The sequence below is a fragment of the Halomonas sp. AOP22-C1-8 genome (assembly GCF_052378905.1).
GTDB classification, from domain to species: Bacteria; Pseudomonadota; Gammaproteobacteria; order Pseudomonadales; family Halomonadaceae; genus Vreelandella; species Vreelandella citrativorans.
This window is the reverse complement of record NZ_JBQSYD010000004.1, coordinates 1-57671: the sequence shown is the minus strand read 5'-3', so window position 1 is coordinate 57671 and position 57671 is coordinate 1. Positions and strand designations below refer to the sequence as shown.

The 57671-nt window shown below is 53.8% G+C and carries 53 protein-coding genes (1 of these 53 running past the window's edge); 29 read left to right on the top strand and 24 right to left on the bottom strand.

Annotation, left to right across the window (positions count from 1 at the left end; all coding sequences use genetic code 11):
• From ACT3TY_RS03435 to ACT3TY_RS03410, 6 genes are all read left to right on the top strand, one after another.
• Positions 1 to 15, top strand: the final stretch of a protein-coding gene (locus ACT3TY_RS03435) for a sarcosine oxidase subunit beta family protein (protein ID WP_192526867.1). Its footprint begins 1236 nt before the window's first position; only the last 15 of its 1251 coding nucleotides appear in the window; the start codon falls outside the window, past its left edge; the stop codon is at positions 13 to 15.
• Between the two features lie 12 nt (positions 16 to 27).
• Entirely contained in the window at positions 28 to 417 is a 390-nt protein-coding gene (locus ACT3TY_RS03430; RefSeq protein WP_444627342.1) for a sarcosine oxidase subunit delta, read from the top strand.
• Positions 414 to 3455, top strand: a complete 3042-nt coding sequence (locus ACT3TY_RS03425) for a sarcosine oxidase subunit alpha family protein (RefSeq protein WP_444627341.1) — start codon at positions 414 to 416, stop codon at positions 3453 to 3455. Before ACT3TY_RS03430 ends, ACT3TY_RS03425 begins: the two co-directional genes overlap by 4 nt.
• A complete protein-coding gene (locus ACT3TY_RS03420) occupies positions 3448 to 4095 on the top strand; it encodes a sarcosine oxidase subunit gamma (protein ID WP_444627340.1) in 648 nt (215 codons plus the stop codon). The genes ACT3TY_RS03425 and ACT3TY_RS03420 overlap by 8 nt, the downstream gene beginning before the upstream one ends.
• 66 nt (positions 4096 to 4161) lie before the next feature.
• Positions 4162 to 5028, top strand: a complete 867-nt coding sequence (purU, locus tag ACT3TY_RS03415) for a formyltetrahydrofolate deformylase (RefSeq protein ID WP_172116811.1) — start codon at positions 4162 to 4164, stop codon at positions 5026 to 5028.
• A gap of 154 nt (positions 5029 to 5182) precedes the next feature.
• Positions 5183 to 6565 carry an L-serine ammonia-lyase gene (locus ACT3TY_RS03410; RefSeq protein WP_444627338.1) on the top strand — a complete coding sequence of 461 codons (1383 nt, stop codon included), beginning with the start codon at positions 5183 to 5185 and terminating at the stop codon, positions 6563 to 6565.
• A 219-nt stretch (positions 6566 to 6784) separates the two neighbouring features.
• Here ACT3TY_RS03410 and aroQ read toward each other — a convergent pair whose 3' ends face one another.
• Positions 6785 to 7231, bottom strand: a complete 447-nt coding sequence (gene aroQ, locus ACT3TY_RS03405; protein ID WP_172116809.1) for a type II 3-dehydroquinate dehydratase — start codon at positions 7229 to 7231, stop codon at positions 6785 to 6787.
• A gap of 110 nt (positions 7232 to 7341) precedes the next feature.
• Here aroQ and ACT3TY_RS03400 point away from each other — a divergent pair, with 110 nt between their 5' ends.
• Together ACT3TY_RS03400 and ACT3TY_RS03395 are read left to right on the top strand one after the other, a co-directional pair.
• On the top strand, positions 7342 to 8196 hold the full coding sequence (locus tag ACT3TY_RS03400) for a DUF72 domain-containing protein (RefSeq protein ID WP_444627336.1): 855 nt from the start codon (positions 7342 to 7344) through the stop codon (positions 8194 to 8196).
• A gap of 152 nt (positions 8197 to 8348) precedes the next feature.
• The gene (locus tag ACT3TY_RS03395; RefSeq protein ID WP_444627335.1) at positions 8349 to 9692 is read left to right on the top strand and encodes a sodium-dependent transporter; all 1344 of its coding nucleotides are present in this window, start codon (positions 8349 to 8351) and stop codon (positions 9690 to 9692) included.
• Between the two features lie 71 nt (positions 9693 to 9763).
• Here ACT3TY_RS03395 and ACT3TY_RS03390 read toward each other — a convergent pair whose 3' ends face one another.
• Positions 9764 to 9982, bottom strand: coding sequence for a PA3496 family putative envelope integrity protein (locus ACT3TY_RS03390; RefSeq protein ID WP_087110325.1), 219 nt, complete (start codon positions 9980 to 9982; stop codon positions 9764 to 9766).
• 272 nt (positions 9983 to 10254) lie between these two features.
• Between ACT3TY_RS03390 and hexR the strand changes: the two genes are divergently transcribed.
• From hexR to ACT3TY_RS03375, 3 genes are all read left to right on the top strand, one after another.
• Complete coding sequence (gene hexR, locus ACT3TY_RS03385; RefSeq protein ID WP_172116806.1) at positions 10255 to 11109, top strand: transcriptional regulator HexR; 855 nt, start codon at positions 10255 to 10257, stop codon at positions 11107 to 11109.
• Positions 11110 to 11195: 86 nt separating this feature from the next.
• Positions 11196 to 13394: a DNA helicase II gene (gene uvrD / locus ACT3TY_RS03380; protein WP_441677721.1), complete on the top strand. Its 2199-nt coding sequence runs from the start codon at positions 11196 to 11198 to the stop codon at positions 13392 to 13394.
• Positions 13395 to 13522: 128 nt separating this feature from the next.
• Positions 13523 to 14611, top strand: a complete 1089-nt coding sequence (locus ACT3TY_RS03375) for a TRAP transporter substrate-binding protein (RefSeq protein WP_087110321.1) — start codon at positions 13523 to 13525, stop codon at positions 14609 to 14611.
• An 84-nt stretch (positions 14612 to 14695) separates the two neighbouring features.
• On the opposite strand, the gene ACT3TY_RS03370 is transcribed toward ACT3TY_RS03375, so the two are convergent.
• Positions 14696 to 15109: an acyl-CoA thioesterase gene (locus tag ACT3TY_RS03370; protein ID WP_441677719.1), complete on the bottom strand. Its 414-nt coding sequence runs from the start codon at positions 15107 to 15109 to the stop codon at positions 14696 to 14698.
• A 149-nt stretch (positions 15110 to 15258) separates the two neighbouring features.
• Between ACT3TY_RS03370 and ACT3TY_RS03365 the strand changes: the two genes are divergently transcribed.
• The 6 genes from ACT3TY_RS03365 to cysZ all read left to right on the top strand — a co-directional run bounded on the left by ACT3TY_RS03365 (position 15259) and on the right by cysZ (position 21162).
• Positions 15259 to 16143, top strand: a complete 885-nt coding sequence (locus tag ACT3TY_RS03365; protein ID WP_444627333.1) for a PstS family phosphate ABC transporter substrate-binding protein — start codon at positions 15259 to 15261, stop codon at positions 16141 to 16143.
• A gap of 98 nt (positions 16144 to 16241) precedes the next feature.
• The gene (locus ACT3TY_RS03360) at positions 16242 to 17357 is read left to right on the top strand and encodes an ABC transporter permease subunit (RefSeq protein ID WP_441677715.1); all 1116 of its coding nucleotides are present in this window, start codon (positions 16242 to 16244) and stop codon (positions 17355 to 17357) included.
• Positions 17357 to 18766: a phosphate ABC transporter permease PstA gene (pstA, locus tag ACT3TY_RS03355; protein WP_441677714.1), complete on the top strand. Its 1410-nt coding sequence runs from the start codon at positions 17357 to 17359 to the stop codon at positions 18764 to 18766. The genes ACT3TY_RS03360 and pstA overlap by 1 nt, the downstream gene beginning before the upstream one ends.
• Positions 18760 to 19575, top strand: a complete 816-nt coding sequence (gene pstB / locus ACT3TY_RS03350) for a phosphate ABC transporter ATP-binding protein PstB (protein ID WP_192526819.1) — start codon at positions 18760 to 18762, stop codon at positions 19573 to 19575. The genes pstA and pstB overlap by 7 nt, the downstream gene beginning before the upstream one ends.
• A gap of 44 nt (positions 19576 to 19619) precedes the next feature.
• Positions 19620 to 20345 (top strand): phosphate signaling complex protein PhoU, encoded by a 726-nt coding sequence (phoU, locus tag ACT3TY_RS03345; RefSeq protein ID WP_442352895.1) that lies wholly within the window; start codon positions 19620 to 19622, stop codon positions 20343 to 20345.
• Between the two features lie 76 nt (positions 20346 to 20421).
• Positions 20422 to 21162 carry a sulfate transporter CysZ gene (cysZ, locus tag ACT3TY_RS03340; protein WP_172116799.1) on the top strand — a complete coding sequence of 247 codons (741 nt, stop codon included), beginning with the start codon at positions 20422 to 20424 and terminating at the stop codon, positions 21160 to 21162.
• Positions 21163 to 21244: 82 nt separating this feature from the next.
• Here the strand turns inward: cysZ and ACT3TY_RS03335 are convergent, their stop codons facing one another.
• From ACT3TY_RS03335 to ACT3TY_RS03310, 6 genes are all read right to left on the bottom strand, one after another.
• Complete coding sequence (locus tag ACT3TY_RS03335) at positions 21245 to 21577, bottom strand: hypothetical protein (protein ID WP_444621751.1); 333 nt, start codon at positions 21575 to 21577, stop codon at positions 21245 to 21247.
• 667 nt (positions 21578 to 22244) lie between these two features.
• Positions 22245 to 22625 carry a hypothetical protein gene (locus ACT3TY_RS03330; RefSeq protein ID WP_441676529.1) on the bottom strand — a complete coding sequence of 127 codons (381 nt, stop codon included), beginning with the start codon at positions 22623 to 22625 and terminating at the stop codon, positions 22245 to 22247.
• A gap of 305 nt (positions 22626 to 22930) precedes the next feature.
• A complete protein-coding gene (phoR, locus tag ACT3TY_RS03325) occupies positions 22931 to 24226 on the bottom strand; it encodes a phosphate regulon sensor histidine kinase PhoR (protein WP_444627332.1) in 1296 nt (431 codons plus the stop codon).
• Between the two features lie 2 nt (positions 24227 to 24228).
• Positions 24229 to 24918: a phosphate regulon transcriptional regulator PhoB gene (gene phoB, locus ACT3TY_RS03320; RefSeq protein ID WP_087110299.1), complete on the bottom strand. Its 690-nt coding sequence runs from the start codon at positions 24916 to 24918 to the stop codon at positions 24229 to 24231.
• A 130-nt stretch (positions 24919 to 25048) separates the two neighbouring features.
• Positions 25049 to 25945 carry a 4-hydroxybenzoate octaprenyltransferase gene (gene ubiA / locus ACT3TY_RS03315; RefSeq protein WP_444627331.1) on the bottom strand — a complete coding sequence of 299 codons (897 nt, stop codon included), beginning with the start codon at positions 25943 to 25945 and terminating at the stop codon, positions 25049 to 25051.
• Positions 25946 to 25980: 35 nt separating this feature from the next.
• Entirely contained in the window at positions 25981 to 26544 is a 564-nt protein-coding gene (locus ACT3TY_RS03310) for a chorismate--pyruvate lyase family protein (protein ID WP_444627330.1), read from the bottom strand.
• Positions 26545 to 26629: 85 nt separating this feature from the next.
• Between ACT3TY_RS03310 and ACT3TY_RS03305 the strand changes: the two genes are divergently transcribed.
• The 5 genes from ACT3TY_RS03305 to yccS all read left to right on the top strand — a co-directional run bounded on the left by ACT3TY_RS03305 (position 26630) and on the right by yccS (position 31194).
• Complete coding sequence (locus ACT3TY_RS03305; protein WP_444627329.1) at positions 26630 to 27823, top strand: NAD(P)/FAD-dependent oxidoreductase; 1194 nt, start codon at positions 26630 to 26632, stop codon at positions 27821 to 27823.
• A gap of 104 nt (positions 27824 to 27927) precedes the next feature.
• Positions 27928 to 28200, top strand: coding sequence for an HU family DNA-binding protein (locus tag ACT3TY_RS03300; RefSeq protein ID WP_009098191.1), 273 nt, complete (start codon positions 27928 to 27930; stop codon positions 28198 to 28200).
• Positions 28200 to 28556 carry a hypothetical protein gene (locus ACT3TY_RS03295; RefSeq protein WP_193057292.1) on the top strand — a complete coding sequence of 119 codons (357 nt, stop codon included), beginning with the start codon at positions 28200 to 28202 and terminating at the stop codon, positions 28554 to 28556. The genes ACT3TY_RS03300 and ACT3TY_RS03295 overlap by 1 nt, the downstream gene beginning before the upstream one ends.
• Before the next feature lie 102 nt (positions 28557 to 28658).
• On the top strand, positions 28659 to 28841 hold the full coding sequence (locus tag ACT3TY_RS03290; protein ID WP_444627327.1) for a hypothetical protein: 183 nt from the start codon (positions 28659 to 28661) through the stop codon (positions 28839 to 28841).
• Positions 28842 to 28977: 136 nt separating this feature from the next.
• Positions 28978 to 31194 (top strand): YccS family putative transporter, encoded by a 2217-nt coding sequence (yccS, locus tag ACT3TY_RS03285; protein ID WP_444627326.1) that lies wholly within the window; start codon positions 28978 to 28980, stop codon positions 31192 to 31194.
• Between the two features lie 18 nt (positions 31195 to 31212).
• Here the strand turns inward: yccS and recG are convergent, their stop codons facing one another.
• Both recG and ACT3TY_RS03275 read right to left on the bottom strand, forming a co-directional pair.
• Positions 31213 to 33291, bottom strand: coding sequence for an ATP-dependent DNA helicase RecG (gene recG, locus ACT3TY_RS03280; RefSeq protein ID WP_087110284.1), 2079 nt, complete (start codon positions 33289 to 33291; stop codon positions 31213 to 31215).
• Complete coding sequence (locus ACT3TY_RS03275) at positions 33288 to 34217, bottom strand: LysR substrate-binding domain-containing protein (RefSeq protein ID WP_444627325.1); 930 nt, start codon at positions 34215 to 34217, stop codon at positions 33288 to 33290. Before ACT3TY_RS03275 ends, recG begins: the two co-directional genes overlap by 4 nt.
• Positions 34218 to 34369: 152 nt before the next feature.
• On the opposite strand from ACT3TY_RS03275, the gene ACT3TY_RS03270 reads away from it, so the two are divergent.
• Positions 34370 to 35251, top strand: a complete 882-nt coding sequence (locus tag ACT3TY_RS03270; RefSeq protein ID WP_444627324.1) for an SDR family oxidoreductase — start codon at positions 34370 to 34372, stop codon at positions 35249 to 35251.
• Between the two features lie 137 nt (positions 35252 to 35388).
• Here the strand turns inward: ACT3TY_RS03270 and ACT3TY_RS03265 are convergent, their stop codons facing one another.
• The 4 genes from ACT3TY_RS03265 to gmk form a co-directional block, all read right to left on the bottom strand.
• Positions 35389 to 35778, bottom strand: coding sequence for a RidA family protein (locus ACT3TY_RS03265; protein WP_087110278.1), 390 nt, complete (start codon positions 35776 to 35778; stop codon positions 35389 to 35391).
• 196 nt (positions 35779 to 35974) lie between these two features.
• On the bottom strand, positions 35975 to 38110 hold the full coding sequence (gene spoT / locus ACT3TY_RS03260; protein ID WP_444627323.1) for a bifunctional GTP diphosphokinase/guanosine-3',5'-bis pyrophosphate 3'-pyrophosphohydrolase: 2136 nt from the start codon (positions 38108 to 38110) through the stop codon (positions 35975 to 35977).
• A 26-nt stretch (positions 38111 to 38136) separates the two neighbouring features.
• Positions 38137 to 38397: a DNA-directed RNA polymerase subunit omega gene (rpoZ, locus tag ACT3TY_RS03255; protein ID WP_087110274.1), complete on the bottom strand. Its 261-nt coding sequence runs from the start codon at positions 38395 to 38397 to the stop codon at positions 38137 to 38139.
• An 89-nt stretch (positions 38398 to 38486) separates the two neighbouring features.
• On the bottom strand, positions 38487 to 39119 hold the full coding sequence (gene gmk, locus ACT3TY_RS03250; protein ID WP_444621743.1) for a guanylate kinase: 633 nt from the start codon (positions 39117 to 39119) through the stop codon (positions 38487 to 38489).
• 183 nt (positions 39120 to 39302) lie between these two features.
• Between gmk and ACT3TY_RS03245 the strand changes: the two genes are divergently transcribed.
• Positions 39303 to 39998, top strand: a complete 696-nt coding sequence (locus ACT3TY_RS03245; protein WP_444627322.1) for an extensin-like domain-containing protein — start codon at positions 39303 to 39305, stop codon at positions 39996 to 39998.
• A gap of 87 nt (positions 39999 to 40085) precedes the next feature.
• Here the strand turns inward: ACT3TY_RS03245 and ACT3TY_RS03240 are convergent, their stop codons facing one another.
• Both ACT3TY_RS03240 and ACT3TY_RS03235 read right to left on the bottom strand, forming a co-directional pair.
• Entirely contained in the window at positions 40086 to 40343 is a 258-nt protein-coding gene (locus ACT3TY_RS03240; protein WP_441677696.1) for a hypothetical protein, read from the bottom strand.
• A 61-nt stretch (positions 40344 to 40404) separates the two neighbouring features.
• The gene (locus ACT3TY_RS03235; protein ID WP_444627321.1) at positions 40405 to 41601 is read right to left on the bottom strand and encodes an MFS transporter; all 1197 of its coding nucleotides are present in this window, start codon (positions 41599 to 41601) and stop codon (positions 40405 to 40407) included.
• 207 nt (positions 41602 to 41808) lie between these two features.
• Between ACT3TY_RS03235 and ACT3TY_RS03230 the strand changes: the two genes are divergently transcribed.
• A complete protein-coding gene (locus ACT3TY_RS03230) occupies positions 41809 to 42420 on the top strand; it encodes a DNA-3-methyladenine glycosylase family protein (RefSeq protein ID WP_444627320.1) in 612 nt (203 codons plus the stop codon).
• Positions 42421 to 42431: 11 nt separating this feature from the next.
• Here ACT3TY_RS03230 and ACT3TY_RS03225 read toward each other — a convergent pair whose 3' ends face one another.
• The 6 genes from ACT3TY_RS03225 to ACT3TY_RS03200 all read right to left on the bottom strand — a co-directional run bounded on the left by ACT3TY_RS03225 (position 42432) and on the right by ACT3TY_RS03200 (position 51578).
• Entirely contained in the window at positions 42432 to 43307 is an 876-nt protein-coding gene (locus ACT3TY_RS03225) for a pirin family protein (protein ID WP_444627319.1), read from the bottom strand.
• A 268-nt stretch (positions 43308 to 43575) separates the two neighbouring features.
• Positions 43576 to 46932: a DEAD/DEAH box helicase family protein gene (locus ACT3TY_RS03220; RefSeq protein ID WP_444627318.1), complete on the bottom strand. Its 3357-nt coding sequence runs from the start codon at positions 46930 to 46932 to the stop codon at positions 43576 to 43578.
• Positions 46932 to 47126, bottom strand: a complete 195-nt coding sequence (locus ACT3TY_RS03215; protein WP_444621738.1) for a hypothetical protein — start codon at positions 47124 to 47126, stop codon at positions 46932 to 46934. The genes ACT3TY_RS03220 and ACT3TY_RS03215 overlap by 1 nt, the downstream gene beginning before the upstream one ends.
• Positions 47123 to 47716 carry an AAA family ATPase gene (locus ACT3TY_RS03210; RefSeq protein ID WP_444621737.1) on the bottom strand — a complete coding sequence of 198 codons (594 nt, stop codon included), beginning with the start codon at positions 47714 to 47716 and terminating at the stop codon, positions 47123 to 47125. The genes ACT3TY_RS03215 and ACT3TY_RS03210 overlap by 4 nt, the downstream gene beginning before the upstream one ends.
• Entirely contained in the window at positions 47703 to 51053 is a 3351-nt protein-coding gene (locus ACT3TY_RS03205; RefSeq protein ID WP_444627317.1) for a site-specific DNA-methyltransferase, read from the bottom strand. Before ACT3TY_RS03205 ends, ACT3TY_RS03210 begins: the two co-directional genes overlap by 14 nt.
• 318 nt (positions 51054 to 51371) lie before the next feature.
• Positions 51372 to 51578: a hypothetical protein gene (locus tag ACT3TY_RS03200; protein WP_192526799.1), complete on the bottom strand. Its 207-nt coding sequence runs from the start codon at positions 51576 to 51578 to the stop codon at positions 51372 to 51374.
• A 366-nt stretch (positions 51579 to 51944) separates the two neighbouring features.
• Here ACT3TY_RS03200 and ACT3TY_RS03195 point away from each other — a divergent pair, with 366 nt between their 5' ends.
• The 4 genes from ACT3TY_RS03195 to ACT3TY_RS03180 all read left to right on the top strand — a co-directional run bounded on the left by ACT3TY_RS03195 (position 51945) and on the right by ACT3TY_RS03180 (position 56311).
• A complete protein-coding gene (locus ACT3TY_RS03195) occupies positions 51945 to 53066 on the top strand; it encodes a hypothetical protein (RefSeq protein WP_444627316.1) in 1122 nt (373 codons plus the stop codon).
• Positions 53067 to 53136: 70 nt separating this feature from the next.
• On the top strand, positions 53137 to 54597 hold the full coding sequence (gene dcm, locus ACT3TY_RS03190; protein ID WP_444627315.1) for a DNA (cytosine-5-)-methyltransferase: 1461 nt from the start codon (positions 53137 to 53139) through the stop codon (positions 54595 to 54597).
• A 48-nt stretch (positions 54598 to 54645) separates the two neighbouring features.
• The gene (locus tag ACT3TY_RS03185) at positions 54646 to 55869 is read left to right on the top strand and encodes a type II restriction endonuclease (protein WP_444627314.1); all 1224 of its coding nucleotides are present in this window, start codon (positions 54646 to 54648) and stop codon (positions 55867 to 55869) included.
• Positions 55853 to 56311: a very short patch repair endonuclease gene (locus tag ACT3TY_RS03180; protein ID WP_444627313.1), complete on the top strand. Its 459-nt coding sequence runs from the start codon at positions 55853 to 55855 to the stop codon at positions 56309 to 56311. The genes ACT3TY_RS03185 and ACT3TY_RS03180 overlap by 17 nt, the downstream gene beginning before the upstream one ends.
• A gap of 1084 nt (positions 56312 to 57395) precedes the next feature.
• On the opposite strand, the gene ACT3TY_RS03175 is transcribed toward ACT3TY_RS03180, so the two are convergent.
• Positions 57396 to 57671: hypothetical protein (locus ACT3TY_RS03175; protein WP_444627312.1), on the bottom strand; the 276-nt coding region annotated here is incomplete at its 5' end.

The window sequence follows — 57671 nt, the reverse complement described above, 5'->3', positions numbered from 1 at the left end:
GGCGTGGCGCACTGAGGAGAGCCCATCATGTTTTATATCTTCTGCCCCTACTGCAAGGAGCACCGCGAGGAAGAGGAGTTCCACCCTCGCGGCCAGGCCCACTTGATGCGCCCTTCCGACCCGGACAACACCAGCGACGAGGAGTGGGGTGACTACCTGTTCTTCCGCAACAACCCGCGCGGCATTCACCACGAAATGTGGGTGCACTCGGTGGGCTGTCGCAAGTTCTTCAATATCACCCGCAATACGGTGACCTACGAAATTCTCGAAACCTACCCCATGGGTGAGCAGCCAAGCATTACGGCGGCAACGCCCGATGCTCGTCACGAACAAGGTGTTCAGGTGGCCGATGGCGGCTGGCAGACCGTGGGCGCACGGCCTGAAAACAAAGCACTGAATGAGGAGGCCTCGTCATGACCCAGAAAAATCGTATTGATGCCGGTGGGCGTGTCGATCGTTCCCAAGTGCTTGAATTCACCTTTAACGGTCAGCGTTACCAAGGTCTGAAAGGCGACACGCTCGCTTCGGCACTGCTCGCCAACGGCGTGAACATCGTCAACCGTAGCTTCAAGTATTCACGCGCTCGCGGCATTGTCGCCGCCGGTGCCGAAGAGCCCAATGGCGTCGTTCAGTTAGGCGCCAAGGATGACACCCAGGTGCCCAACGTACGCGCTACCCAGCAGGGACTGTACAACGGCCTGGTGGCACGCAGTACCAATGGTTGGCCCAACGTTCAGCGTGACGTAATGAGCTGGGTAGGCAAGCTGGGCGGTGGTTTTATGCCGCCAGGGTTCTACTACAAGACCTTTATGGCCCCTGCCTCGATGTGGATGACGTACGAAAAGTACATCCGCATGGGCGCGGGGCTGGGTCGTGCACCGACCGAGTCCGATCCGGACATTTATGATCACATGCATCATCACTGCGATGTGATGGTGATTGGCGCGGGCCCAGCGGGGCTTGCCGCGGCGCTTTCTGCCGCGCGCTCCGGTGCCCGCGTGATCCTGTGTGATGAACAGGAAGAGATGGGCGGCTCGCTACTGGATAGCCGCGAAACCCTGGATGGCGTTTCAGCGACGCGCTGGGTTGAGCAAACAGTAAAAGAGCTTGGCGCGATGGATAACGTGACGCTGCTGCCACGCACCACCGCCAACGGCTATCACGACCACAACTTTGTCACGCTGCACGAGCGGCGTACCGAGCACCTGGCCGATACCGCCCGTGAAGCGGGCTTCCCCGGTGAATCACGTGCGCGTCTGCACCGCGTGCGCGCCCGCCAAGTGGTGCTGGCCAGCGGCGCCCACGAACGCCCCTTGGTGTACGCCAACAACGACTTGCCGGGCACCATGCTCGCAGGCGCCGTTTCCAACTATATTCGCCGCTACGCGGTGGTGCCCGGCAACAGCCTGGTGCTCTCCACCAGCAACGACCACGCTTACCGCGCAGCACTCGACTGGAAAGAAGCTGGACGTAAGGTCGTCGCCATTGTTGATGCCCGTGCCAACCCCGATGGCGACCTGGTTCGCCAGGCACGCGACAGCGGTATTCGCGTGATCACCGGCAGTGCCGTCATCGAAGCACGCGGTAATCAGCGTGTTACCGGCGCACGCGTCTCGGCCATTGATCTTGAGCGTTTCGTGGTGACCGGCAAAGCCGAAGAGCTTGAGTGCGATACCATCGCCACCTCCGGCGGCTATAGCCCGGTGATCCACCTCTCCTCACACACCGGCACACGCCCGGCATGGGACGAAGAGTTATTAGGTTTTGTGCCCGGCACGGTCAAGGGCATGCAGTCGGCTGGCGGCGTGGCGGGCTATTATGCCCTCGGCGAAACGCTTGCCGATGGCGCTCGCATTGGGTGTCAGGCAGCGCTGGATAGCGGCTTTAACAGCGCCGAGGAAGCTGCCCTACCCGCCACGCGAGCGCGGCGTGATGCGCCTTCCTGCGCGCTTTATCAAGTGCCGCATGAAAAGAGCGCCCTGCGCGCGCCCAAGCAGTTTGTTGACCTGCAAAACGATGTCACCGCGGCGGGTATTGAGCTTGCCACCCGCGAAGGCTTTGAATCCATTGAGCACGTCAAGCGCTACACCGCGCTGGGCTTTGGTACCGACCAAGGGAAGCTTGGCAACATCAACGGCATGGCGATTGCTGCACGCTGCCTGAAACGCTCGATTCCCGAAGTAGGCACCACCGTGTTCCGGCCCAACTATACGCCGGTAACCTTTGGCGCCATCGTTGGCCGTCACTGCGGCGAGCTGTTTGACCCTGAGCGCTACACCGCGCTGCATCAGTGGCACGTTGAAAACGGTGCCGAGTTCGAGGACGTGGGCCAGTGGAAACGCCCGTGGTACTTCCCCCGCACCGTGAATGGCAAGAAAGAAACCATGCACGATGCAGTCAACCGCGAGTGCCTGGCGGTGCGCGAAGGCGTGGGCATTCTGGATGCCTCGACGCTTGGCAAGATTGATATTCAAGGCCCGGATGCCCGCGAGTTCCTGGGTCGCGTCTATACCAACAAGTGGGCCCAGCTCGCCCTTGGCCGCGTGCGTTACGGCCTGATGTGTAAAGACGACGGCATGCTGATGGACGACGGCACCACCAGTTGCCTGGGCGATAACCACTTTCTGATGACCACCACCACCGGCGGCGCGGCAGGCGTGCTCGAGTGGCTGGAGCTGTGGCACCAGACCGAGTGGCCGGAGCTTCAGGTCTACTTCAACTCGGTGACCGACCACTGGGCAACCATGACCGTGACCGGCCCGGACGCCCGCAAGCTTTTGTCCGAGCTGACCGACATGAATCTTGATAAAGAGAACTTCAAGTTCATGGATTGGCGCGATGCCACGGTCGCCGAGGTGCCCGCGCGCATCTTCCGCATTTCGTTCACCGGCGAGCTGGCGTTCGAGATCAACGTGCAAGCCAACTACGCCATGCACGTCTGGAAGAAGCTTTTCGAGCACGGTAAAAAGTACAACCTGACGCCTTACGGTACCGAAACCATGCACGTCCTGCGTGCGGAAAAAGGCCTGATCATTGTCGGCCAGGATACCGACGGTTCGGTGACGCCGGAAGATCTTGGAATGCGCTGGGCGATCGGCTACGACAAGCCCTTCCCGTGGATCGGCAAGCGCGCCCTGTCACGCCCCGATACCCGCCGTACGGACCGCAAGCAGTTTGTCGGCCTGAAACCCAAAGACCCAAGCGTGGTACTGGAGGAAGGCGCCCAGGTCGTCTTTGACGGCAAGCAGTCGATCCCTATGGACATGAAGGGGCACGTAACGTCGAGTTACTACAGCGCCTCGCTCAAACACGGCTTCGCCCTTGCCGTGGTAATGGGTGGTCACGAGCGGATGGGGCAGACCGTCTATATTCCCATGACCGATGGCACAGTGCATGAAGCTGAAATCGTAAGCCCTGTCTTCATCGATCCAAAAGGAGAGCGCCAGCATGTCTAACGCGAGTGTACCTAACGTTTGCGAGTTCAACACCGTGCCCGACGGCAATCCGCAGGTCGAATCTCCTCTGGCGTGGAGCTACCAGCAGCACCCGGCGCCCCGCACTAACGGTCAGGCAGGCGTTGTCCTGCGTGAAAAAGCACTGCTGGGCCACCTGGTGCTGCGCGGCGGGGCCATCGTGCTCGATGAAGCGGTTCGCGCCACGCTGGGCATGAGCCTACCGGCCAAGCCCAATGCTCTGGAACACGACGATAGCGGCGAGCGCACTATCCAGTGGCTCTCACCCGACGAGTGGCTAGTGATTGTGCCGGGCGGCGAAGAGGGCGCGCTAGAAAGTGCGCTGCGCCAGGCCTTGGGCGATGCCCACGTGAGCATCGTCAATGCAAGCGGCGGCCAGACAGTGCTAACGCTAAGCGGCGACAACGCCCGCGAGGTGCTGATGAAGTCAATCTCCTATGACGTACATCCCAGCACATTTACCGTGGGCAAGGGGGTAACCACCATGTTTGCCAAGGCCACCGTGGTTTTGCGCCGCCCTTCCGAGACACACTGGGAATTGGTGGTGCGCCGCAGTTTTGCCGACTACTGCTACCGCTGGTTGCTCGACGCCTCGGCGGAATATGGTATCGACACACAATAATAAGCCGGCAGGCCGGTACCACCGGCCTGCCCTGACTGCTGATCAAGCTGATGAAAGAGAAGCGCCATGAGCCGAATGACGGATACCTGGATACTTGCCGCCCAATGCCCCAGCATTCTGGGCACGGTCGATGTGGTGACCCGCTTTTTAAAAGAGCAGCACTGCTATATCACCGAGCTAAGCTCATTTGATGATCGGCTGGGTGAACGCTTTTTTATTCGAGCGGAGTTTCGTCCCGAGCGAGAAGCGTTTGATGAGCAGGCGTTTCAGGAGAATTTTCTGCCACGCGCCACCGACTTCGGCATGACGTTTGAGCTGACCCCTCCCGCCAAGCGCACGGGTGCGGTCATTCTGGTATCCAAGGCAGATCACTGCTTAAACGACCTACTCTATCGCTACCGTACCGGGCAGTTGCCACTGGATATCAAGGCGATTATCTCCAATCACCCGGATCTTGAGCCCTTAGCGAGCTGGCATGATCTGCCTTACTATCATCTGCCTATCACGCCCGAGACCAAGACCGAGCAGGAGTCCCAGGTACTCGAGATTATTGAGAATACCGGGGCGGAGCTAGTAATTCTGGCGCGCTACATGCAGGTATTGTCACCGAGCATGTGCGAGCTGTTGAGCGGGCGAGCCATCAACATTCACCACTCACTACTACCGGGCTTCAAAGGTGCCAAGCCCTACCACCAGGCCTACGAAAAAGGCGTTAAGCTGGTAGGCGCTACGGCGCACTACATCAATAACGACTTGGACGAGGGGCCGATTATTGCTCAAGGGGTGGAGCCAGTTGATCATGCACACTACCCTGAGGACCTGGTCGCCAAAGGGCGCGATATAGAGTGTCTGACGCTCGCCCGCGCTATTGGCTATCACCTTGAGCGGCGAGTCTTTCTGCACAATGGGCGCACGGTGGTATTTGGCAACTAGCCGCGCTTGCTTGACGCTATTCCTTTCATCCACAGAACAATCATCAAGTCTGCTCATTAATCGACGCCAGGACCAGGTTACGCGGCATTAATTCGCGATTCCCCTGTCCAACGTTGGGTGAGTCGACTTTTTATTTCCCATTCAGAGGTCTTCCATGCCTATTAGTGTCTTCGACCTTTTCAAAATTGGCGTCGGCCCCTCCAGCTCACACACGGTCGGCCCCATGATGGCGGCCTTCAAGTTTTCGGCCGTTCTGCGCGATAGCCAGTTGCTCGACCAGGTGAGCCGCCTGGAAGTGCATCTGTATGGCTCGCTTTCCGCCACGGGCATCGGCCATGGAACCGACCATGCCATTATCATGGGCTTGTTGGGCGAACGCTCGGACACCATCGATCCTTCGACTATCAACACCACGATTGCGGCGTTGAAAGAGACGCGCTGCCTATCGCTGGGGCGCCAGAAAGATGTCACGTTTGAATGGGACCAGGACATTATCTTTCATGAAGAGAGCCTGCCCCATCACCCGAACGCCATGAAACTTTGCGCCTTTGCCGAAGATGGCAGCCTGCTGACCGCCAACACGTACTACTCGGTAGGCGGCGGTTTTGTGGTTGACCAAAACCAGGTAGATGCCAAGCTTGAAGACATGGACACCGCCGAGATCCCCTTCGACTTTAACTCCGCCGAAGAACTACTCGCCATCTGTAAGCGCGAAGGCATGAGTATCAGCCGCCTGATGATGGAGAACGAGAAAACCTGGCGCGGCGAGCAGGAAGTGAGAGACGAGCTGTGGCGCATCTGGCAGGCCATGTGCGAGTGCATTGATAACGGTCTGACCCATGAAGGCGTGCTGCCCGGTGGGCTTAACGTTAAACGCCGGGCAAGGCAGCTGCATCAGCGCTTGCAGGCGGCCGAGCAGAACGACTGCCTGATCGCCACAACCTTTTCCGCCATGGAGTGGGTCAACATCTTTGCCCTGGCGGTGAACGAAGAGAACGCCGCGGGCGGGCGCATGGTCACGGCCCCGACCAACGGGGCAGCGGGTATTATTCCCGCCGTGCTGCACTACTACATGAAGTTCCAGGCGGGTGCCAATGACCGCAATGTGGTGGACTTCCTGCTTGCCGCCGGTGCCATCGGTATTCTATGCAAGAAAAATGCGTCCATCTCCGGCGCCGAAGTGGGCTGCCAGGGCGAGGTGGGCTCAGCGTGCGCCATGGCCGCCGCTGGCTTGGCCGAGGTGATGGGCGCCACGCCTGAGCAGGTCGAAAACGCGGCTGAAATAGGTCTTGAACACAACCTTGGTTTGACCTGCGACCCAGTAGGCGGGCTGGTTCAGGTGCCCTGCATCGAGCGCAACGCGATTGCCACCGTCAAGGCGATCAACGCCGCCCAAATGGCCCTGCGCGGCGACGGCACTCACTTTATCTCTTTAGATAAAGTTATCCGCACCATGCGTGATACCGGCAAAGACATGCTGGACAAATATAAGGAAACGTCCAAGGGTGGTTTGGCGGTTAATGCGATTGAGTGTTAGGTAAAAGCTGGCCAACAAGAGAAGACGTGTGTCTGCAGATCATTTTGGTAGGATCAATAACGTTCCCTGTCATACCTAGCGGTATGACAGGGAACGTTATCTGTTTTTACACTGACCACGACCCTCCAAAGCATGCACACATTCCCAGTTAAAACGCCTACCTTTTTATAATCTTGCCCACCCAAGACTGGCTGCGATAGCACCAGCCAACAAGCTCGCTTAACAAACGCCATTCACGACAGCATCCATTGCCGCCAAGTATCCCTGTATGCCTAGCCCCGCAATCACACCGTCCGCGCGCAGCGAAATATAGGAGTGATGCCGGAAACTCTCGCGCTTATGCACATTGGAAATATGCACTTCAATGACCCGCCCATCGAAAGCGTTGAGCGCATCCAGAATGGCTACTGAGGTATGCGTATAGGCGGCTGGATTGATAATGATCGCTAGGGTTCCATCCAGCCTTGCCGCATGAATGGCATCAATCAGCACGCCTTCATGATTGCTCTGCAGGCAGTCAATTTTCCACCCCGCAGTCGTCGCCTTTTCAAGTAACAGACTGTTGACGTCATCAAGCGTTGCAGCACCGTAGATTTCCGGTTGCCGAGCACCCAGCAAATTAAGATTAGGGCCATGGAGCACCAGGACACGTGGCGTAGTCGGCATTGGATTTCCTTGTCTGTTATTGAGGGCTATCGACCCGTTATACGGCGGCGTTAAAACATCTATTCATGCTACATTAGTACGCTTTATAAATGCAGCAGGCTCGTTGCCCCATGACCCTCCCCCTCTACCTAGGCCTCCCCATGTGGGCCAACCAGGATTGGCAAGGCAGCCTGTATGCCCGCCACGCCAAGACAGATCTGCTCAGCGACTATGCCAGCGTATTTTCAAGCGTGGAAGGCAATACGACCTTTTATAGCGGTGCGCCAAAGGCCGAAACCGTTGCCGCTTGGGCTCGCCAGGCACCTGCTCATTTTCGCTTCTGTTTTAAATTACCTGCCAGTATCACCCATGACCAGCGGCTTACCCATTTGGATGATGTCTGGTCCTTTTTAGCCGCACTTGAACCACTGCATGATCGTCTCGGCCCTACCATGGTCCAACTACCGCGCGACTTTGGTCCCGAGGAGCTACCAAAGCTAGAGGCCTTACTGGCTGCTTGGCCCGCTCACTTACCATGCGCGGTTGAAGTTCGTCATCCTGTTTTTTTCCACAAAGGCGCAGCTGAAAAAGCGCTTAACCAATTGTTGATAACTTATTGTGCCAACCGTGTAATGCTGGATGTACGCCCTGTCTTTTCAACCCCTGCCGAGGGCCACGCGGGGCTTGCCCATGCTCAGCAGGAAAAGCCGAAACTCCCGTTACACGTGCTTTCCACAGGTAATTTTCCGGTCATTCGCTTTATTGGCCATATTGACAAAACGATTAATACGCACTACTTCGCCCCTTGGAAAGCCCGCCTCCACCTGTGGATAAGTCAGGGGAAAACCCCTTTCTTATTTGTGCATACTGCTGATAATCACGAGTCTCCCGAGATGGCACGCCAGCTATACAATGCGCTTGGCGAACTTGCCGACCTACCCCCGCTTAGCGACTTTCCAGGTGAGGCACAAAACCTGTTGTTTTAAGCTAATATTAATTTAACCTAACTGGCACGGGGCCTCTTGATCGGATAAATTGCGCATACTCTTTGAAAAGCGCAGAGCCGTCTGTGCTTTTCGAACATGCGTAAATGGGGCGCATAGCGGCTTATTACAATTCAACCAACAGTAGGTGATGTATGGCAAAACTTGCACATGCACAATGGTCATCGCGTATGGGCTTTGTGCTTGCAGCTGCCGGTTCAGCGGTAGGCTTAGGGAATATCTGGCGCTTCTCATATATGACCGGTGAAAGCGGCGGCGCTGCTTTTGTTCTGGTCTATCTTGCATGCGTAACGCTGGTTGGCCTACCCATTCTGGTAGCAGAATGGATGATTGGTCGCCGGGGCCAGAAAAACCCGATTAACACCATGTCCGACCTTGCCACGCGTCACGGGCGCTCCAGGGCTTGGGCAACTATCGGTATTAGTGGCGTTCTGGCGGCCTTCTTAATTCTATCTTTTTATAGTGTTATCGGCGGCTGGTCACTCAATTACACGCTGGGGTCGGTGATCGGGACGTTTAATGGCCAGGATGCTGATGCCGTCGGGGCTATTTTTGGCGACCTGCTGGGCAGCCCTACAACGCTTCTGCTTTGGCATACCGCGTTCATGGTGCTGGTCATTGGTATCGTGGCGCGTGGTGTGACCAAGGGGCTTGAAGCCGCTTCACGACTTCTGATGCCTGCGCTGGTCGTGCTTCTTTTGATTCTGGTCGGCTATGGCGTAACAAGCGGCTCCTTCGGTGAAGCACTTGCGTTCATGTTCAGCCCTGACTGGGGTGCGCTCGACGGTGGTGTCGTACTAGCGGCGATGGGCCAAGCCTTCTTCACCCTATCATTGGGTATGGGCATCATGATGGCGTATGGCTCTTATCTGGGCGAAGACGTCAACCTGATTAGCACAGCGCGTACCGTTATCATCCTGGATACGGTCATTGCCCTGCTTGCAGGTCTTGCGATTTTCCCCATTGTGTTCGCCAACGGGCTAAGCGCAGGCGAAGGCCCAGGACTCATCTTCGTAACGCTACCTCTGGCCTTTGGCAACATGGCGGGCGGCACTATTCTCGGTTTGATGTTCTTCCTGCTGCTGACGTTTGCCGCCATTACGTCGGCTATCTCGCTGCTGGAACCAGTCGTTGAGACAATCGAAGAGCGCACGCCCTTGAGCCGGGTAGGATCGACACTGGCGAGCGGTATTGCGGTGTGGGTACTCGGTGTGGCGGCGCTGCTGTCATTTAATGTGTGGTCCGAGGTACTGTTATTCGGCCTCAACATTTTTGACTTCCTCGACACCTTCACCAGCAAGATTTTGCTGCCGCTGACGGGCCTAGGCGCGATTATCTTCTTCTCGCTATGTTTGGACAAAGAAGAAGCGCGCAAGGAGCTACGGTTAGATATCTACGATTTCACCTTGTGGAATCTACTCGCCAAGTACGTGGCGCCAATCGGTGTGATTATCGTATTCCTGACCGGCTTGATCTAGCGATGCCTACGCCCTGCCGCTTGGCAGGGCAGCACCATGTGGGTACTGCTTAAACACCGAGCTACATGCCGTTAGTGCAACTCGCTCTCTTGCCGTTCGTCATCGTCTGGCAGGGGGGCGATATCCCGGTATAACTTCTGAAACTCCCGATGCAGCTCAATTCCTCGGCGAGCCCGTAAATTGCGTTGTGCGGCGCTACGCTGGCGCTGAGCATGCTCATCCACTTCCATGCCCATAAAAATATCCAGCAACTCGCTTTTGACCGAGGTAATTCGTTCGACGTTTTTCATGATCGACGTGCCTCCAGGTGAATATGTCTTCGTCCACCTGCATCTGTGGCGACTGTTGAATGATGCAGTGCGACACTTCACTTCTTACTATACCTTACTTGACAGTATGATGACGAAACCTGGCGAAATGCGTTAACGCCTTTTAAACGAACGCCTAAACATCGTTTCGCTGCCCTTTTATGCCATCACTCAGGCATACTGTGGCAAATGCTGACAAATACAGCAAAGCGCGCAGTGCAAAACGCGCGCACTGGATAATCGAGGAGCTGAACGTGAGTCGCGCCCTGTTCGATGAGATGAGACGCCGCATGGAGCACTTTCGCCGCTCCGAACAAAAAGTGGCACGCTTTGTACTGCGTAATCCTGACGAGGTTATCCACATGCGGATCGTTGACCTCGCCACCGAAGCCAACGTTAGCGAGCCTACCGTGGTGCGCTTCTGTCGCGCCCTGGGCTGCAATGGCTTTCAGGATTTTAAACTGCAGTTAGCGCAAATGCTGGCGTCTGGCAGCCAATTCGCGCAGTTCTCAATGAACGATAGTGACTCCGTTGCTGAGTTCTCACACAGTATTTTTGACTCCACGGTCGGCACCCTGCTTTCGGTACGTGACCGGCTCGATAACGACGCACTGGGCCAAGCGGTTAATGCGCTGACGATGGCCAATCGGGTGGAGTTTTACGGCTTTGGCGCCTCAGGCGCTGTCGCGTTTGATGCGCAGCACAAATTTTTCCGTTTACAGATATCTACATCGGCCTATGCGGACCCGCACATGCAGAACATGTCGGCAGTGACCCTTAAAGAGGGCGATGTGGTGGTGGCTATTTCTCAAACGGGCCGGACCAAAGCATTGGTCGCCAGCGTGCGCCTGGCCCGTGAAGCGGGCGCTACAGTGATTGGCCTGTGCCCCAGCGGTTCCCCCTTGGCAGAAGAGGTCAGCCTGCCGCTGTATATTGATGTTCACGAAGATACCGAGATCTACACACCACTCAGCTCTCGCATCGCCCACCTGGTGTTGATTGATGTGCTCGCTGTAGGCGTTGCCAAAACCCGCGGCCCCAAACTGGCTGAGCAGCTTAAATCGGTGAAGAAAAGCCTGAACACCCTGCGCTACCCTGAAGACAACTAAATCGTCGTACGCTAACGCCTGTATGCACAGCCAGTTCGCCTGCTGTGCTAAACTAGCCGCCCCTTTTCGATCCGGCAGCGGCTTTTATGGACGACGTCACGGCGATACTCGATCAGCTCAACACAGCCCAGCGTGAGGCAGTCAGCGCTCCTCAGGGCAATCTTCTCGTGCTGGCCGGTGCAGGCTCCGGTAAAACCCGGGTACTGGTTCACCGAATTGCCTGGCTGATGCAAGCAGAGGGCCTGTCGCCCTATGCGCTACTGGCAGTTACCTTTACCAACAAGGCTGCCCGCGAGATGCGCACGCGCCTTGAAGCCCTGCAGGGAATCTCCTTGCGCCATGTTTGGGTAGGCACGTTCCACTCTATTGCTCACCGCCTGCTTCGAACCCATTGGCAGGACGCTCGGCTACCGCAAAACTTCCAGATCATTGACTCCGATGATCAGCTCCGGCTGGTGAAGCGGCTGCTCAAGGATTACGCCATTGACGATGAGCGCTTTCCGCCGCGTCAGGTCCAGGGGTTCATCTCAAGCTGCAAGGAAGAGGGCTTACGCCCGCATCAGGTGAACGTTGACGGCGATGCCTACATGGCGCAAATGGTAGAGCTTTACGAGCGCTATCAATTGACCTGTGAACGCGGCGGGCTGGTGGATTTCGGTGAACTACTGCTTAGAAGTCTTGAGCTTCTGCGGGATAACCCGGCGCTTTTAAATCATTATCGTGAGCGCTTTGGGCACATATTGGTGGATGAGTTTCAGGACACCAACACCTTGCAGTATGCCTGGCTAAAGCTGCTGAGCGGCATGCAAACCCCCATGACCGCAGTGGGCGACGACGACCAATCCATTTATGGCTGGCGCGGCGCCAAGGTCGAGAATATTCGCCGGTTTGAGGAGGAGTTCCCACAAACGCAGACGGTGCGTCTTGAGCAGAACTACCGTTCAACCAGTGCCATTCTGGATGCTGCCAATGCGCTGATCAGTCATAACAGTGACCGGCTGGGCAAGAACCTGTGGACCGATGGTATCGAGGGCGAGCCTATTTCCGTCTATGCCGGGTTTAACGACCTGGAAGAGGCGCGCTATATCGTCGACACTATCAAAGAAAAGGTCGATGAAGGCGTTAACCGCCGTGATATTGCGATTCTCTACCGCTCCAATGCTCAGTCGCGACTGTTGGAAGAGACGCTGATTCGTCAAGGCATGCCTTATCGCATTTACGGCGGCCACCGCTTCTACGAGCGCCTGGAAATCAAGAACGCCCTCGCCTATTTACGTTTACTGCTTAACCGCGATGACGACGCCTCGCTTGAACGCGTGATCAACGTGCCAACCCGCGGCATTGGCACACGTACCGTGGAAATTCTGCGCCTGCGCGCGCGCGAACAGAGTATTTCACTTTGGCAGGCGCTGCATGATGCCCTTCAGGACGGTACGTTAAAGGGCCGTGCGGCCAATGCGGTACAGACGTTTGCCAACCTGATAGAGCAGTTGGATAACGACGCGGCAGGCTTAACCCTTTACGAAATTATCGACCACGTCACCGAGCATACGGGCCTGATTGAGCACCATAAGAGTGAGCGCGGAGAGAAAGGCCAAGCGCGGGTCGAAAACCTCGAAGAACTGGTCACTGCTGCCCGAGCCTTTACCCAGGGTGATGCGTTTGAAACGCCCGAGGCGGGCGAAGGCATGGCCGCTCTGGAAGCGTTTCTTTCCGAGGCGGCGCTTAACGCGGGCGACCATGAAGCTGAAGAGTTTGAAGATAGCGTACAGTTAATGACGCTTCACTCTGCCAAAGGCCTCGAGTTTCCGGTGGTATTTATTGCCGGTGTGGAAGAGGGGCTGTTCCCGCATAAAATGTCGCTCGAAGAGCCGGGGCGTTTGGAAGAAGAGCGCAGGCTCTGCTACGTGGGCGTTACCCGCGCCATGCAGAAACTCTACCTGACCCACGCAGAAACTCGCCGCTTACACGGCAAAGAGGTGTTTCCTCGCCCCTCGCGCTTCTTGCGTGAATTACCGCCGCACCTGCTTGAAGAGGTTCGCCTGCGCGGCCATATCTCACGCCCGGTGACCGCCGCCCGCACCAGCTTTGCGCAGCAGCGTGTTGAAAGCGATGGCGATTTACCTGCCCTGCATGTGGGCCAACGTGTTGGCCACGCCGTCTTCGGTGAAGGCATTATTCTTAATGCCGAAGGCGAAGGCGCACGCGCCAGAGTACAAGTGAGCTTTGAAGGCGAGGGCGTTAAGTGGCTAGTGCTGGGGTTTGCCAAGCTAATCCCGCTGTAACGCCTATGTTAAGGGGAAGTGTCTTAACAGGTTGCCCAATAAAACCGGGTTAGCGCATACTGGCGAGCGGACACGTACGCTCACGCGTAACGCAATAATAATCGTATTTATTCGGAGTTATAGCCGCCATGCAACGCCGCCAATTCTTAAAAACCGCTGGCTTAGGTGCTGCCGGTGTCGCTGCCGCCCCCTTTGTAGCGACCGCGCATGCAGATGAAACGTATACCTGGGACATGGTGACCTCTTGGCCGAAGAACTTCCCGGCGCTAGGCACGGGCGCCAACGACTTCGCTCGCCGCGTTGAGCAGCTCTCCAACGGCCGTATGAAAATCCGCGTACACGGCGCAGGCGAGCTGGTACCTGCATTGGAAGTGTTTGATGCGGTATCGGCTGGAACGGCAGAGATGGGCCACTCCACGCCCTATTACTGGCGTGGCAAGCTCCCGGCTGCCCAGTTCTTTACCGCCGTGCCCTTTGGCATGTCAACGACTGAGATGAATGCGTGGCTGTATCACGGCGGTGGTCAGGAGCTGTGGGACGAGGTTTACGCCAAGCATAATCTTAAGCCGTTCGCAGTGGGCAACACTGGCCCTCAAATGGCGGGCTGGTTCAAGAAAGAGATCAACTCGCTGGACGACATGCAGGGCCTTAAACTGCGTTTGCCAGGACTTGCCGGTGAAGCCATGAACGGCATCGGTGTCAGCACCGTGAATATGCCAGGCTCTGAGATTTTCACCTCGATGCAAACGGGTGTTCTGGATGCCGCCGACTGGGTAGGCCCTTACAACGATATGGCGTTTGGTCTGCATCAAGTGGCCGACTACTACTACACCACGGTGTGGAACGAGCCGACCGCAACCGTCGAGACAATGATCAATCTGGATGCCTGGAATGCCTTGCCAGAAGATCTGCAGGACGTTATTCGCGAAGCAGCACGTGCATCCAACCTGGCCATGTACACGGAGTTCGCTTACCGCAACGCGCAGGCGCTAGAGACTCTGGTTGATGAACATAACGTTCAGCTACGCGAATTCCCCGACGATGTTGTTCAGGCACTCTACGAATCCTCACAAGCCGTGATTCAAAACCAGGTTGAGAGCGATGAAGACTCACGGCGCATTTATGAGTCGTACGCTAACTTCCAGAACCTTATCCGCCCGTTCAGTGATATCGGCGAGTATGCCTACCTGAAAGGTCGTGATGCCGTTGGCGGTTAATCGCTACCCACGGTTGATAAAAAGGGCGCCCAGGCGCCCTTTTTTTGCAAACCATTGTGCCATCTGATGAAGGGTCAGCAGGCCTTAACCATGCACGGCACGGATACGACCATTATCGTCCATAGCGACCATGACGAAACGCGCCTCAGTGACTTTTTGGCGCTCTTCAAGGCGCCGCCCATGAGGGATACGCACCCATACTTCGACATCGATCTTAAGAGAGCTGCGGCCAATTTCCTGTACATGAGTATAAACACTCACCATGGAGCCCACGCGCACAGGGCTTAAGAAATCCATCGATTCGATGGCCACTGTCGCAGTACGCCCGCCGGCCTCACGACCGGCTGCCAGTTCTGCCGCCTGATCCATGTGATTAACCAGCCACCCGCCCGAAATATCGCCGTAAAGGTTGGTATCCTGTCGAGAAGCCAGTAATTTGAGTGTGAGCAGACCTTGGGGGGCCGGAGCATCATCCAGGTCGGTTTCTAAAAGTGTCATAAGTCGGTCGCTTAATAGGGTTATTGTTGTGTGGTTGCTGCATAGCAATATAAGGCATTAGTTAATCATACGAGGGCATACGTTTGAAGCGCATTGGTTGGTCGTCAGGGAAGAAAAATCGCCTGTGTTTTACGCTTACCACGGTACTAATGCTATTCGCATCAGCTGCCTGGGGGCAACCACAACCGATTAGCGGCACCCTGAGTGCGATTGGCTCCGACACCATGGCCGGACTCATATTGCGCTGGGGCGAGGCGCTAGCCGTGCGCTATCCAGAGATTAACGTGCAGTTTCAGGCTACTGGCTCGGCCAGCGTACCGCCAGCGCTTACGGCGGGCACTGCACGGCTTGGCCCCATGTCACGCCCCATGAATGACCAAGAGCGACAAGCGTTTATCGATCGCTACGGTTATCCACCGCTAGAGCTTAAGGTGGCCAGAGATGCGCTTATTCTGGTCGTTCATCGTCACAACCCCTTGCGGGCCATTACGCGCCAACAGGCCGATGCCATTTTTTCCACCGGCCAAGCGTGCGGCGCCGATAAGCCGATAAGACGCTGGAGCGACTTGGCCGCCACACGCGAGTGGCCCTATGGAAATATCGCCCTACATGGGCGCAACCTGGCATCGGGCACCTATGGGTTGTTTCAGGACGAGGTGCTGTGTGATGGCCAATTCCGCCGCGACATCAGCGAGCACCCGGGCTCTTCTGCTGTTGTCGCGGCCGTGGGTGAGTCACCCAACGCCATGGGATATGCCGGATATAATCACCTGACACCGATGGTACATACGCTGCGCTTTGTTACCGAGGAGGGGGAAGAAATCGCACCCAGCGAGCAGGCTGTTCAGCGTAACGAGTACCCGCTATCACGCGACCTTTACCTCTACGTTAATTTGCCGCCAGATGAGTCACTACCCGCCGCCGAGCAGGCATTTTTAGCGTTTATTCTATCGGAAGAAGGCCAGCAAATTGCCCGTGCGGCGGGTTTTGTACCGCTGCCCGATGATGAACTCGCAAATCAGCAACACTGGTAGCTCACTATCATCCAATTGTCATAAAAGTGTCTTAGAGTAAGGAGAACTCACCATGCAACCCATCTTCGCGACGGCCATGCCTTCCCTATGATGTTGATATGATCCCACCTCGCGTTCCTGCTTCTTACCAGCCGCTACGCCAGTTTAAAAATCGTGTCGCCACCGGCCTTATTACGGCGGGAGGCATCGCGGTGCTGCTCGCGATTCTGGCGATTGGCGTGTTTCTATTTTGGGAAACGCTGCCGCTGTTGGCATTGGATAAGACCTTTGCCTTCGATAAGCTCTCGCCACTGGTATGGGGAACGCTTAAAGCGGCCTTGGCGGCGATGCTCTTCGCGCTACCTATCGCCTTAGGCGCCGCCATGTACTCGGCGTTATTCATGTCAGCACGCTTGCGCAGCCGGATTAAGCCGACTCTTGAGATGATGGAGGCAATGCCCGGCGTGGTAGTGGGATTTATTGCCGGTTTAGTACTTGCTCCATGGGTGGAGCGAAACCTGGCCAGTACGCTGGTGCTGCTGGTATGGCTACCAATCAGCGCGGGGCTTGCGGGCGTACTCTGGCACATGGCCTCGTCTCGCTGGCATCGGCGGCTGCCGTTTTCCTGGGCCGGGCTATGGCTTGTACCCTGGCTTGTCGGCATGGTGGCGCTGGCAGTGTGGTTTACGCCCTTGCTGGAGCAACTCTTTCTGGGCGGCGATCTGCGCCGCTGGTTAGAACAGCGCTGGGGCATGGACTATGCCACTCGCAATGCGCTGATTGTAGGCATCGCCATGGGTTTTGCAGTAATACCCAGCATTTACTCTCTTGCCGAAGATGCCCTTGCCGACGTCCCGCTCTCCATGATGGAAGGCGCCCAAGCGCTCGGGGCCAGCCGCTGGCAGGCGCTATGGAAAGTCGCGCTACCGGCGGCGGGACCGGGCATCTTTTCTGCAGTGATGATAGGCATGGGTCGTGCGGTAGGTGAAACCATGATTGTGTTAATGGCCAGCGGCAATACCGCTCTGCTGAGCGCCAGCCCCTTTGAAGGCATGCGCTCAATGGCCTCCGCCATTGCGATTGAGCTCCCTGAAGCCTCCCACGGCGGGTTTACCTATCATCACCTGATTCTAGCGGCGCTGGTGCTGTTTCTATTTACGTTTTTGGTAAATACCCTAGCCGAGGCAGTGCGCTTACGTATGCGCCGCCGCTACCATAAAGCAGGGCATTACTAATGAGCCGCCTATTCGCCGCCGCTCCCAGGCATCGGCTCGATAAACTATGGCCGTGGCTATGCGCCGCTAGCGTTGCCTTATCACTTTTAATGTTAAGCGCGTTACTTACACTATTGCTTGTTCGTGGGTTAGGCCATTTTTGGCCCGCCACGCTTGAAGAGATAACACTACGCTCGGGTAGCGTTGTTGCAGGGCAAGCTATTCGCGAAACGCCGCTGCCTCAGGAAGCCGGGGTTGAGCGCCTCTATTTTAAAGGTAACCGTGATGTAGACGGCGTCAGCTGGCACTGGGTAGATATCGACGATATTACCTCACGTACAACACCGCACGACCTGATCCGCCTGGAACGTGCTCCGTGGGGCAGTTTTATTGGTCGCTTGGCCGCAGTAGAAACTGACCAGCAATCGCTGCATGGCCGCGAAGCGTGGGACTATTTAAACAATGCACTTACCCTACCGGCTAATCAGCGCCCGCCGGGGCAGCTGCTGCTGGTCACGGCACAGGGCGAGACGTTACGCCAACCTCTGGACAGCGTCAGCCAGGCACTGGCGCCTAATGCCATGTCCTGGTGGCAAAAAACGCACACTTGGGGCACTAACGTTTGGCAGTTTTTAAGCGAGGGCCCGCGTGCGGCCAATACCAGTGGCGGCGTATGGCCGGCTATTTTCGGTACTGTACTGATGGTCATTTTAATGTCCGTAATCGTCACCCCCTTTGGCGTACTGGCCGCTATTTATCTTAATGAAATTGCTCATCAAAACCGACTTACCCGGTTAGTGCGCATTGGCGTACGCAATTTGGCGGGCGTTCCCTCCATTGTGTACGGCGTATTCGGCCTTGGCGTATTCGTTTACGGCATTGGCGGCACGCTGGATAGCTGGTTCTTCAGCGATACACTGCCTTCGCCAACGTTCGGCACCGGCGGTCTTTTATGGGCCTCTTTAACGCTCGCGCTATTGACGCTTCCTGTCGTGATTGTGGCCACCGAGGAAGGGCTTGCTCGCATTCCCGATGCCCAGCGTGAGGGGGCAGTAGCGCTGGGGGCCACCCGTCTGGAAATGCTAACGCGTATTGTCCTGCCCATGGCTACTCCTGCCATGCTAACTGGCGTTATTCTCGCTATCGCCCGCGCCGCAGGCGAAGTCGCTCCGCTTATGCTGGTGGGGGTTGCCAAGTTAGCTCCGCAAATGCCGGTCGACGGTGAGTTTCCTTATGTGCACCTGGAGCGCAAATTTATGCATCTTGGCTATCATCTATTTGATACTGCTTTTCATGGCGAAGATGTACAGGCCGCTATGCCTCTGGTTTACGCCACGGCGCTTCTTTTAGTGGTTATTATTTTGGTGCTTAACCTAACTGCCATATTTCTGCGTCATTATTTTAGGCGCCAACGAGGAAGCGAATGCTAGCGTCATTAGATATAGCCAATGCCCCACAGGCGCCGGTGACGCACTTTTCATCCGAGCACTGCGCCTTGAGTATCGACCAATTTAACCTCGCCTATGCGGGGAAATCGGCGTTGCGTAATTTAACGTTGAGTGTGCCACGCCACCGGGTAACGGCCTTTATTGGGCCTTCTGGCTGTGGCAAGTCAACACTGCTACGTGCCATTAACCGGTTACATGATCTTAACGAGAGCGTGGAACACAGTGGGCATATTCAGCTTGAAGGGCAGGATATTTACGCCGCGCAGATGAACGTGACCGAGCTACGCCGCCGGGTAGGCATGGTGTTTCAAACGCCCAATCCGTTTCCCATGTCGATCTATGAAAACGTCGCTTTTGGCTTGCGTTTACAGCATCGCCTACCCAAGCGGCAACGCGATGACATTATCGAGTGGGCGCTGACCTCAGCAGCCCTATGGGATGAGGTAAAAGACCGCCTGCATCGTTCGGCGTGGCAGCTATCAGGTGGTCAGCAGCAGCGCTTGGTCATCGCTCGAACGCTAGCCGTTCAACCGGATGTGCTACTACTGGATGAGCCGGCATCAGCGCTTGATCCAATTTCAACGCTGAAGATTGAGGAGCTGATTCGTAACCTTAAATCACAGCTAACCCTTATCCTTGTCACCCACAATATGCAGCAAGCCGCACGGGTCTCCGATTATACGGCCTTTCTACACAACGGAGAGCTGGTTGAGTACGGCCCTACCGACCAGGTCTTCACTAATCCGCGTTTACAGCGCACCGAGAACTACATCACCGGCCGCATGACGTAGTCGTCAATCATCAGGCCTAACTAACCCAACATCAGGAGTGCTCAATGGATATTACGAGCGATACCCACAGCCAGCATATCTCGCGCCAGTTCAACCAGGAGCTGGAAGAGCTAAAAACCCACCTGATGGCCATGGGCGGCCTGGTGGAAAAACAGGTTCAGGATGCAGTATTCGCCCTGCTGGAAAACGATACCCGCTTGGCTGAAAAAGTGCGCGATAACGACCGGCAAGTGAACGATCTTCAGCTGCAAATTGATGAAGAGTGCACCCGTGTATTGGCACGCCGCCAGCCTGCAGCATCAGACTTACGCCTGGTGCTTGCCGTTATTCGTGCCACTTCAGATCTTGAGCGTATCGGCGATGAAGCCAGCAAGATTGCGCGTAATGCAATCCTGCTCAGCGAAAACACCAGCACGGTTCGTGGCTTAATTGAAGTTCGCCATATCAGTGAGCATGTACGTAAAATGCTGCGCGATGCGCTGACAGCCTTTGCCCGTTTCGATACCGACTTGGCGATGAAGGTAGTGCGTGAAGATGAGTCGGTCGATGATGAGTACGGCAGTGCCATGCGCTCATTGATGACCTTCATGATGGAGGATTCGCGCTCAATTAGTTCAATACTCAGCATTATGTGGGTGCTGCGCGCGTTGGAACGCGTCGGCGACCATGCCGACAACCTGGCGGAGTACGTTGTGTATCTCGTGAAGGGGCTCGATATTCGACATAGCGACCTGGATACCGTCGACCAGAGGGTAACGAAAAAGCCTTGACCCATGAGGCATTTCCTCTTGCAATACGTCTGGGCGGACACCCGCCTGGACGTTTGTATTGATGAGGACTGCTTGAATGTTGGATGCAATAACAGCGCTTAGCCGAGGTACGCGGCTGGTCTATCAAAAAGGCCTGCGGCGTTATATTTTTCTTCCTATCCTCGTCAATATTATTGTTTATGCCGCCATGTTCAGCTTTGTGATTACGCGCTTTTCGGGCTGGATTGATCACTGGATGACATTAGTGCCTGCTTGGCTGGATTGGCTCTCCTGGCTGATCTGGCCGCTGTTTGTGGTTAGCCTTATTGTCATTGTATTTTTCACCTTTACCCTGATAACAAGCTTTATTGCGGCGCCGTTTTACGGCTTTTTAGCGGCTAAAGTGGAAATTCAAGAAACAGGCCGTATACCGCTGGATGATCGCGGGCTGACCAAAACGGCGCTTGATGCGCTAGGCCGAGAGCTGGTCAAACTCGCGTATATCGCCCCACGCGCCATTGCCCTCTTTATCATCAGCTGGATTCCAGGGCTCAACCTCTTTGCGCCGATTCTATGGGGGCTGTTCTCCGCATGGGTAATGGCCATTACCTATCTGGACTATCCTATGGATAATAATAAAGTCTCGTTCAAGGATATGCGTCAACGGCTTTCCAGGCGCTGGTGGCAAAGCCTCAGCTACGGCGGGCTCGTGACTCTGGTTACCTGGATACCGCTTGCCAATCTTTTTCTGATTCCGGGGGCCGTAGCGGGAGCCGTACTCATGTGGGACCAATATTATCGTACGGCAAATGAGCTTACGATCCAGCGGCCCTCATAACACCTGAAAAGCCATGCTTTTTTCTACGCTTTTAGACGCGAAACCCCGCTTTAACGGGTTTTTTAATGCTTTCAGTAGTGGTTTACCAGTCCAGGCTATCGCCTTCTTTGTGATTTAACTCGGTCGATTCGAACGAATGGGTGTTACGACGCTGGGTGCCATCCTGATCCCGCTGCAGCTGGCTTGACGGTGCATAGTTGCCGTTCATATGATCACGCTGACTATGGTTAAGCTCACTGGGTGAGTAGTGAGGACTAGACGTGCTAGTGGATTGCGGCATGTCGATGACATCGCTGCCGACTGCACGATCTTTAGTACGCTCAATAGAGCTTTGGGCAAAAGCTAGCGGGCTTGCAATCAAACCGATAGAAATACCTAAAACACCTGCCGTTTTTAAAACTGCTTTAAATGACATAACGCTCTCCTGATGTGGGGTGCCGCTCACCTGTCTTGGCTATTATCACACTAACGTAAATACCATTGCACTGAAGGGTGAGAAGCGATCAGTGTCTTTGACTGCAAGATTATGGTCCAAGTGCCCAAACGTCCCAAATTCGTGAAATGCTGAATGATTAAAAATATTTTTAAACACGACCACACAAATAAAGCTATCCAAGTAAATAACAAGCTAACATTTTTTTAGTGTTGGCACAGCACCATGGTGAACAAGCTAAAAAGCTCGTTATCAACCTTTGCGTTTAAAAAGCATGAAAGGGGTCATCACGCCGTGGGACAAGAGAATCGTGAAAAAAACTATTATGAGCGGGTGTAATGTTAAAAAAACGTAGATAGGGGGGGTTCAGTTTTAAAACCAGCCAAACACGACTGCTCATCAAAGGCTACATAACAAGATTAGGCCCTGCCATGGCAGGGCCCTAACCTCGCATCTATGGACAATAACTAGCGCTAGCTTCCACTCCTTTTGCGGGACTCCAACCTTGGAATTTACCCTGACTAACGCTCTGATTGTCGCTTGATTCAATCCATGAATCGATGAGCATCCATGCGATGGGACATCCTTATCCCGTGCTCGTTCCTAAACTGTAGTACAAATTTTTAGCGCTGAGTGTTTAAACCGCTGGTCACTGATCTTGACCAGTGGTCACAGAGCTATTTTGCTCAGGCAGGTCGCTCGGCTCAAATGACGTATCGCCGCCACCTGTTACGCCCGTTGGACCGCCATCCATCGACTCATTATGAGTTTTATGTTGAGAAGAACCTGCACCGGGGCGAGTAGTATCGCCTGCGCTTTCACCGTTCATATCTGAGAGCTCGTCTGCATCATAGGTAGATGCATCACCACCTGCACCTGTACCAGATGATTGCGGCTGCACGGGTTCTTCATCAGCAGTAATATCGTGGCTCGGGTCTACTGGTTCTTGGGCAAAAGCGAAGGGGCTTGCCAGTAAACCGAATGTTACACCTAAAATCCCAGCTTTCTTGAGTAGTTCCTTGGACATCATGTTCCTTCTCCTCGATCGCTGTTGATACCGCTTACCTTAAGGAAGTGCCTTCCTGGCGTACCATTTCCTGCGGTAATCTTCCTTGCCCAGATTAATGCAGATGTGATGCCAAAAAACAAAAATAAAAAAATATTTCTTATTAATAAACAACTTAAAACAAATACCGCGTGCCAATCATGCTCGCTGATCGTGTATAAGGGACCACCATAACTGACTAAAAATGACACATGAGCAGACTTGAACCATAGATGGCTTGTCCATATGGCACGCTTGGATAAAGGTTATACAGAAGACCAGGAAGGAGGCTAGGAGGTAGCAGCCAGCCGAGTGGCGGGGAAAGTACAGCGAAATAGCGAACCTTCGCCAGGGTGCGATTCAACCTGAAGCTGAGCATCATGGCGCAGCAGGATATGCTTAACGATGGCAAGACCAAGCCCAGTACCGCCTGTCGCGGTACTCCGGCCTTTATCAACCCGATAAAAGCGCTCCGTTAGCCTGGGGAGGTGGACAGGATCGATGCCCTCTCCATCATCTTCTACTTCTATACATCCGCTTCCATCTTCCATGGGCGCCCAGCGCAGTATAATTTGGCTACCCTCTGGGGTATATCGCACCGCATTGAAAGCCAGGTTAGAAATGGCGCTACGTATTTCCTGCTCGCTCCCTATGAGCTGGGCGTCACTTTCAATAGCAACACGGACAACATGCTTACGGTGCGATAGCGCCAATGCATCCTGGCAGACGCTATTAAGCAATTGCTCAACCGACAGCGCCTGATGGTCTTGCCCGCCTTGATCAATTTCCAAGCGTGACAAAAGCAGCAGGTCGTTAACCAGATTTTGCATGCGCTGCGTCTGGTCCTGCATTTGCTCGATCCCCCTGCCCAAGCGAGGCGGAAGCTGCTCAGCCAAGTCACCATAGGTTTCGAGGTAGCCAGAAAGAACAGTAAGCGGCGTACGCAGCTCATGGGAGACGTTGGCCACGAAGTCTCTGCGCATCTGCTCAAGGCGGTGCAAACGAGTGATATCCCGCGCCATCACCAGGCGCTCATCGTCGCCATACAAGGTAATTTGGTATTGCAGAATGCTGCGCTCATCAATGGGTGAGGTCAGCGTAAGCGGTTCGCTGTAATCGCGGGCGTTGAAGTAGCTGATAAAGCGTGGGTCACGCAACAAATTGGTAATGTGCTGGCCACGATCGTGCGCGGTTTGTAGGCCCAGCATATCTGTCGCTGCACTGTTCCACCACTCCAAATCACCGTGGCGGTCGAGCATTACCACGCTGTCGCGCATGGCCTCTGAGGATTCCTGGATACGCGCAAGCGTAGACCGCAATCGACCTTGTGTAATGCGCTGGCTTTTTTGGTAGCGGTAAAGACGATCAAGCAAATCCCCCCACATGCCACCCGCAGCCGGGGGCTCGTTATGAGGATTAAGGGTTAACCATTGAAAGAGGACGCGCAACTGGCGTAAATGGTAAAAAAGACAAACGGCCAACCCGGCTGCCAAGCCAAGGCCCGCTGAGCCTAGCAGCCACCCCAGGCAAACACCTATGGTCGCTAACCAGGCAATACGCCAAAGCTCACGGCTCCATAGGCGCACAGTTACACCCGGGCTGAGAAACGATAACCGGTACCCCGTACCGTCTGAATCAGGTTTTGATGCACATCGCCTAACGCCTTACGCAAGCGCCGAATATGTACATCCACTGTGCGTTCTTCAACATACACATTGCCGCCCCATACCTGGTCCAGCAGTTGGCTGCGCGTATAGGCTCGCTCCTGGTGGGTCATAAAGAACTGCAGCAGGCGATATTCAGTGGGCCCCATTTCCAGCGCCTTGCCATGCGCACTAACACGGTGGCTGACGGGGTCGAGTAGAAGGCCGTTAATTTCAATGGGGTCTTCTACGCCACGCGGGGTAGTGCGTCGCAATACGGCTTTCAAGCGCGCGACCAACTCACGGGGCGAGAAGGGTTTGGTGATATAGTCGTCCGCGCCCGCCTCAAGGCCTTGAATCTTATTGTCTTCCTCACCCTTGGCGGTGAGCATAATAATCGGCATTTCGGCGGTGGCTTCTTCACGCTTAAGGCGTCGCGCCAACTCAATACCACTGGTACCTGGCATCATCCAATCCAGAAGCAGTAAGTCAGGCTGATGGTCAACGACTAACGCGTGGGCATCCTGGGCGTTATCCGCTTCAAGCACGCGATAGTCAGCCATTTCCAGCGCCACTGCGATCATTTCGCGAATAGGTGCTTCATCATCGACAATCAAAACGGTCTTGGCGGTCATTCCAGGGCCTCACGGTGCTCAATGAAAGGTAATTCAATGACATCTCAGTGACAATAACACCATGACTTGATGACACTTATATGACAATAGCCAATAACAAGAACGAATGACAGGCGCTAATCACGCTTTGCTAGAGCGGCCCGGCCACTGGCCACCAACTTAGCGCAATGCCGGCAAAAACCAGCAGCCCTGACCAGTAGTTATTCAAAAAAGCCTGAAAACACGGGTCGCGTTCACGATGCCGAATCAGGCGCTGTTGATGAATAAAGGTGGCCGCCATACCGGCAAGGCCCAGCCAGAAAAAACCACCCAGCCCCACACGAACACCCACAAAGGCTAACAGCACCAACGTCGCCAGTTGCAGTAATCCAATCATCAAGCGGTCTGCACTGCCAAACAGCACCGCCGTTGATTTAATACCAATTTTTAGGTCATCGTCACGGTCGACCATGGCGTATTGGGTATCGTAAGCAACCGTCCACAGTACGTTCGCAAAAAACAGCAACCAGGCTTCCACAGGTACATATCCCAGCACCGCCCCAAACGCCATGGGGATTGCCCACGAAAAAGCCGCCCCCAGCACCACCTGAGGAAGATGGGTGTAACGCTTCATAAAGGGGTAGATAAACGCCAGGATCACGCCACCAATCGACAGCAGCACCGTAAACCAGTTGGTCAGCAGCACTAACACAAACGCAACAGTGACCAGCCCAATAAACAGCAGTTGGGCTTCGGTTTCACTGATTCGCCCCGTCGCCAGTGGACGTTGTTTCGTGCGTTTAACGTGGCCATCAACATGGCGGTCAGCGTAATCATTCACAACGCAGCCAGCAGCGCGCATAACATAAACACCTGCCACAAAAATAAGCAGCACGTTGCGGCCAGGCACCCCGTTTGTAGCCACCCAAAGCGCCCATAAGGTAGGCCACATCAATAGCCAGGTACCAATGGGGCGGTCCAGGCGCATTAAGTGTAAAAAATCAGCGACTCGCGCCCATCCGACTGGCCGCAACAAAGAACGATCCATGCCTACCTCACGTAAAGAAGAGATGCCGAGCAAGCCTACCGCGAAGACAAACGAAGGTCATCTGCCATGGTGGATAAAAAGTACTCTTGTACGAGTAGCGATAACCCACCATGTTGAAACACTGAGCGCCGCCCCCAACAACTTTTCACGCCAGCATCCTGAGGGAAGGCAAAACGTGGCGCACCCCTCGTGGCTTCAAGCGGGCCGCGTACTAAATCTGGCTGGCGAAACAGCCAACTGCCCAGCGAGCGCTCACCCAGTTGCTCCAATCGCTGACCTTTTAGCTGTGTTAAGGGGGCAACCGAACGTGCGACCACCCAAGGGTTATCACCCACGCACAGGGCGACCTCCCTTAACCAGGCATAGCGACGAAGCTCAATCCCCAACGCCTGCGCTTCATCATGCAGAGGCACGCCGGCGCCTTGGCGCAGCAGGCGAACACGGAATGGTTGCCCTGCGCCTGCCGCTTGCAAGCGAGCCGTTAGTGAATCCGTAGACGCAACCCACTCCCACCAGGCAGCGCTCATGGCGGGGCGTAACGCAGCCACGGGCTGCCAAACAGGAAAGGCATGCGTTTGCCGAAAAGAGGACGTCACCACCAGATACTCCTGGGCAAAAAACAGAGAAGCTAGTGTAACATGGTGGTCTTAAAAGCTTTTACGACACCGATTATTTGGGGATGGCATGCCTGCATCACATCCGGTTAGCAACCCGACTGGCCACGCTGAGTTGATCATCATTGGCACCGGCATGGCAGGCATTGGGCTTGCCCGTGCGCTACGCCGCCAAGGCGATAAGCGCTCGATTATTTTGGTGAGCGCAGACAGCGGCGAGGACTACAGCAAGCCGCTGTTATCTACCGGCTTTGCAAAACGCCTCTCGCCCCACCAGTTGGCCAGGCATTCAGCCGCGGTACTGGCCGATGAGCTGGATGCCCATGTGCTTACCCATACGTCAGTAGAACACGTGACACCAGACACGCACACTATACAGCTTAGTGACGGGCAAACACTTGCCTACGATACGCTGGTGCTGGCGACCGGTGCTGAATCCCGAGTGCCTTTTGCCATTCCAGAAAGCGTTGCTCGCTACTGCTTTACCATTAACGATCTCGACGACTATCGCCTGTTCCATCACGCGCTGAACGATCGCCCCACGCGTATTGCCGTTATCGGCGCAGGATTAGTCGGCTGTGAATTTGCCAACGACCTGCAGGCAGGTGGCCATCAAGTCACCCTGATTGCTCCAGAGGCCATGCCGTTACCCAGGCTATTACCAGAACCGCTGGGGTTTGCGCTGAGTGATGCCTTTCAGGAAGCCGGTATAAAGCTTGCGCTTCACCGCACGATTAAAGAGTTAGCCCCGAATAATGACAGTACGATTCGTCTAACGCTTAGCAACGATGACACCGTCAACGCCGATATTGTTTTACTGGCAACCGGCCTTACGCCAAGAACCGCGCTGGCAAAGGCCGCCGGGCTTGCCGTTTCACCACAAGGTATTCAGGTAGACCGATATCTGCGCACTTCGCACCCGCATATTTATGCCTTGGGCGATGTTGCTTGTATAGAAGGCCTCAATGCCATGTACGTCCAGCCATTACAAGCCAGTGCCAAAGCACTCTCGGCAACACTTGCCGGCTCACCAACGCAGGTCAGCTTTGGCGCCTGGCCCATCATTGTGAAAACGCCGCTATTGCCCGTAGTGGTCTATCCACCTTCGGCGATGCCCGAACGCTGGCGAATTGAGGGCGAAGGGGGTGATATGACGGCGCTTGCCGAAGATAAAGACGGGAATTTAGTCGGTTTTGCGTTGACAGGCGGCTGCGTGAGACGGAAAGTGGAGCTTTCCCGAGCAGCTCCCACACTGCTGGGCTGATTTTTATCGCGTTCACGTCTAGGCTGGATAAGCTAGCTTGGCCTAGTGAGTGCTTTTAACAACACCACGATGCTTTACGCTTACTTTTAATGAGGGAATTTCCTATGCGCAAACCTGAACTCGCCGCTGCCATCGCTGAGGGTGCCGACCTATCCAAAGACAAGGCAGGCCAAGTCCTGAATGTTATTCTGGATGAAATCACCAACAGCGTTGCGAAAGGCGAAGATGTGGCATTGATTGGTTTTGGTACCTTTACCGTACGTGAGCGTGCAGCACGTACCGGAAAAAACCCGCAAACGGGTGCTCCTTTACAAATTCCGGCCAGCAAAAATGTTGCCTTTAAGCCGGGTAAAGCGCTTAAGGACGCCGTTTCCTAATGAAACTCAAGCTGACGCTGTGGCTATTGAGCCTAATGCTCAAGCGTGCCCTGCGCCGCAAGCCGCGCTTTCGTGAACAGCTTGAAAGGATGCGCCACCTAGACTGGGGCATTGCAACGGAAGACTTGAGCATTGCTCGCTACTACCGGATGACCCCCAAAGGGGTCTCTTCAGGTAAAGGCCTGCCAGTCGATTTGGATCTTGAATTGCGCTTTCGCGATCAGGAAGCCGCATTACGTATCCTTAGAAAGCCAACGCAGCAAGCTTTCCTCGATGGAATGCTCAACGGCGAGGTACGCCTTGTCGGTGACTCCACCGATATGAACAAGCTGCAAAAACTGCTGAAGTATTTGTAACGCTTTTTCAGCGGTTCTACCCGCCACCCGTAGGTGGCGGGTTCCTACGCGTTTCACCTGCCCTCCTCCCACCATAATGTTGGCACAGCGCCAGGGGCAAACGTGATCGTAACGGCCGGACGTACCGACAAGCGTGACTGGCTGCACCGTTTGGGGCTCAAGACCGTACTGAATCACCGCTTTCCTGATTACGCCAGGCAACTCAATAACACGGCGCCTTCTGGTATTACGCGCAATTTTGAAAATATCGGGGGCAGCGCTCATTGGGTTGCTCAATGGCGATAATATAGGCAAGCGTGTGGTCGAATGGTAGGAGCTTACCTGCTCTAAAACGCATAACGTGATAACCCCAAAACCATAGCAACGAACCAGCTCCATGGCTTATACTAAAGTCTAACAACGACTGACAATAAGAGCGTCTATGCCTATTTCACTGCCGCTTCGGCGTCTTTGGACACTTGATAAGTTTGCCTATAGCCTGCGCGTTTTTATCGCATTCAGCGCAGCCCTGCTATTTAGCCTTTATCTTGGCGACATCGCCCTGGTAATACCGCTGTTTCTGGGCATTATCGCCTGCGCGCTCTCCGAAACCGATGACAGCTGGCAAGGCCGCTTACAGGCGCTGCTGGTAACCCTGGTATGTTTTACCTCAGCCTCATTTATCGTGCAGTGGCTGTTTCCTTGGCCATGGCTGTTTGCGCTGGGGCTGGGAATATCCACGTTCACCCTCATCATGTTGGGCGCTATCGGCCAGCGATACGCCACGATTGCCTCAGGCACGCTGATTTTATCGATCTACTCAATGATCAATATTGAGCAGCACGGCGGTGTGGATGCCGATGTGGCCTCACGCCAGTTGCTGCTGTTGGCGGGTGCGGCCTGGTACGGGGTTATTTCCGTTGTCTGGTGTGTTCTTTTTTCTCGTCAACCCGTCAAGCAGAGCATGGCGCGCGTGTACAAGACGCTGGGCGAGTTTCTGATTCTTAAATCAGCGCTGTTTGAACCCGTACGCGGGGTCGATGTAGAAGCCCGTCGCGTGGCGCTGGCACGCCAGAACGGCAAAGTGGTGGATGCCCTCAACCAGGCAAAAGAGATGATTTTTCGTCGTCTGGAAGGCCAGCGAGGAAGCCAAAAGCTTAACCGTTACCTGCAGATATACTTTATTGCGCAGGATATCCATGAACGGGCAAGCTCGACCCATTACCCCTACAGCGCCCTCACCGAAGCATTTTTTCACCATGACGTACTGTTTCGCTGCCAGCGGCTTTTGGATCAGCAGGGCCGTGCCTGTCGTCAGTTAGCCAAATCGTTACTGCTTAAGCGCCCTTTTGACCATGAGCAGAGTGAACAAGCCTTGGCCGACCTTAGGGCCTCTATCGATAATTTGAGCGAACGCGGCAAACCCGAATGGCGCAAACTGATGCGCCCGCTTAATGCGCTGGCGGACAACCTCGCGACGCTCGAAGCACAGATCGCCAGTGCTCATAATCCGGATACCACCAGCGACCGCGGAGATAGCGCGCTCTATGATCGCTCGCCCTCCAGCCTGCTGGAAGCGTGGAAGCGAGTACAGCTCAACTTTACGCTTGGCTCCCCCACCTTTCGCCACGCGGTACGCCTGACAACCGCGCTCATGGCGGGCTACGGCCTGCTTCAGTGGCTGGACCCCGAACAAGGCTTCTGGATTTTGCTGACTACCCTGTTTGTATGTCGGCCTAACTTCGCCACGACGAGACGCTTTCTTTCCCAACGCATTTTGGGCACGGTACTTGGCCTTACGGCAGGCTGGGTGTCGATCAGCCTGTTTCCCCAGCCAAGCGTTCAGAGCGTAATCGCGGTGGTCGCTGGCGTCACCTTTTTTGCCAACCGGGAAAAACGCTATGTCGTGGCGACAGCCTCCATCACTTTGCTGGTGCTGTGCAGCTTTAACCAGGTAGGCGACGGCTTCGATCTTATCTGGCCGCGCCTGTTTGACACTTTAATTGGCTCGCTGATTGCAGGGCTAGCGGTGTTTTTTATTCTGCCCGATTGGCAGGGCCGCCGGCTGTATCGGGAAGCGGCGAAGACAATTACCAACCACCGCCGCTACCTAAATGAAATTATTCATCAATATGAAGAGGGCAAGCAGGACGACCTTGCGTACCGCTTGGCACGGCGCAATGCCCACAATGCCGATGCCGCACTTTCTACCCTGCTCACCAATATGCTTCACGAGCCGGGCCACTACCGCAAACAGGATGCCGATAATGGCCTACGCTTTTTGGTGCTCTCCAATACGCTGCTTAGCCACCTCTCGGCCCTGGGCGCCCACCGGCACCGCTTGCTGGAAGGCGAGGATGACGCCGCCTTGATGCCATCCGCTAAACGGATCAGCGAACTTCTGGACCAGCTTGCCGAGCAGTTGGACAAGCGTCAGCTGGTTGCACCGCTCAATGAGCCCGTCAGCGAGCTACTCACACAGTTGGATGAGTCCGGCGCGGCGAACCCGGACGAACAGGCCATGGTGATGTATCGCCCTATTCAAAGCCAACTACGCCTCATCACCGAACAGCTAGCACCTTTGGGCGAGGCGGCTAATCGCTTGACCCGCACATCAACCTCCATCGAGGAAGCTACCCGTCCTAACGCTAGCGTTTAAACGCATCGTGACTGACCGCTACACCTGCCCGTAGCGGCCTGCGGCTTCGCCCAACCACCGCCGCACTAGTACGGCGGTTATTTGCGGTTCGCTTTGCAGCTCGCACGCTAACGCGGTGACGCGCTCTAAAAGGTCAGCATCGCGCTCCAGGTCGGCAATTTTCATCTGCGCTAGGCCCGTTTGCCGGGTGCCTAACACCTCGCCCGGGCCGCGGATTTCCAGATCTTTTTCAGCGATACGGAAACCATCGGTGGTCTCACGCATGACACTTAGGCGCTGGCGGGAGCTTTTGGAGAGCGGCGGGTGATAAAGCAGTACACAGAAGCTTTCCGTGCTCCCTCGGCCCACGCGACCACGCAGTTGGTGAAGCTGGGAAAGCCCCAGACGTTCCGGATTTTCAATAATCATCAGGCTGGCGTTAGGTACATCTACTCCCACTTCAATCACCGTGGTGGCTACCAACAGATCCAGTTCGCCCTCTTTAAAAGCAGCCATCACGTCGGCCTTCTCGCTGGCCTTCATTCGCCCGTGGATCAAGCCAATGGCAAGCTCCGGTAACGCATCGGTTAGTTCCTGACAGGTGACTTCCGCCGCCTGGCACTGCAGCACTTCGGACTCATCAATCAGCGTGCACACCCAATAGGCCTGGCGACCATCGCTGCAGGCACGGCGAATCCGCTCAACAACCTCCGGGCGGCGCTCATCAGACACCACCACGGTTTTAACCGGCGTACGCCCCGGCGGTAGCTCATCAATCACCGAGACATCCAGGTCCGCATAGGCGCTCATGGCCAGCGTGCGAGGAATAGGTGTCGCGGTCATGATCAACTGATGTGGCGTTAACCCACCCGCTTCGCCTTTTTCACGCAGAGCCAGGCGTTGGTGAACCCCAAAGCGATGCTGTTCATCGATAATGGCCAGCCCCAGGCACTGAAAATGAACATCGTCCTGGAATAGCGCGTGGGTGCCAACCACCATACGTGCGCGGCCATCGGCGATGGCTGCCTTGGCATCCAGGCGGGTTTTGCCCTTTAATTTTCCCGCAAGCCAGGCGACTTCAATGCCCAGTGGCTCAAACCACGCTTTAAACGCCCGATAATGCTGCTCAGCAAGGATTTCCGTAGGTGCCATTATTGCCGCTTGGCAATTGCCTGCCAGGGCCGCTAGTGCTGCCATGGCGGCCACCACGGTTTTCCCCGATCCCACATCGCCTTGCACCAGGCGCAGCATGGGGGCAGGGCGGCTTAAATCCAGCGCAATTTCCTCAAGCACTCGCCTCTGGGCCCCCGTTAAGGCAAACGGCAGTTGGGCTAAAAAGCGTGCCTGAAGGCTGCGCCCGGAAGGCAGCTGAGGGGCGCCGTCGGCCTGAATACGCAGGCGCACTTCACGCAGGCTAAGCTGATGCGCTAAAAGCTCTTCCAACGCTAAACGGCGCGTGGCGGCATGCTGGCCGCTGGTCAACTTTTCGATGTCCACATCAGGCGGGGGTTGATGCAGCAAATGTAGGCAGGCGTGCAGCCCCGGCAGGTGAAAACGCTGACGCAGCGCGTCAGGAATGACATCGGGTAGCGCTTCGGGCGCGCTATCCAGTAGGCCAAGCGCTTGCTGCGTCAATGCTCGCAAGCGGGCTTGATTCAAGCCTTCGGTGGTGGGGTAGATGGGGGTAAAATACTCATCGACCGGCGTTTCACCCACCGTATTCAAGCGATATTCGGGATGATAAATTTCTAGCCCGGTGGCCCCAGCCCGCGCTTCTCCAAATGCACGAACCGAAACGCCCGGGTGTAACTGCTGCTGTTGGGCAGGCGAAAAGTGGAAAAATCGTAGGCTTAGAATACCGCTACCATCGCGCAGGCGCACCAGCAGGCTTCTCCGTCGCCCCTTAACAACGTCCGAGGCAGTCACTTCACCCTCAATCACGGCTTCCTGCCCAGCGCGTAGCAGGCCGATTGGCGTTAATCGAGTGCGATCCTGATAGCGTAGCGGCAGGTGAAAAAGCAGATCGCTCACGTGTTCAATGCCCAACCGCGAAAGCTTGAGCGCCAACGCTTCACCAACGCCTTTAAGCGCAGTGACGGGGCCATTAAGATCGCTCATGAGCGCGCTTTACCCTTTTGGGCAGGCTGCTTGCACTGGCTGATGGCATCCACCAGGGCATCGATCGCTTTAGGGCGCGGGAAGCTGGCTCGCCAGGCGATCGCTACCGTCCGTGAAGGGGCAGGGTCTACAAAGGGCCGACTCTCAAGCATCGCGTTTTCATACTGATCGGTGCCTAACGCTGACTGCGGCAATACGGTAATGCCTAGCCGTGACGCCACCATATGCCGAATGGTTTCCAGCGAGCCACCCTCGGCAATCAAGGTGTTATTAGGGTTGTTAAGCTTTTGGCTAATCGCCGGGCACGCCTCAAGAATCTGGTCTCTAAAACAGTGGCCTTCACCCAACAGCAGCAAGCGCTCTTCCAGCAGCTCCTCTTTACGAATAGCTTCGCGCTCTACCCAGCGGTGATTTGCCGGTATCAAGACTTCAAACTGCTCTTCGTAAATAGGCTTGGTCACAATATCGGTGTCCGTGAACGGCAGTGCCACAATAATGACATCCAGCTCGCCATTTTTTAACTTGGCACGTAACGTTCCGGTCATACCTTCTTCAATATACAGCGGCATTTGCGGCGCAATATCGGCAATCGCAGGAATCAGGTGCGGAAACAAGTAGGGACCAATCGTGTAAATAGCTCCAATGCGTAGTGGATTGGATAGCTGATCCTTACCCGCGCTGGCCATTTCATAAATCAGCCGGCTTTGCTCCAGCACGCGCTGGGCCTGAGCAATGATCTTCTCGCCAAGGGGGGTTACCTGAATCGTGGATTTGGAGCGCTCAAACAGCGGTATATCAAGCTCCTCCTCCAGTTTTTTCACCGCCACAGAAAGCGTGGGCTGCGACACATGGCAGCGTTCAGCCGCGCGACCAAAGTGGCGCTCCTGGGCAAGGGTTACGATGTAGCGAAGTTCTGTTAAAGTCATAACGGCGCCAGTGGGCATCCTCTCGTAGCAGCTCATGACGAATATCATGGCAGTCAGCGGGACGAAAAGGGACAGGAAATCCTGATGACGATGTCACATCTCGCAGCGAGTTTGTATCCAATAGGGAATATTTATCAAAAGGAGTGGACAAGGTGAAGCTAACGATACTGATTATCGGTTGTGGTGATCTCGGCATTACCTTAGGACGCGAGCTGATTGATGAGGGGCACCGCGTCATTGGCGTACGTCGTAAAACAGCTGTTTTAAAAGACACCGGCATTGAACCCCTGGCGCTTGACCTTAATGATCTTGATGAGGCCAATGCATCTGCACTCCCCCAAGCGGACTACGTCATTTATAGCGTAAGCGCTGACCGCTTTGAAGAGAGCGCCTACCAAAGCGCCTATCCGGACGGTCTAAAACGCGTACTGAGCGTGATGGAACAGCACAAAAAATCGCCTCGTCGGGTCTTTTTTGTCTCCTCTACCAGTGTATATGGTCAGCAGGAAGGCGAAGAGGTGACCGAGGATAGCCCAATCGGACCCACCAGCTTCTCCGGTATGCTGATGCATGAAGCGGAGCAACTGCTGCTTAACCATCCGCTACCCGGCACCGTGGTACGTTTTTCAGGCATTTATGGGCCTGGCCGTGACCGCTTGATTCATCAGGTAGCGGAAGGCCGTATCGCTGCGGTTACGCCCGTTATCTACTCCAACCGCATTCATCGGGATGACTGCACCGGTATTCTGGCGCATTTAATTCGCCGTCAGGAAAACGGTCAATCGCTGGCGGAACTTTACCTGGGTAGCGACTGCGAGCCGGTCACGCTGCATAACGTGATGGCCTGGATCGGCAAGCAACTGAAGGTGGAGTCAACCGATACCATGCAATCGCCGCTGCGCCGCCGGGCCAGTAAGCGCTGTAACAACCAACGTATCCTTGAAACCGGCTATCAGTTTAGCTACCCCAGCTACCGTGAAGGTTACGCTCAGATACTCAAAGAGGGCGGCTTTTTAGAGACTCAGAAAGCCTGATTGAAAAACTCCGGGTAAAAAAGCGTTACTTCAGATAGCGAAGCAGCCGATAGCAGATGAGATAATCAATACGCAAACACCGACTGGGCGCTAAACGCTCAGCCGGTGTTTTTTATAGCGAAAACGTCGTTAACGGTTTAGTCGCCGATGACCATTACGGCTTCGGCTTCTACCTGGCTGCCTTTAGGCAGCGCTTTAACACCCACCGCGGCGCGGGCAGGAAACGGTGTAGAGAAAAACTCTTCCATTACTTTGTTAACGATGGCGAAGTTATCCAGGTCGACCAGGTACAAATTCAGTTTCACCACGTCGCCAAGCGAGCCTGCGGCTTCTTCGCAAACGGCTTTCAGGTTGGTAAATACCTGGCGTGCCTGTGCTTCGAAATCCTCGGAGACCAATTCCATGGTCGCTGGGTCTAGCGGAATTTGACCAGAGAGATAGACCGTATTACCTGCTTTGATCGCCTGCGAGTAAGGGCCAATCGCGGCAGGGGCTTTGTCAGTATTAATAACGGCTTTATTGCTCATGCGGTGTTTCGCTCCTCAGTTATTTAGTACTCGTCGTTATTCAGTACCAGTCATTATTAAGCGTTAATTATCCAACCAGCGTGTTTGTATAAGGTTTAAAAGGGATACTGTTTTTTTCCAAAATAGGGTTAATGACCGCAATAGCGTTACGTGGCCGGTGCCGAATGGCAGTTCGGCCAGGCCGCTTTAAATGGATTTAATTGGTCATACGGGTAATTTTGACGACGTTCGGCAAATTACGAATGCGCTTGATAATACGTGCAAGGTGAACGCGGCCCTTGACCGACAGCGTTAGATTAACCGTAGAGAGGCGCGCGTCGCGCTCCTCAATGCCGATTCGCTCAATATTAGCATCAGCATCGGTCACCAGCCCTGCAAGCTCCGCGACGAGGCCTCGGTGGCTTTCAATTTCAATCCGCAGTGCCACCGGGAAATCTTCATCAATCGCATCAGACCACTCAAGCGTAAACAGCTTATCAGGGTCGTTTTTATGCTCTGTCAGGTTTCTGCACTCGGCGCGATGCACCACCAGCCCTTTGCCCATGGAAAGGTGACCCAACACCGGGTCGCCCGGAAGCGGGTGGCAACAGCGAGCAAAGTTAATCACCATGCCCTCGCTACCGCTAATCAGCACGGCTTTACCGCCATCAAAGGTACCTGAACGGGAATCGAGAAGATCATCATGAGCGACATCTATCAAGCGCCTGGCGACCACATTCGCCATACGGTTGCCCAGGCCCAGCGACTCCAGAAGGCTATCCTGTGAGGCTATTTCCAGCTCTTTTAACGCTTGCTGAAGTACGCTGTCGTCAAGCTCTTCCAGACTGGTTTCAAACGGCGCCAGCGCCTTGTTAAGGAGCCGCCGACCAAGCGTAATCGCTTCGGTTTGCTGCTGATGCTTCAGCGCGTGGCGAATAGCCGAGCGCGCTTTGGCCGTCGAGACAAAGCTAAGCCAGGCAAGGTTGGGGCGTGCGCCGGGTGCGGTGATAATTTCCAGCGTTTGGCCACTTTCCACGCGTGTTGACAGCGGCGCCAGATGACGGTCAATTCGGCAGGCAATACAGTTATTGCCGATATCGGTATGCACGCTGTAGGCAAAGTCGATCACCGTGGCGCCTTGGGGCAGCTCCATGATGTCGCCTTTTGGGGTAAACACGTAAATATCGTCGGGGAACAGATCGTTTTTGACGTGTTCGATAAACTCCAATGAGTTCCCGGCGTGGCGCTGCATCTCCAATAGGCCTTTCACCCATGCCCGGGCGCGCGCATGGCTGCCTTCAGCAATCGGATGCGTGGTCTGCCCCGCTTTATAGAGCCAGTGAGCCGCAATACCGTTATTGGCCATGGCCTCCATTTCGCGGGTGCGGATCTGCACTTCAATCGGCATGCCGCGCGGCCCAAACAGCGTAGTGTGAAGACTTTGATAGCCGTTGGCCTTGGGGATGGCGATATAGTCTTTAAAGCGCCCCGGCACCGGCTTATACAGGTTATGCACCACGCCCAGGATACGATAGCAGTTGGCGACATCCTCGGTAATGATCCGAAACCCGAATACGTCCATGATTTCAGCAAACGGTTTACGCTGGTCGCGCATCTTTTTATAGATCGAGAGCAGGTGCTTTTGCCGCCCCATAACCGTGCCCTGCAACACCTCTTCATCCAGGCTTTGCTGCAGTGACGACTGGATTTCACGCATGGCGCTACGCCGATTCCCCCGGGCGCTGGCGACCGCTCGCTTGATACGCTCTGAACGCATGGGGTGGATGGCTTGAAACGAAAGATCTTCAAGCTCAATACGGATCGTATTGATGCCTAGCCGCCCGGCAATACGGGCGTAAATTTCCAGCGTTTCTCGGGCAATACGGCGCTTTTTATCCGGCCTGAGCGCACCAAGCGTACGCATGTTATGCAGGCGGTCAGCTAGCTTGACGATAATGACGCGAATATCCCGCGACATCGCCAATACCATCTTCTGGAAGTTTTCCGCCTGAGCAACGGCTTTATCTTCAAAGGTGATCTGGGTCAGCTTGGAAACGCCATCGACAAGCTCCGCCACCGGATCGCCGAACTGGGCAGCCAACGCCTTTTTGGAAACACCGGTATCTTCAATGACATCATGCAGCATGGCGGCCATCAGGCTTTGATGGTCCATGTGCATATTGGCCAGAATATTGGCCACAGCAAGCGGATGGGTAACGTAGGGCTCACCCGAGCGCCGACGCTGGCCATCATGGGCCTGCTCGGCGTAATAAAAGGCGCGCTTGACCTGCTGGATCTCATCTGAGGGTAAATAGCCGCCGAGTCGATCGGCCAGGTCATCAATGGTGAACATTTACCGCGCCCCTGCTCGTTTCAGCCTTAGTCGTCGATTTGGGCGCTGGGCGCCATGGCGGGACGCACGCGAACAGGCGCTTCAACAGGTTCGTCGAGTACGGTGTGATCCACGAGGCCTGCCGCAATTTCACGCAATGCCATCACGGTAGGCTTATCGTTTTCCCAAGCCAGCTGGGCATCACGCGAGCCACGTGCCAATTGGCGGGCGCGCTGGGTGGAAATCATCACCAGCTTGAAGCGGTTTTCGACATTTTCCAGACAATCTTCAACGGTTACGCGAGCCATGGGGCCTTCCTGTAATGACGACGCTGGGCCGATGTTGTTGGATAACGCCACCGGCCCAGCGAAAAAGAATAGTGATAGAACCTGATAGGTTACTCGACGCTGGGCGCCTGTGACAAGAGCGCATCCAGTAGTGGCGCATGGCGCTCGCTCACCTTGGTAAGCGTTAAGCGGCGACTGATCACCAGCGACTGCAGTTCCCGAAACGCCGTGGTGAAGTCATCGTTAATGACCAGGTAGTCGTACTCATTAAAGTGTGACATCTCGCTAACCGCATCACGCATGCGCCGTGCAATCACTGCATGTTCATCCGTACCGCGATTCGCCAAGCGGTGTTCCAGTTCGCCAAGCGATGGGGGCAGAATAAAGATGGATACCGCCTCAGGCATTTGTTCGCGTACCTGCTGCGCGCCCTGCCAGTCGATTTCCAGAATAACATCCTGGCCCGCTTTCAACAGCGTTTGAACCGCCTCGCGCGACGTACCATAGTAATTATCGAAGACTTTGGCATACTCAAAAAAGTCGCCACGCTTAATCATCGCTTCAAAGTCAGCCACCGTGGTGAAATGGTAATTAACGCTATCCACCTCACCGTCACGCTTAACGCGGGTAGTATGCGATACCGAGACCTGAATGCCATCAAGGCTTTCAATCAACTCGCGAACCAGACTGGTTTTGCCTGCACCCGACGGGGCGGAAACAATAAAAAGCGTACCTTGGGACATACAGCGCTTCCCTTGTTAGCGAAAAAACGGTTAGTAAAAATAGTTAGTGAAAACAGTTAGTGAAAACAGCTAGCAAAAAGATCATTAGCGGAGCAAGCAAAGCAACACGCTTATTTAAGGTGCGCAGTATCGCACACCCTCTGCGCGGACTGTAGAGTTTGCGTAAGTACCCAAGGAGGTTGGATGCGCAGCACGCTGGTTATATTGGCTCTTATTGCACTTGGTGTGGCCGTGCAAAAAGGTATTATTGACACTCCTCGTCACTGGGCACCGTGGGCTCCTCTTCATATCGATGATCCGATAACGCCCGTTACTCAGCTAAAAATCAAACGCTTAAGCAACAATAGAGACGCCTGTTTAGCCGCGCTGAATACCGTGCCAGACAGCGAGCTGAGCTATACCCCCCTTGCCGATTACTCCCCCACCGCAAACTGTCCACTGACCAATATTGTACGTATGCAGGCCAGCAGCGTGCGCTTTAACCAAAGCTTTGTGGCTTACTGCCCGCTAGCGCTTGCCTGGGTGATGTACGAGCGTCACGAACTGCAGCCGGCGGCGCAAGCAATCATGGGAAGCCGCGTGGCTCAGGTAAATCACGTGGGCAGCTTTGCCTGCCGCAATATTTACCATCGTGAGAGCGACCGGCGCAGTGAGCATGCCACGGCGGAAGCACTGGATGTTATCGGGTTTCAGTTTGAGAACGGCCAACGTATAACGCTGATCAACCACTGGGATGATGAAGGGGAAACAGGAGAGTTCTTGCGAGCAGCGCGGGATGGCGCTTGCCGTACATTTGGCAACGTATTGGGGCCTGATTACAATGCCGCGCATGCCGATCACTTTCACATGGGCATGCGCGGTTTCCGATTATGCCGTTAAAACCCGTGCTTTAAGAACATCATCCTTTAAGAGAAACAGGCCCTTAAGAAAAATAAGCGATGACGAACGAGCAGTGGGCTTTCACGCTTAATCGCGGTCTAGATTGATATCGTCTTCATCGGTCAGGGCACCCGTTGCGGCACCAACGCCTGCGCCTAGCGCGGCACCGCCCGTGACACTGCCACCCGTGGCAGCGGCAGCGCCCGCACCCACAGCGGCACCTACCCCAGCGCCACTCGCGGAGCGTTCACCCGTTGTTGTACCGCAGCCAGCTAAACCAATTGTTAGTGCGGTAATAGCGCTCAACGTTAAAACACGCGATGTCTTGATCAATTGAGTATGCATAGTCACCTCCTTATGGGTTGCACCCTTATACCCTAGGAATGAATGGCTATTTATGCCACTTTTATAACCCCACAGCCACGCTGTCGGTGCGTTTCTCAAGCCAGCGCCCCCACACAAAAATCGCTAGCCCGCATAGCGCCAGGCCCGTGCCCACCAGCCCCGTACTCGACCAGTTCAAACCCGCACTAATTGCCAACCCGGCAAGCCAGGCACCTAATGCATTAGCGCCATTAAACGCAGCATGGTTAAGCGAGGCCGCCATGGTTTGAGCATCCCCGGCCACATCCATTAAGCGAGTTTGTAACGAAGGGGCAAGGGCCATACAGGTACCCACAAGCCCAACGCACAGAAGTCCTGTCCATACATTATTGGCAGCAAAGTAATAAAGCCCTTGAATCAAGGCACACCAAACCAGAATTTTTGGAATGGCCCTCATCAGGTTCTTATCCGCCATGCGACCGCCGACCAGATTGCCAATAATCGACCCCACACCGAAAATCACTAGTACCAGCGGCCCCAAGGCCTCGCTCATGCCCGCCTGTTGCGTCAGAGTGGGCATCACATAACTAAAAATAGAGAACATACCGCCACAGCCGATACAGGCAATGGCAATCGTCACCAGAACGCGAGACTTGGCCAGTGCCGACAGCTCACGCAGCGGGCTTGCGAGTGCATCAAACGGCTGCACCGGCACCCACATACGAATTAATAGCGCGGTCAGTAAGGCGATAACGCCTACCCCGGAAAACGCGATTTGCCAGCCAAACTGGTTACCCGCCCAGGTACCCAGCGGCGCGCCGATTAAAATGGCCGTGGTTAAGCCCAGCATGACACGGGAAATGGCCCGGGCACGTTGATCAACCGGTACCGCCCCCGCGGCAACTAATGCCGCAACGCCGAAGTAGGCGCCATGCGGCAAACCTGCCACAAAGCGCAGCCCCACGAACGACCAGAACCCAGGCGCCATGGCACTGGCAATATTGCCGACGGCAAACACCAGCATCAACGCAATTAATAACCCCCGCTTGGGCACGCGCGCGGCCAATGCGGAAATCAACGGAGCCCCGACCACAACGCCTAACGCGTAGCTGCTGATCGCGTAGCCAACTTGCGGCACGCTAACCGCCAGGTCGCTCGCGACACGGTTCATCAGGCCCATTATGACGAATTCACTGGTGCCAATACCAAACCCACCTAGCGCCAAGGCGAATTCGGCCAAACGCGGGTTACGCGCCAGCCCTTGGGGCGACTCTTGCATTTTTTCTCCTCAGACGCGCCAAACGCCTGCTTAACAAACGGCCGTATAGTGGGGCGATGATCGCAGGATTAGACGAAAGTATAAATATGCTCAATGAAATATTAGCAGGCGAGTGTTTCACTTTAACAGACTACGCTTTGAAGCAGGCCTGCGGTTAAAGGCTTAATCCACAAAGCACCTTTAACACTCTGCATCCGTAAGGCGTATATGACCCCTGACACCATTGAACAGGCCCTAAAAACGCTCGCCAGGGCCGACACGGATATCGCCCGTGCCCTTCCATTGGTAGGGGCGCCCTCGCCACGTGTGCGTGATAAAGGCTTTGCGACGTTCTTCTCCACCATCGTCAGCCAGCAGCTTTCCACGGAAGCGGCTCGTGCGATTATGAGTCGCGTGAATATCCTGCTGCCGGAGCTTCATGCCCAAGCCGTCCTCGACACACAGGGCCAGGCACTGCGTGACGCCGGGCTCTCGTGGCGCAAAATCGAGTACGCCAAGGGGCTTGCCGAAGCAGAGCTTGCCGGCACCTTCAGTGCCGACGGGCTTGAGCATCTAAGCGATGAGGAAGTGATTGCCACGATTACCCAACTGCGTGGCTTTGGGTGCTGGAGTGCGGAAATCTACCTGATATTCTCGCTTAAACGCCCCGACATCTTCCCCGCCGACGACCTCGCCCTACGCGTGGCGTTAGGCCGCTTAAAAGGTTTAGACGACAAACCCACGCCCAAGCAGGCACGAAAGCTTACGCAGCACTGGGCGCCCTGGCGCAGCGTGGGGTCGCTGTTCTTATGGCACTACTATCGCGGCGAGCCAGTTTAAAAATCAAGCCTTTAGGCGTTCAGTCCGCCAAACTTACCGGCCTGATAATCCTCGACCGCCTGCACAATCTCTTCCCGAGTATTCATCACAAACGGCCCGTGCGAGTAAACCGGCTCATCAATGACATCGCCATGACCAAACAGCAGCTGAGCGTTGCTTGCGGCTTCAATCACAATGCTATCGCCCTCCCGGTCCAGTTCAACCAGTTGATGGGGTTTGGTGGATTCACCACTCACCGTCACGTCGCCACTCACCACATACAGAAACACCTGCCGCCCAGCGGCAACGGGCAACTGCTCGCGCACACCGGCAGGCAGCTTAAGCGTCGACATAAACACATTGGTTAACGTCTCGATAGGGCCGCTTGTATCGCCCCACTCCCCGGCGATCAGGTTCATTTCGCCGCCACCTGGTAGCGCAATTGCCGGGATTGAATCCTGTTGAAGGCCCACATAGCGCGGTTCGCTCATTTTCAGGCGCGCAGGCAAGTTGATCCACAGCTGCAAAATTTCCAGCGGACCACCCTCACGCAAAAACTCAGCGGGCGAGATTTCCGCATGCACAATACCGCTGCCCGCCGTCATCCACTGCACGCCGCCTTTATGAATCACGCTCTGGTGCTTGGCGCTATCGGCATGAGCAAGCGAGCCTTCCAGGATAAACGTCACCGTTTCAAAGCCACGATGCGGGTGCGGGCCAAACGGCAAGCCTTGATTATTGGCCGGATAAACCTGCGGGCCGTGATGATTCAAAAACAGAAAAGGATCCAACTGATCAAGACCCGGCCCAGGCAGCGGCCGCCGAGTGACCAGATCACCAATATCATCGCGGTGTGCCGGGTGCTGGGCGGTAACGCGGCGAACTGAGTTAACGGATGAGTCCGACATAAAATACTCCTTAACAAATTACCTTTAGCTTAAAACCTAAGCTAAAGAATGAGGAGCGAATAGTTTTCTTTGGATTGTTCAAGGAAATTGATGGGTGGCTGAATAAGAACTTTGATATGCGCAGCTACTTATTAATTTTGCAATTCGAGACGCATTGCGTCTCGAATTTCATAGGCTATGAGCACTCTCAAACTGGTTTCAGGAAAAGTATTCAAATTTTAAGCCTGCACGCAGCTTCCATTAACCAAGTTAGAGAGGCATGGTGCAGCTAACAGGGAACTGTTGGGGCAGTGACCATTTGCATAAGTCTATCCAGATAGTCCGAATCAGACATGAACAGCACATGTTTAGCACGGAGCTCCTCTGCAGTCATACCCCAGTGACTGTTAACCCACGCGCTTGTCGTACTGGAAGGGGCCAAAATAAAGCTTTCAAGCTCCACACACTCATCCCTCAAGCGGCGCTGGACATCCTTGATGCGTTCAGAGAATTCTATCTTTTCATCTTTGGGTCCAGTATGTCGTACGCCGTGAGGGTCAACGAAGACAATACGCTGCCTATCCTGATTAACATGCCAGAGGATGAAATCCGGGTAAAAGCCTCCTGCTTCAAAGAACCCTATTCCCTGCCGTACTAGGTTCCTGAGCAGATAAACCTGCTCACCTCGCTTAGCGATGGCCTGCTGGTTTCTCTTAAGCCATACTTTGAGATCCTCTACAAAACGGAATTCACTGTCATTGAGAGCAACCGGCTCAACACGAATCCGGCTATCTTTGCCAAGATGTAACAACGGATTATAGAGATGTGCACCGATCTGTACGGCGCTGACACCGTTTGCTTTGGATGAGCGATAGGCCACTTTTTGCTGCTGCTCAATCGCCGCCTTCATTTGTTTGATATCGTCGATTAGCGCTAACTCACTGCCATCAACCACCAACTGATACTCATTGGTGCTAGGCAAATTACCGCGCGCTTCCTCAAGTGCTACCAACTCCATGCGTGGCTCTAGGTAAGCACGCCGGTGATAGTTGAACACACGATCTAACAGCAGCGATAGCAGCTCTAACGCCATACTCTGATAACGCTGAAAGTTATCTGCATGGAGTTTCCATTGGTCATCGGGCACTAACAAGCTGTACCAAATCTGGCTTTTCAATAACTCGGGGAAACGCTCAGCGTCGATTAATACGTTAGCGTACCCACGGGCACGGCGATAACGCTCCAGATCACGTGCCAGCGCGGCCATGTCGATGAATAAAAGCCTGTCATCATCGAAATAGCGTGGCAGTTGCTTCGCCAAGCCGGGCTTAGCCATGACTTCTTTCACACCCGATGCTTGAATGCTATCTACCCTAGGGTAGCGATCTAGTTCAACCCGGCGCTCCTTTAGAACGATATCCGGTGTTAGGCCCAGCGGGCTATAAAAATCGCTGCTAATCACCGGATGCCCAAAACGCACCAATGGCCCATCACGATGAAAGCTGTAGGCCTGCCGAGTATCCTGGCGCACTTTAGGCCGTAGCATCTTCAATGATTTACCCACGTCTTCCATAACATTGAGCTTGAGGGTATGCACTTCCGGGTTATCGTTACCCGGCAAATCTTCGTCTTTGAGAAAGTCGCGGAAGGTGGCCATAAAGTCGGCGCCAACGCCAAACACGTTCAGCGTTTCCAGCAAATAGAGGTATTTGGGCGCAAGAATCGGATCAAGACGACTTGAACGCATCAGGCTCATATCGCGCCCTTTAAGACGCACCCCACGGCCGAAGAGTTGAATAATCTGCGAGCCTTCCTTCTTGCCGGTGTTCATCAGCCCCATGCTGGACACGCGCCAGCAGTTCCACCCCTCAATAAACTTTTTGGAGCCGATCAGTAGATTAACGGGCGAGCTTTCACGGGTAACCTCAGCAAAAATAGGGTTCGCGAGTTCAGACTTACGAACCTGCAGGTGCTTTATATCGTGGCTTTCCAGGTGTTCAGCCAAGCCCAAGGCGTCGCCCACATTGATCAACCCAAAGGGTTTTTCCGCTTCCCCCACCTTCAACAGCAGCTCGCCAGAGTCACCGGTAATCCGGTCAACATTGAGCGTGCCGCCACCTGCCGCATGGAACGTATGAGTAAGAATATCCCGATAGAGAGCGTCAACGGTGAGTTGCTGTTCCTTAAGCCACGGAAAGCTACCAGAGAAAATTTCATTGCCTTGCTTATCAATTAGGCCCGCACTTGCTGCATCCCCTTGATAGACAGCACTGAGCGCTTGCTTAGCTTGCTCTTTCTCGCCCAAAAACCACGCTAAAAAGCCCAACACCTGAGCGATATCGGAAGCACGCTCATTGTAATTGCTAGCGCTTTCTTTCTTGCCGTCGTCTTTCACCACGCTGGCACCCACAAACACCCATAGGGGTACGGCAAGGTTCCACTGGCTTAGCGCTCGGTGCTCTTCGCGGAAATATCGCTGCTGCTGGTAAAAAGCCAAGAGCGCCGCTGTCAGGTACGTGTAGCGCTGCCGCGTTTCTTTTTCGGGCAAATTGAAGATCCGGTAATCCTTACCGTAGCCATCTTCATAGAAATAGCGGTACCCATAATCAAAGAGAATATTTTTAGCGTAAGACTCCTCAACCCCATTATCCCCAGCGGCCACCACCGCTTCTTTGAAGGTTGCCGAATATTCGAAGGTGAAGCCACGCCCCGCCAGTTTGTTACGGTGCGAAAGCCAGCCTTTCTCCTCACTGGCAGAGCCCAACCCACGGTGCCCTTCGTCAACCAGCAGCAAATTGCCGTCACCAAAGCTATCGACGGCCATTTTCTTTTTGCCCTGCTCATTGCCGAGCTTGGTAATTTCGCTAATGGCAACACGGCTGAGTGACCGTCGCTCTCCGCTGAACAGATCTCCTCCATCTTGGCTAAGACGTTCCGCCTCTAGACTAGACTCGCGGCACTCAAGTAAATGCTGGTCGCTGAGGCGTTCATTGGGGGTGATTAAGATAATCTGTCCATAGTCGCCAATACGTTGGTATTGGCGGGCATAGTGGCGAAACTGGCGCACGTTGGTGTGCATCAGCAGCGTTTTACCGGAACCGGTGGCATTTTGCAGGCAGAGTTTATTAAGGTCTTCGTCCTGATAGCGGCCAATGCCCGTTTGGTAGCCCTGTCCTTGCCAAAAAGCGTTAAACCTATCCACCTGGGTGTTAAGGCTCTCTTTTAGCGCCTCACGGTCACGAAAATATTCGAATAAGTAAATTTCCACGAATAGCAGCGTCAGCCACTGGAAGTACTTCCACTCGACTTCCACCTCACGCTGCTGATTCAAGGCATCCGTGTGCTCGATGATATTGGCATCAAAACGCTTTAAATCTTCTTCGCTATATTGCCAGCTTGATTGATAGCCACCCAGCAGCGCGTGCAGATAGTGATGATGCCGGTCCCCGGTTAATCCTGGCTGACTCTCTTTGAGATTTTTATTCAGCAGTGTGATAGGGCGCACTTGGCTGCCCTTGTCACGGTACTGCTCAAGCGGGTCGATACCAAAGCGCGTCATCACCCACTGGTTGAGTACCAGTTTTTTAAGAAAGTCATTCTTGGCGCTGAGTACTTTGATTTTCGCTTGGCGTGGCTTACCTGCCATTAATGCGACTCCCGATCCTGTCGATTCTGATCATCACCCTGTTGGGTAGGCGCATCATCACCCATGAGGACTGGTCTATCGTTCTCCCAGACCACGGCATACTGCCCAAGGCGGCGTTTACGCTCAAGCGTTTCGGCAACAGCCGAGCGCAAGCTTTCTAGCATCTCATGAGTATCGGGGGTCAACTGAGTCATGGCTGAGACTCCTTAAGGAGTAAAGTGTAGTAACGCTCATCAAGCACCTGGCTCTGCGCACCCGCTTGCTCAAAAACCGGCGCAGGGGCTCCTCCCGCGTTCATAAAACAGCGTGCACGGGTAACGCTTGGCGCGTAGAGCATCAATAGGTTGTTCAGGCTGCGGGGGAAGCGGCGCTGGATATCTTTCAGCGGAATATGGTGGCCACCGTGAGAGACACGCTCAGCTACACGCAGACGTGACATCTCGGACGAAGGCAGCGCCAAATAGACGAGTTCGACCCGCCACCCCGCGCCCATCAGACGCTTTATCAAGCTGAGATACCCCCGCCCTGAGAGCGTTGTCTCAAAAGCAAAGTCTTCGCCTTCATTAATCGCGTCCTCGATTTCCTTGAGAAAAATACGGCTGGCAGACAGCAGCTCACGCTCAGGCGCTAAAGGCGACAGCCCGGCAGCAATTAAGTCGGCATTGATAAAACGCGCACATTTAGCCACCTGCGGCAAATAATGCAGGGCAAAGGTGGTCTTGCCAGCCCCATTGGGGCCAGCAACGATCCAACACGTAGGGATGGCAGGCTTAGATGTCATCATCACACCCTTCCCACATGCGTGCATGGAAGGTTTCTTCCAAGCTATGGACACGATCACGGGCACGGCCCGTCAAATTCAGGCCGTGGGGGCCATTGATATAGATGGTGTCGAACTCGCTGTCCGTAGTGCCGATCTTATATTTTTCGAGTAACGCCTCTAGCACAGCAGCATCTTTTTCCGCATCGTCCGTTAGCTTGCGCCATACCACTAGCACCTTGGCCAAGTCCTCGTCGCTGCCCGGGATACGGCGCACGTGGCCTTCCACTTGGCGAATCCAGTAAGCGCCATCTTCATTTTCCCGCAGGGTGACAGCCTTCAAGCGTGTGTTCTGGTCTTCCGGCAGCTCGGGGTCGGCCTCGCGCTCGAAGCGGGCTACGTAGGTGCGTGGTTTATCCAAATGGGATACGTGCAGGCCAATCAACCAATTAAAAGTCTCAACCAAATCCACTGCGGTTTTACGGCTTTCATCGCTACCGGGCTGCTTCACTTTCAGCATGTAACTTTCAGGGTCACGGAACCACTCGGTATTCAATAGGCTGGCCGAGCCGCGAGTTTCTACGTCGAGTAGATACTTGAGAGTGTAGTTGCGGCGCAGGTCAGAGTTCTGCTCAACCAGCGCATCGCGCTGGGGATTATCATCTAGCTCTAAGTTGTTGAGGGCATCGTCGTAGCTTTCTAAACAAAAATATTTGAAAGCATGTGAAAGACCTAAGTATCCACCTGATGTACTTTCCTGTGGATGCCCATCTTTCCATTTTTCAGAATACGCAGCTTTTTTTAATCTGCTTTTTAAAACGCTTTCAAAATAATCCCCCACCTCAACCAAACAATATTTACGACTACCCGAATCTTGTCTATTTAAATTAATGACAGCATGCCCAGTGGTCCCAGAACCCGAAAAATAATCAAGAACATGAGCATTTTTCTTATCAGCACCAGATATCCAAAGGCAATCTTTCACTGCATGCGGAGACTTAGCAAAAGAGAACTCAGCTACTGAGAACATATTTCTTAAAGTTGCACTACCATATTCTCTAGCTGCATAAAGCTTATCATCCCACCATGTTCGAGGAAGCACACCTGAATCAGGCTCATGCCGACGCATAATTTTGATATTACCAGCTTTTGTTAGGGCTACTTCGAGATCAAATATTTTTTCCTTAGCGGATATATGATAAAGGCTCCACACTCTTTCTTTACCATTATCATCAATTGGGAAAACTTTGACTTCATTATCTCCAAGGCTTTCAAGCTCAATCCATGACTTAGAGGCTGAGTCCCATTGAAGATCAGGAATACGAAGTGTCATTTTTTCTGGATTTACATAAATTGGGTAAAATTGTTTAGGACGCTCCTTACGATGCGTCACAGCTCCTCCATCTTTTCTAAAATTACGCCAATCTACATATTTACCTTCTTCAACTGTAAATCGAGATAATTGCTTTTCATTCCTAGGAAGGCGCGAAAGGCGAGCACCATCGCTATTCGAATGAAAAATTGCATATTCATGGCATATAGAAAAACCGCTTACTGTAGATCGGCCAGAAGGATTGTTGCGAATAACTGCTGTTCCAAGGTGAGCATCACCCCCGTACACACTGTCCAGCACCATCGATAACTCATTGACTTGATAGTCATCAATAGTAACACAGTTGATAGCGTCTTCTTTCATAAGAGTCTTAGATACAAAAAGCCTATCTTGTAACAACGAAACCCAAGAGGAGTTTCTATAACCATTTTTATAGTTAATTGGCCCTGCATCTGTATTATAGGGAGGATCTATATAAACGCTATCAAATTCACCCTCAAACTTATTTTTAAAAGCCTGTAAAGCTTGATAGTTCTCACCATTAACTACTAAACCATCGAGATTGGAGCCAGGACTTTCTAACAATGAAGAAATATCATAGAAAAATTGAAAATCAAAATTATTAGTATCCACCATCAAGTGGCAATATTTTTTAGATTTTATCACTTCATAGACGCCAAGTGATTTTATATCACGCTCTAACATACCAATATCAAGGCAGTACAGCTTCTCCCATTCTGACCTCTGACGTGGATTAGAAAGAGCCATACTTGCCAGATCTATATTAGCTTCCATTAGATCAAGTGTAAAACAGTAGCCAACCTCAGTAATAAACTTCTTTTTCAACCAAAGCTTTTTCTGAAAGTTCTCCAACTGCGCTAAGAAACCAATAACTTCCTTAGCCAATTTACGCAGCACTTGAATTTTTTTAAGCTGTTGCTCGACGATGAGCACATCCGCATCGTCGATATCATCCAGCCGCAGAATTTCATTTTTAATATAGAAATCCAGCTCGCGGGAGAGGAAGCCACCCAAGTCTTTGTGGATAAAGTAATCCATCGTGTTGCGGGCCGTGTACTGCTGCAAGTACTTGCCCAACAGCGTGCGCTCTTTCTGCTTGTCGGTGGGTGCACGGGTGGCCAAGTTCTCACGGTAAGCAACGACACCATCAGTGGCGCGCAGCGCTTCCATAATGCGCTCTTCAGCTTCCACCAACCGCTTTTTCTGCCAAACGCCACTCTGCCCGGTCTTTTCTGGATCAGGGCGGTATTCAAACTGCAGCACTAGGTCAGCGCCATCCAAGCGAATGGGTTCATCATGATGGATGATAAAGAAACGTTCGGTGCTCTCTTTAACATCGTTATGTTCACCTTCTGTGGCGTCCACCACGCGGCAGTGTACTTTGAGGGCAGCGTCTGTCGAATCAAACGCTAACCCTGTTTGGGCCGCGGAGCCTTGCAGCGTCTTTAACGCTTCGTTTAGGTTGAAGGTAAAATTGGCTAAGGTTTCGGAAGATTTTACGTAGTACTGATCTTTGTTGGCCCAGTGGAGGTAAACCTCACGGCCATCGTAGGGCACTGCGTAGGGAGCCGCACGGCTGTCATTCTCCGCCACGTGATGTCGGCGACTCATAAAGTCGCCTTTATCGTAGTAGCGTGAGAAGAAGCGATAGAGGTGGTCGTAGATATCTACCGAAGCACTCTGCTCCTGTTTAGCCACATGATAAGCCGCCCTGGCCTGTTTCACAGCAGGGGCGCTATCCGGATCTGGAGCACCTAGTTCTTCGGCTTGTTTACGCTTCTCATCAATGTCATGACGCATCGCTGATAGTTGCTGCTCGCCCTGCTTGGCGAAGGCATCTTCAATCGCCTGGGCTAAGTCTTCACGGATAAAGCGGGAGAGCTGGTCGCTTTTGGCATGCATGATGCGGTACAGCCCGAAATCCAACTCTGGCTTATCGAGCTGAAAAAGCTCGTGCAACAGCTTGATAAAGCGTTCCTTGTGACCGTCTGCAGTCGTAGCAACCATTGATTCGTATCCATCAGATCGTGCAACTGACGAGAAAAGCTCGACAGTTAGAATAATTGAAAAAGCTCGGGCAACCGCTAGGGCAGACCGATGATCATTGGGGAGCGCTCTGCACGCGCTTCGTGTTGGACGTCATAACGTGTCGTATAGCCGGGTGACGTGATTGGTGTAGCCAAGGGCAATGTTGCGCCCATCATCGACCATACAAAAAAGTAACCCTCCATGGTGCGCTGATCTGACGAGAAGCGTGGAGGGCGTTCACATAGAAGAGTAAACAGCTGGTTGATTGGGGTCAATCCGTGAATGCCGCGTGAGTACTTAAACGCCTACACAGCGAATCTGGAACAGCCGATTAGTCTGGCTTTTTCGATGCATCTGTCGCTCCAGAGCATCGATAAGTGCATCACGTTTTTCTTCGATCTCGTCTTGCACGTCGAAAATCATTTGCCGATCACGACACTGTTGGCGTTCGAGTAATTCAAGTGCTTTTTGGGCGACTTTTACTCTTCTAACGTAGGAAATCACTCTCTCTATTACTCTACTAGGTGTTATACCCGGTGCTGGCTTGGTAAGCAAAATAATGCCCTTACTTTCCGCCAGACGATGCAGCTTTCCGAAAAGGGCCGGGGATCACCCAAGACATAGCGAATGAAATAGCCATGACTGCGATTTGGCCCTCCGAATCGAATCACTGAGTATTCTGGTGATGCATCAGGCACCTGTTATAGGACTGGATGTATTTTAACAAAACAGCCGCGATGCGGGCAGTTCAACTTAATAGTCGCCGTGACCTTGGGAGTAGTTTTTAAGCTGACCCAAACGTCAACACTTGCTAATTATCCCTTGCCCAGCCAGTATCAAACCTCCACGCGTAGTGCAGGATGATAGGCAATGAGCTTGCTGACCCCGTTTGGGCCCCTTCAGGATATTCCACTTGATAACATCGAGCAGCTAAAGGAAATTCTCGTCCGTTCCGACAAAAGTCGGATGCTGGAAGGTCTGGTCATTGAGTCAGTGTTTAACGAGTATCTCAGCAAGCTTACCGGGCAAGGGATTGACGTATTGCCGATCTCGCTGGTTCGCACACTCACGGTGAAAACCCAGCGCCATTCGACGCGGAAAACGTTTGTGAATGCCTGGTGGGTATGGGACCACTCAGAAGCGTGTACGTCAGCGGCGGCGCTGCGCAGGCTTCTTGCGCCCAAAGGAAGTCATGAGGGGTTTTTGTTTGATTGTTATTACAACGAGTCGGCCAGAGACTTCTTTATCAAGGAGTGGAATGGCGAAACGCATATTCCCATTCAGTCCTTTATGCTGAAGAACCGCCGACAAACAGTGCCTCAATTCAGGATTCCTGCGGCGTCAGTCATTGATGAACACCGCTCCCAACAAGCGTTTTGGGCGGGCATTTCCAGCCAATATAGCGATGATCTTTTCAAGCGGGTCGTGCTCCATCGCTTGTTCAAAAACTGTGCAATACAGCCTTTTTTCGATGGCGTGTGGGATATTGACAGCCTTGCACGGCTGCCGGATAACACTTTCATGCAGCTGGAAGTTAAGCACAAGTTCCCGCGTGTTACTGGCCCTGATGAGAAGCTCTCTTTTGGGATTAATAACGGCCAGCTAAGAGTTATGCTGGCGTTGGCCCAGAGAGGCATCAAGACGCTACACATGATTATGGTGAAGCCGATCTGGAACAAAAACCTGGGCACGGGCTACCTACTCAACCGAATAGGGGATCGCAAGAACGTCGTACTATTGGCAAAGTTATTGGATGAAACGACCTTGCGCGAGATAATGAAAAGACGCTCATCAGCAACGGGGGCGGAACAATCCTTCACCGGAAAGGATGAGCAAAAAGCGCGCTACGTTACCCCTTCCGAGTTCCAGTTTCTGGGAACGCTTGACGATCCCGTCGAAGAAATTGCCAAAAACATTCATCTTGCTGCCACTGGCCATGTGGATCGCCCGGCCAGTGATCAGATGTTAAAGAACAGCCGTCTTCAGCAGTAAGGCCTCGCCAATACCGAATGATGGGTCTACAATCGTGGCAGATCGTCACACATTTGACCCAGAGAACCTCATGACTCTCCTTTTCGATATTGATAACGCTGCTGACTCAGACGCGGCTCCTCAACCAGCAGGTACTTCTCTATCGCCCTATGAGAGGCTTGATGACAGAGCTCTGTTGAACAAGCTGTTGGAAATTTACGATCAAAGAGCCATCGCTGAAGCACTTGCCGAGGTTGATAAGGGGAGCTGGTGCCGAGAAACCATTAATCGCTGGGCCAAAGGAAAGGCTGAACCCAAAGTTACCCGTGCCGCCTACCAGCGCATGGTGTCCATGCTGCCAACGCCTAAACCCAATGATCTCAAGCCGTCTTTTCGGTTCATTGACCTGTTCGCCGGTATTGGGGGAATAAGAAAAGGGTTTGAAGCCATTGGTGGCGAATGTGTGTTTACGTCTGAGTGGAACAAGTACGCCGTACGTACTTATAAAGCGAACCATTTCTGCGATCCGCTGACGCATCGCTTCAACGAAGATATCCGCGAAGTCACGCTGAGCTCGAACCTCGATATTGACGAAGATACCGCCTATAAACACATTGATCAGCAGATTCCTGATCATGACGTATTACTGGCAGGCTTTCCGTGCCAGCCGTTTTCTCTGGCAGGCGTTTCAAAAAAGAACTCTCTTGGCCTCAAACACGGGTTTGAGTGCGATGCCCAGGGAACACTGTTTTTTGACGTTGCGCGAATTCTGGCCGCCAAGCGGCCGGCGGCTTTTCTGCTTGAAAACGTCAAAAACCTCAAGAGCCACGACAAGGGTAAAACCTTCTGTGTGATCTGTGAGACGCTGGATGAGCTGGGTTATGAAGTCGCGGATGTTAACGCTCCCAAAGGCCAGGATCCCAAGGTTATCGATGCCAAACACTTCCTTCCTCAGCATCGCGAGCGGATTGTGCTTGTGGGCTTTCGTCGAGACCTTGATGTTCATGACGGCTTCACTCTAAAAGACATCGTCAATATGTATCCGAAGCAGCGCCCCTCTTTTGGCGAACTCCTGGATAAAGACGTCGATGACAAGTACATCCTGACGCCTAAACTGTGGGAGTACCTTTACAAGTACGCGCAGAAGCACCGCGAAAAGGGTAACGGATTCGGCTTTGGCTTGACCCGCTCCCACGACGTGGCCCGCACCTTGTCAGCCCGTTATCACAAGGATGGCTCGGAGATTTTGGTAGACCGTGGATTCGATGACACCCTGGATTTCTACAGTGAACACAACCTCACGCACCGGCCAAGAAGGCTGACGCCCCAAGAGTGCGCCCGATTAATGGGCTTTGATAAGCTGGGTGAGAGCAACTTCGTCATCCCGGTATCCGATACCCAAGCCTACCGGCAGTTTGGTAACTCGGTGGTTGTTCCGGTGTTTGAAGCAGTGGCAAAGCTAATGAAATCGCGAATTCTTGCTGCCCGAAAAATTGAATCTATCAAGGCGAAAGAAGACCAAAAACAGATAGAGATTCCCCTCGCGCAGTAACGGGTTTGCCAGGATTTTGAACGCCAGGATATCAGGGGCCATAGACGTATGGAAAAGCTGTCCAATCACTTTACGGGCGTTGGCGTAAAGCTGCTGAGTGAGGTTGAGGTTAACCCCAAAAAGTCCAACCAGCATGAGCTTCAAGGGGTTCAGAAGCTCCGGCAAATTCTCGGAAGTGAGCGGCTCTATATTGAGAGCACATGTCTCTATATGGGTGATGATGACACCGACAGGCTCTCTCAGAATGGGACGTTAACCTGGTACGATGCACGCGAGAATGACCCGGCGCGTAGTGCAGAGTTTCGTTTGTACTATAAAAGCAGCAATGAGCCCCTGAAGTCTGCGGCGGCGGGCGACACCCTGATTTATGCTCACCGGCCTGATGGTTCTCTGCTGCTGGTTATCGCTCCCCAGGAAAGTGAGCTTCGAACAGCGCTTCTGTGGCTGTTTGGTGTGCATGAGGAGCCTGGTACGACGCTTGAAATCGTCGACCCAACCCGCATCGAGGTTCCGGTTTCACTGTTTAACTATATTGCTGACGAAGTTGGGATAGCCGTCCCAAGAGCAGGTGCTGATGAGGATAGTTGGCTAGATCTACTGCTTGAAAGATTCGACCTAAAATTTCCCACCACTCGAAAACTGTCAGATCTGGCGCTTGAAACGCTGCAACATGATATTGATCCAGTCTCCGCGCCTGACGCTACGTTGATGGCATTGATCGAGCGCGAAGAAATACTCTTTAAGCAGTTGGAGCGCCACATTGTCAGTGCACACCTGGTAGAGCATGCCAACGGCTGGTCTAAAGATGTAGATGCTTTTATCAGCTTCTCTCTCAGTGTTCAGAACCGAAGAAAATCCAGAGCCGGGCACGCCTTGGAGAACCACTTGGAGTGGATATTTGGCAAGCACGGGTTACCGTTTGAGCGCGGTGCCAGAACCGAGAAACGCTCAAAGCCGGACTTCCTGTTTCCAGGCAGTGAAGCGTATCAACACGATGACTTTCCTTCTTCAAAACTTCATATGCTGGGCGTCAAAACCACCTGCAAGGACCGCTGGCGGCAGGTTCTGAATGAAGCACAGCGTATTCCTTTAAAGCACTTGCTGACCCTTCAACCCGGCATATCAGAGCATCAGCTTACGGAAATGGGGGATGCTGGCGTTCAGTTGGTAATTCCATCGCCGCTGCAGCCGTTTTACGCTCAAGGCAGCGTCGAGACGCTATCCAGCTTCATCGAATTTATTCGCGGGCATCACCATGGCGGACATTGTTGATCGTTCTACCCGGTCAAAAATGATGGCTTCTATCAAGGGCAAAAATACTGTCCCGGAGCGGTTCGTTCAGGCGGAGCTAGAGAAACGACATATTTCTTTTGACGCCCATGCGAAATACCTGCCAGGCAAGCCAGATCTTGTGATTCCTGTTTATCAGGTCGCTCTTTTTGTAAATGGCTGTTTCTGGCACCGTCATGAAGGCTGCTTCTATGCGACAACGCCCGCCAGCCAAAAGGAGTTCTGGCAGAACAAGCTCGCCGAGACCGTACGCAGAGACGCACGCAAACAGGCCGAACTAGAGGCTCAAGGATGGCGCGTCATCGTTGTATGGGAGTGTGGCGTGAAACACTGCCCGCAGGAATTTGAGGTAGTGATAGATGCTATCGAGGGCGAAATCGCCCTTTCAGAGTGGCCCGAAAAGCCGCCACGCGTCAGGGACTAAAAATGACTTTTCTCGATACAGGAGGGTTACGTCTACTTTCACCGCCCCTTCCAAACAATGTTTTGCATTACTAACGCGTAAAAGAGGCGAGTAACGTCCATTTGAGAAAGCGCTTAATACTGCCAAAGTCCCTGACTACGGCGGTCTTGAGTGATTAATGATGAAAACTCGCTCACTCAATATTCTGAATCTGAACACTGGCCGCCATGGCAGCGCTATAGGCCATCATGGCCTGACGATCCATAACGCGTTCCTACATCTGCAGTAAGCGCCCCATTTTTTCGATATCGACATCAGGATTGAGGGCAGCTCGTTCAATTACCTGGATGATCGCGGTGCTTTCTGCTGTAGAGGGCGACTCAACGGGACAGCCGTGACGGCGACAGCGGCGTTGGCTTTAGTTGGGGGAACTTACCGGGCGGGAGGAAGAATTTACCACATTAGAGGATCATGCCATGGGGCATCTCCATTAAAACAAGGAATGGTGATGATGCCGTGTTGCTAGGCATCGTTATGAAGTGATCGCGGCATTGCTCCGCTAAATGCAGGGCTAGCTCATTGGCTTTAATAGGTCCTAGCTCGATAAAACGTGCCTTGAGCGCAAACCACGGTGTCAGCGCGGTGGGTATGGTTAGCTAATCAGCTCTTCAGTCAGACGTGTTAAAGCCACTTCAATGGCATGGGAAATAAACGTCATTGTGTTACCTCGCGGCATAAGCCCTACAGCAAAACGCCCAGCCTTTTGAGGGGCTGGGCGTATGTATAGGCACAGGTAGACTAACTATTGAGCTAATTGGGGATATATTTAATCAATTCGGCACTGCTCTCCAAAGAGCTTGACAGTATTTAGAAACCTTTTGTCTGGACGGTAAGTACTTGCCAGTTGGGTAAATTCTTCATCGGTGTAAGTCTCTTTAAGTTTGCCGAATACACACTTGCATACAGATTTAGATGTACCACCCTGAAGGCATCCGGATAAAAATTCACCACGAATTTTTGAATTTTTATCCGCACAGCCAGCCAATATGAATAGGCTGGTGAACAAGAGAAGGAGAACAAGTGGTCTCATCGCTTGGAAGGTCATCTACATCAGTACCAGCGTGATGCCTATCAAGCTTCCGCCTACTAGTCCAACCAGTTGGGGGCCCATCATCCAAAACAAACGAATGAAAATTAGGCTAAAAAATCCTCCTTGAGTAAATGTAGCTGTTGGCATTGCAAAGCGGCGAAGAAAGTCGCCTATATGTGCTCCCAAAGCTCCTAATAACGTGCCAACCACCACTGCGAATAATTTGGCGAAAAATCCGGCGCCGAGAACTTCAGGGGCGGTGTTGAAGGTCACCATTAAGATTGAGACTAC

Bases quoted from the DNA above. Each gene is read 5' to 3' on its own strand.
- ACT3TY_RS03185 (WP_444627314.1), top strand. From the start codon at position 54,646: ATGGAAAAGCTGTCCAATCACTTTACGGGCGTTGGCGTAAAGCTGCTG.
- ACT3TY_RS03300 (WP_009098191.1), top strand. From the start codon at position 27,928: ATGCGCAAACCTGAACTCGCCGCTGCCATCGCTGAGGGTGCCGACCTA.
- ACT3TY_RS03390 (WP_087110325.1), bottom strand. From the start codon at position 9,982: ATGAAAAACGTCGAACGAATTACCTCGGTCAAAAGCGAGTTGCTGGAT.
- ACT3TY_RS03420 (WP_444627340.1), top strand. From the start codon at position 3,448: ATGTCTAACGCGAGTGTACCTAACGTTTGCGAGTTCAACACCGTGCCC.
- gmk (WP_444621743.1), bottom strand. From the start codon at position 39,119: ATGTCCCAAGGTACGCTTTTTATTGTTTCCGCCCCGTCGGGTGCAGGC.
- ACT3TY_RS03410 (WP_444627338.1), top strand. From the start codon at position 5,183: ATGCCTATTAGTGTCTTCGACCTTTTCAAAATTGGCGTCGGCCCCTCC.
- ACT3TY_RS03210 (WP_444621737.1), bottom strand. From the start codon at position 47,716: ATGATGACATCTAAGCCTGCCATCCCTACGTGTTGGATCGTTGCTGGC.
- ACT3TY_RS03330 (WP_441676529.1), bottom strand. From the start codon at position 22,625: ATGATGTCCAAGGAACTACTCAAGAAAGCTGGGATTTTAGGTGTAACA.
- dcm (WP_444627315.1), top strand. From the start codon at position 53,137: ATGACTCTCCTTTTCGATATTGATAACGCTGCTGACTCAGACGCGGCT.
- ACT3TY_RS03275 (WP_444627325.1), bottom strand. From the start codon at position 34,217: ATGACTTTAACAGAACTTCGCTACATCGTAACCCTTGCCCAGGAGCGC.
- ACT3TY_RS03295 (WP_193057292.1), top strand. From the start codon at position 28,200: ATGAAACTCAAGCTGACGCTGTGGCTATTGAGCCTAATGCTCAAGCGT.
- spoT (WP_444627323.1), bottom strand. From the start codon at position 38,110: ATGTTCACCATTGATGACCTGGCCGATCGACTCGGCGGCTATTTACCC.
- ubiA (WP_444627331.1), bottom strand. From the start codon at position 25,945: ATGGATCGTTCTTTGTTGCGGCCAGTCGGATGGGCGCGAGTCGCTGAT.
- ACT3TY_RS03395 (WP_444627335.1), top strand. From the start codon at position 8,349: ATGGCAAAACTTGCACATGCACAATGGTCATCGCGTATGGGCTTTGTG.
- ACT3TY_RS03225 (WP_444627319.1), bottom strand. From the start codon at position 43,307: ATGTCGGACTCATCCGTTAACTCAGTTCGCCGCGTTACCGCCCAGCAC.
- ACT3TY_RS03205 (WP_444627317.1), bottom strand. From the start codon at position 51,053: ATGGTTGCTACGACTGCAGACGGTCACAAGGAACGCTTTATCAAGCTG.
- aroQ (WP_172116809.1), bottom strand. From the start codon at position 7,231: ATGCCGACTACGCCACGTGTCCTGGTGCTCCATGGCCCTAATCTTAAT.
- yccS (WP_444627326.1), top strand. From the start codon at position 28,978: ATGCCTATTTCACTGCCGCTTCGGCGTCTTTGGACACTTGATAAGTTT.
- ACT3TY_RS03195 (WP_444627316.1), top strand. From the start codon at position 51,945: ATGAGCTTGCTGACCCCGTTTGGGCCCCTTCAGGATATTCCACTTGAT.
- ACT3TY_RS03335 (WP_444621751.1), bottom strand. From the start codon at position 21,577: ATGTCATTTAAAGCAGTTTTAAAAACGGCAGGTGTTTTAGGTATTTCT.
- ACT3TY_RS03220 (WP_444627318.1), bottom strand. From the start codon at position 46,932: ATGGCAGGTAAGCCACGCCAAGCGAAAATCAAAGTACTCAGCGCCAAG.
- purU (WP_172116811.1), top strand. From the start codon at position 4,162: ATGAGCCGAATGACGGATACCTGGATACTTGCCGCCCAATGCCCCAGC.
- ACT3TY_RS03230 (WP_444627320.1), top strand. From the start codon at position 41,809: ATGACCCCTGACACCATTGAACAGGCCCTAAAAACGCTCGCCAGGGCC.
- rpoZ (WP_087110274.1), bottom strand. From the start codon at position 38,397: ATGGCTCGCGTAACCGTTGAAGATTGTCTGGAAAATGTCGAAAACCGC.
- ACT3TY_RS03360 (WP_441677715.1), top strand. From the start codon at position 16,242: ATGATCCCACCTCGCGTTCCTGCTTCTTACCAGCCGCTACGCCAGTTT.
- ACT3TY_RS03305 (WP_444627329.1), top strand. From the start codon at position 26,630: ATGCCTGCATCACATCCGGTTAGCAACCCGACTGGCCACGCTGAGTTG.
- cysZ (WP_172116799.1), top strand. From the start codon at position 20,422: ATGTTGGATGCAATAACAGCGCTTAGCCGAGGTACGCGGCTGGTCTAT.
- ACT3TY_RS03215 (WP_444621738.1), bottom strand. From the start codon at position 47,126: ATGACTCAGTTGACCCCCGATACTCATGAGATGCTAGAAAGCTTGCGC.
- phoB (WP_087110299.1), bottom strand. From the start codon at position 24,918: ATGACCGCCAAGACCGTTTTGATTGTCGATGATGAAGCACCTATTCGC.
- ACT3TY_RS03245 (WP_444627322.1), top strand. From the start codon at position 39,303: ATGCGCAGCACGCTGGTTATATTGGCTCTTATTGCACTTGGTGTGGCC.
- ACT3TY_RS03265 (WP_087110278.1), bottom strand. From the start codon at position 35,778: ATGAGCAATAAAGCCGTTATTAATACTGACAAAGCCCCTGCCGCGATT.
- uvrD (WP_441677721.1), top strand. From the start codon at position 11,196: ATGGACGACGTCACGGCGATACTCGATCAGCTCAACACAGCCCAGCGT.
- recG (WP_087110284.1), bottom strand. From the start codon at position 33,291: ATGAGCGATCTTAATGGCCCCGTCACTGCGCTTAAAGGCGTTGGTGAA.
- ACT3TY_RS03180 (WP_444627313.1), top strand. From the start codon at position 55,853: ATGGCGGACATTGTTGATCGTTCTACCCGGTCAAAAATGATGGCTTCT.
- ACT3TY_RS03370 (WP_441677719.1), bottom strand. From the start codon at position 15,109: ATGACACTTTTAGAAACCGACCTGGATGATGCTCCGGCCCCCCAAGGT.
- ACT3TY_RS03235 (WP_444627321.1), bottom strand. From the start codon at position 41,601: ATGCAAGAGTCGCCCCAAGGGCTGGCGCGTAACCCGCGTTTGGCCGAA.
- ACT3TY_RS03240 (WP_441677696.1), bottom strand. From the start codon at position 40,343: ATGCATACTCAATTGATCAAGACATCGCGTGTTTTAACGTTGAGCGCT.
- pstB (WP_192526819.1), top strand. From the start codon at position 18,760: ATGCTAGCGTCATTAGATATAGCCAATGCCCCACAGGCGCCGGTGACG.
- ACT3TY_RS03425 (WP_444627341.1), top strand. From the start codon at position 414: ATGACCCAGAAAAATCGTATTGATGCCGGTGGGCGTGTCGATCGTTCC.
- phoU (WP_442352895.1), top strand. From the start codon at position 19,620: ATGGATATTACGAGCGATACCCACAGCCAGCATATCTCGCGCCAGTTC.
- ACT3TY_RS03400 (WP_444627336.1), top strand. From the start codon at position 7,342: ATGACCCTCCCCCTCTACCTAGGCCTCCCCATGTGGGCCAACCAGGAT.
- ACT3TY_RS03365 (WP_444627333.1), top strand. From the start codon at position 15,259: ATGCTATTCGCATCAGCTGCCTGGGGGCAACCACAACCGATTAGCGGC.
- ACT3TY_RS03375 (WP_087110321.1), top strand. From the start codon at position 13,523: ATGCAACGCCGCCAATTCTTAAAAACCGCTGGCTTAGGTGCTGCCGGT.
- ACT3TY_RS03430 (WP_444627342.1), top strand. From the start codon at position 28: ATGTTTTATATCTTCTGCCCCTACTGCAAGGAGCACCGCGAGGAAGAG.
- pstA (WP_441677714.1), top strand. From the start codon at position 17,357: ATGAGCCGCCTATTCGCCGCCGCTCCCAGGCATCGGCTCGATAAACTA.